51 protein-coding genes and 1 tRNA gene (1 of these 52 cut by a window edge) are annotated in these 55,484 nt (G+C 72.8%); 27 read left to right on the top strand and 25 right to left on the bottom strand.

What is annotated here, in order from left to right; translation table 11 throughout:
* Positions 1-449, top strand: the 3' portion of a protein-coding gene (locus tag ACZ7LV_RS26720; protein ID WP_471942823.1) for an extracellular solute-binding protein. The gene continues 907 nt to the left of window position 1, outside the view; only the last 449 of its 1,356 coding nucleotides appear in the window; the start codon falls outside the window, past its left edge; its stop codon occupies positions 447-449.
* An 8-nt stretch (positions 450-457) separates the two neighbouring features.
* Here the strand turns inward: ACZ7LV_RS26720 and ACZ7LV_RS26715 are convergent, their stop codons facing one another.
* Positions 458-1,801, bottom strand: coding sequence for a helix-turn-helix domain-containing protein (locus tag ACZ7LV_RS26715; protein ID WP_471942821.1), 1,344 nt, complete (start codon positions 1,799-1,801; stop codon positions 458-460).
* A gap of 218 nt (positions 1,802-2,019) precedes the next feature.
* Here ACZ7LV_RS26715 and ACZ7LV_RS26710 point away from each other — a divergent pair, with 218 nt between their 5' ends.
* Positions 2,020-2,181: a hypothetical protein gene (locus ACZ7LV_RS26710; RefSeq protein ID WP_471942820.1), complete on the top strand. Its 162-nt coding sequence runs from the start codon at positions 2,020-2,022 to the stop codon at positions 2,179-2,181.
* A 229-nt stretch (positions 2,182-2,410) separates the two neighbouring features.
* Positions 2,411-3,145: a GAF and ANTAR domain-containing protein gene (locus tag ACZ7LV_RS26705; protein ID WP_471942818.1), complete on the top strand. Its 735-nt coding sequence runs from the start codon at positions 2,411-2,413 to the stop codon at positions 3,143-3,145.
* A gap of 42 nt (positions 3,146-3,187) precedes the next feature.
* Here the strand turns inward: ACZ7LV_RS26705 and ACZ7LV_RS26700 are convergent, their stop codons facing one another.
* A complete protein-coding gene (locus tag ACZ7LV_RS26700; protein ID WP_471942816.1) occupies positions 3,188-3,979 on the bottom strand; it encodes a hypothetical protein in 792 nt (263 codons plus the stop codon).
* Positions 3,980-4,230: 251 nt separating this feature from the next.
* Here ACZ7LV_RS26700 and ACZ7LV_RS26695 point away from each other — a divergent pair, with 251 nt between their 5' ends.
* The 3 genes from ACZ7LV_RS26695 (at position 4,231) to ACZ7LV_RS26685 (ending at position 6,045) form a co-directional block, all read left to right on the top strand.
* Positions 4,231-4,419: a hypothetical protein gene (locus ACZ7LV_RS26695; protein ID WP_471942815.1), complete on the top strand. Its 189-nt coding sequence runs from the start codon at positions 4,231-4,233 to the stop codon at positions 4,417-4,419.
* Positions 4,420-4,496: 77 nt separating this feature from the next.
* Positions 4,497-5,450 carry a nucleoside hydrolase gene (locus ACZ7LV_RS26690; protein WP_471942813.1) on the top strand — a complete coding sequence of 318 codons (954 nt, stop codon included), beginning with the start codon at positions 4,497-4,499 and terminating at the stop codon, positions 5,448-5,450.
* 112 nt (positions 5,451-5,562) lie between these two features.
* Entirely contained in the window at positions 5,563-6,045 is a 483-nt protein-coding gene (locus ACZ7LV_RS26685; protein WP_471942811.1) for a hypothetical protein, read from the top strand.
* A 70-nt stretch (positions 6,046-6,115) separates the two neighbouring features.
* Here ACZ7LV_RS26685 and grpE read toward each other — a convergent pair whose 3' ends face one another.
* Together grpE and ACZ7LV_RS26675 are read right to left on the bottom strand one after the other, a co-directional pair.
* Complete coding sequence (grpE, locus tag ACZ7LV_RS26680; RefSeq protein WP_471942810.1) at positions 6,116-6,562, bottom strand: nucleotide exchange factor GrpE; 447 nt, start codon at positions 6,560-6,562, stop codon at positions 6,116-6,118.
* 106 nt (positions 6,563-6,668) lie between these two features.
* A complete protein-coding gene (locus ACZ7LV_RS26675; RefSeq protein ID WP_471942808.1) occupies positions 6,669-8,324 on the bottom strand; it encodes a glycoside hydrolase family 13 protein in 1,656 nt (551 codons plus the stop codon).
* A gap of 334 nt (positions 8,325-8,658) precedes the next feature.
* Here ACZ7LV_RS26675 and ACZ7LV_RS26670 point away from each other — a divergent pair, with 334 nt between their 5' ends.
* A complete protein-coding gene (locus ACZ7LV_RS26670; RefSeq protein WP_471942807.1) occupies positions 8,659-9,600 on the top strand; it encodes an LAETG motif-containing sortase-dependent surface protein in 942 nt (313 codons plus the stop codon).
* A 688-nt stretch (positions 9,601-10,288) separates the two neighbouring features.
* Here the strand turns inward: ACZ7LV_RS26670 and ACZ7LV_RS26665 are convergent.
* Positions 10,289-11,044, bottom strand: coding sequence for an SCO2400 family protein (locus ACZ7LV_RS26665; protein ID WP_471942805.1), 756 nt, complete (start codon positions 11,042-11,044; stop codon positions 10,289-10,291).
* 309 nt (positions 11,045-11,353) lie between these two features.
* Between ACZ7LV_RS26665 and ACZ7LV_RS26660 the strand changes: the two genes are divergently transcribed.
* The 5 genes from ACZ7LV_RS26660 (at position 11,354) to ACZ7LV_RS26640 (ending at position 17,931) form a co-directional block, all read left to right on the top strand.
* Entirely contained in the window at positions 11,354-13,072 is a 1,719-nt protein-coding gene (locus ACZ7LV_RS26660; protein ID WP_471942803.1) for a lysyl oxidase family protein, read from the top strand.
* A gap of 185 nt (positions 13,073-13,257) precedes the next feature.
* A complete protein-coding gene (locus ACZ7LV_RS26655) occupies positions 13,258-14,682 on the top strand; it encodes a condensation domain-containing protein (RefSeq protein ID WP_471942801.1) in 1,425 nt (474 codons plus the stop codon).
* A gap of 9 nt (positions 14,683-14,691) precedes the next feature.
* Complete coding sequence (locus ACZ7LV_RS26650; protein WP_471942799.1) at positions 14,692-15,759, top strand: effector-associated domain 2-containing protein; 1,068 nt, start codon at positions 14,692-14,694, stop codon at positions 15,757-15,759.
* Between the two features lie 126 nt (positions 15,760-15,885).
* Positions 15,886-16,065 carry a hypothetical protein gene (locus ACZ7LV_RS26645; RefSeq protein ID WP_401675360.1) on the top strand — a complete coding sequence of 60 codons (180 nt, stop codon included), beginning with the start codon at positions 15,886-15,888 and terminating at the stop codon, positions 16,063-16,065.
* 24 nt (positions 16,066-16,089) lie between these two features.
* The gene (locus ACZ7LV_RS26640) at positions 16,090-17,931 is read left to right on the top strand and encodes an HEXXH motif domain-containing protein (RefSeq protein WP_471942797.1); all 1,842 of its coding nucleotides are present in this window, start codon (positions 16,090-16,092) and stop codon (positions 17,929-17,931) included.
* A 9-nt stretch (positions 17,932-17,940) separates the two neighbouring features.
* Here ACZ7LV_RS26640 and fxsT read toward each other — a convergent pair whose 3' ends face one another.
* From fxsT to ACZ7LV_RS26615, 5 genes are all read right to left on the bottom strand, one after another.
* Positions 17,941-21,891, bottom strand: a complete 3,951-nt coding sequence (gene fxsT, locus ACZ7LV_RS26635; protein ID WP_471942795.1) for an FxSxx-COOH system tetratricopeptide repeat protein — start codon at positions 21,889-21,891, stop codon at positions 17,941-17,943.
* Positions 21,892-22,098: 207 nt separating this feature from the next.
* Positions 22,099-23,646: a VMAP-C domain-containing protein gene (locus tag ACZ7LV_RS26630; RefSeq protein WP_471942793.1), complete on the bottom strand. Its 1,548-nt coding sequence runs from the start codon at positions 23,644-23,646 to the stop codon at positions 22,099-22,101.
* 113 nt (positions 23,647-23,759) lie between these two features.
* Entirely contained in the window at positions 23,760-24,068 is a 309-nt protein-coding gene (locus ACZ7LV_RS26625) for a trypco2 family protein (RefSeq protein ID WP_471942791.1), read from the bottom strand.
* Between the two features lie 9 nt (positions 24,069-24,077).
* Positions 24,078-24,989 carry a serine hydrolase gene (locus tag ACZ7LV_RS26620; RefSeq protein ID WP_471942789.1) on the bottom strand — a complete coding sequence of 304 codons (912 nt, stop codon included), beginning with the start codon at positions 24,987-24,989 and terminating at the stop codon, positions 24,078-24,080.
* Complete coding sequence (locus tag ACZ7LV_RS26615; RefSeq protein WP_471942787.1) at positions 24,986-25,942, bottom strand: LysR family transcriptional regulator; 957 nt, start codon at positions 25,940-25,942, stop codon at positions 24,986-24,988. Before ACZ7LV_RS26615 ends, ACZ7LV_RS26620 begins: the two co-directional genes overlap by 4 nt.
* Positions 25,943-26,117: 175 nt before the next feature.
* Here ACZ7LV_RS26615 and ACZ7LV_RS26610 point away from each other — a divergent pair, with 175 nt between their 5' ends.
* Positions 26,118-27,686: a penicillin-binding transpeptidase domain-containing protein gene (locus tag ACZ7LV_RS26610; RefSeq protein ID WP_471942785.1), complete on the top strand. Its 1,569-nt coding sequence runs from the start codon at positions 26,118-26,120 to the stop codon at positions 27,684-27,686.
* Positions 27,687-27,706: 20 nt separating this feature from the next.
* Positions 27,707-28,618, top strand: coding sequence for a class A beta-lactamase (gene bla / locus ACZ7LV_RS26605; RefSeq protein ID WP_471942854.1), 912 nt, complete (start codon positions 27,707-27,709; stop codon positions 28,616-28,618).
* 74 nt (positions 28,619-28,692) lie between these two features.
* On the opposite strand, the gene ACZ7LV_RS26600 is transcribed toward bla, so the two are convergent.
* The 3 genes from ACZ7LV_RS26600 to ACZ7LV_RS26590 form a co-directional block, all read right to left on the bottom strand.
* Positions 28,693-28,896, bottom strand: a complete 204-nt coding sequence (locus ACZ7LV_RS26600; RefSeq protein WP_007383480.1) for a cold-shock protein — start codon at positions 28,894-28,896, stop codon at positions 28,693-28,695.
* Between the two features lie 128 nt (positions 28,897-29,024).
* Positions 29,025-29,294: a helix-turn-helix domain-containing protein gene (locus ACZ7LV_RS26595; RefSeq protein ID WP_471942852.1), complete on the bottom strand. Its 270-nt coding sequence runs from the start codon at positions 29,292-29,294 to the stop codon at positions 29,025-29,027.
* Between the two features lie 177 nt (positions 29,295-29,471).
* Positions 29,472-30,077, bottom strand: a complete 606-nt coding sequence (locus ACZ7LV_RS26590) for a tellurite resistance TerB family protein (protein ID WP_401675382.1) — start codon at positions 30,075-30,077, stop codon at positions 29,472-29,474.
* Positions 30,078-30,312: 235 nt separating this feature from the next.
* Between ACZ7LV_RS26590 and ACZ7LV_RS26585 the strand changes: the two genes are divergently transcribed.
* A complete protein-coding gene (locus ACZ7LV_RS26585) occupies positions 30,313-30,525 on the top strand; it encodes a DUF4287 domain-containing protein (protein ID WP_471942783.1) in 213 nt (70 codons plus the stop codon).
* A gap of 198 nt (positions 30,526-30,723) precedes the next feature.
* Here the strand turns inward: ACZ7LV_RS26585 and ACZ7LV_RS26580 are convergent, their stop codons facing one another.
* A complete protein-coding gene (locus tag ACZ7LV_RS26580) occupies positions 30,724-31,923 on the bottom strand; it encodes an acyl-CoA dehydrogenase family protein (protein WP_471942782.1) in 1,200 nt (399 codons plus the stop codon).
* Positions 31,924-32,073: 150 nt separating this feature from the next.
* Between ACZ7LV_RS26580 and ACZ7LV_RS26575 the strand changes: the two genes are divergently transcribed.
* Positions 32,074-33,006 carry an ABC transporter ATP-binding protein gene (locus ACZ7LV_RS26575; protein WP_471942780.1) on the top strand — a complete coding sequence of 311 codons (933 nt, stop codon included), beginning with the start codon at positions 32,074-32,076 and terminating at the stop codon, positions 33,004-33,006.
* Complete coding sequence (locus ACZ7LV_RS26570) at positions 33,003-34,013, top strand: ABC transporter permease subunit (protein WP_471942778.1); 1,011 nt, start codon at positions 33,003-33,005, stop codon at positions 34,011-34,013. The genes ACZ7LV_RS26575 and ACZ7LV_RS26570 overlap by 4 nt, the downstream gene beginning before the upstream one ends.
* Positions 34,014-34,035: 22 nt before the next feature.
* On the opposite strand, the gene ACZ7LV_RS26565 is transcribed toward ACZ7LV_RS26570, so the two are convergent.
* A complete protein-coding gene (locus ACZ7LV_RS26565) occupies positions 34,036-34,920 on the bottom strand; it encodes a hypothetical protein (protein WP_471942776.1) in 885 nt (294 codons plus the stop codon).
* 539 nt (positions 34,921-35,459) lie between these two features.
* Here ACZ7LV_RS26565 and ACZ7LV_RS26560 point away from each other — a divergent pair.
* From ACZ7LV_RS26560 to ACZ7LV_RS26540, 5 genes are all read left to right on the top strand, one after another.
* Positions 35,460-35,966 (top strand): SigE family RNA polymerase sigma factor, encoded by a 507-nt coding sequence (locus tag ACZ7LV_RS26560; protein ID WP_471942850.1) that lies wholly within the window; start codon positions 35,460-35,462, stop codon positions 35,964-35,966.
* 11 nt (positions 35,967-35,977) lie between these two features.
* Positions 35,978-36,430, top strand: a complete 453-nt coding sequence (locus ACZ7LV_RS26555) for a cellulase (RefSeq protein WP_471942775.1) — start codon at positions 35,978-35,980, stop codon at positions 36,428-36,430.
* An 80-nt stretch (positions 36,431-36,510) separates the two neighbouring features.
* Positions 36,511-37,767 (top strand): bifunctional glycosyltransferase family 2/GtrA family protein, encoded by a 1,257-nt coding sequence (locus tag ACZ7LV_RS26550; RefSeq protein ID WP_471942774.1) that lies wholly within the window; start codon positions 36,511-36,513, stop codon positions 37,765-37,767.
* Positions 37,764-39,029: a hypothetical protein gene (locus ACZ7LV_RS26545; RefSeq protein ID WP_471942773.1), complete on the top strand. Its 1,266-nt coding sequence runs from the start codon at positions 37,764-37,766 to the stop codon at positions 39,027-39,029. The genes ACZ7LV_RS26550 and ACZ7LV_RS26545 overlap by 4 nt, the downstream gene beginning before the upstream one ends.
* A 73-nt stretch (positions 39,030-39,102) precedes the next feature.
* On the top strand, positions 39,103-39,654 hold the full coding sequence (locus tag ACZ7LV_RS26540) for an RICIN domain-containing protein (RefSeq protein ID WP_471942771.1): 552 nt from the start codon (positions 39,103-39,105) through the stop codon (positions 39,652-39,654).
* 45 nt (positions 39,655-39,699) lie between these two features.
* Here ACZ7LV_RS26540 and ACZ7LV_RS26535 read toward each other — a convergent pair whose 3' ends face one another.
* The 4 genes from ACZ7LV_RS26535 to ACZ7LV_RS26520 form a co-directional block, all read right to left on the bottom strand.
* Positions 39,700-40,572, bottom strand: coding sequence for a DUF72 domain-containing protein (locus ACZ7LV_RS26535; RefSeq protein WP_471942769.1), 873 nt, complete (start codon positions 40,570-40,572; stop codon positions 39,700-39,702).
* 34 nt (positions 40,573-40,606) lie between these two features.
* Positions 40,607-40,957 (bottom strand): MerR family transcriptional regulator, encoded by a 351-nt coding sequence (locus ACZ7LV_RS26530; RefSeq protein ID WP_471942767.1) that lies wholly within the window; start codon positions 40,955-40,957, stop codon positions 40,607-40,609.
* A gap of 321 nt (positions 40,958-41,278) precedes the next feature.
* The gene (locus ACZ7LV_RS26525; protein ID WP_471942766.1) at positions 41,279-42,787 is read right to left on the bottom strand and encodes a DEAD/DEAH box helicase; all 1,509 of its coding nucleotides are present in this window, start codon (positions 42,785-42,787) and stop codon (positions 41,279-41,281) included.
* 231 nt (positions 42,788-43,018) lie between these two features.
* Positions 43,019-43,222: a cold-shock protein gene (locus tag ACZ7LV_RS26520; RefSeq protein WP_401675418.1), complete on the bottom strand. Its 204-nt coding sequence runs from the start codon at positions 43,220-43,222 to the stop codon at positions 43,019-43,021.
* A gap of 549 nt (positions 43,223-43,771) precedes the next feature.
* Between ACZ7LV_RS26520 and ACZ7LV_RS26515 the strand changes: the two genes are divergently transcribed.
* The gene (locus tag ACZ7LV_RS26515; RefSeq protein ID WP_471942764.1) at positions 43,772-46,870 is read left to right on the top strand and encodes an FG-GAP repeat domain-containing protein; all 3,099 of its coding nucleotides are present in this window, start codon (positions 43,772-43,774) and stop codon (positions 46,868-46,870) included.
* Between the two features lie 238 nt (positions 46,871-47,108).
* Here ACZ7LV_RS26515 and ACZ7LV_RS26510 read toward each other — a convergent pair whose 3' ends face one another.
* Both ACZ7LV_RS26510 and ACZ7LV_RS26505 read right to left on the bottom strand, forming a co-directional pair.
* Positions 47,109-47,387, bottom strand: a complete 279-nt coding sequence (locus tag ACZ7LV_RS26510; RefSeq protein ID WP_471942762.1) for a glutaredoxin domain-containing protein — start codon at positions 47,385-47,387, stop codon at positions 47,109-47,111.
* A gap of 854 nt (positions 47,388-48,241) precedes the next feature.
* Positions 48,242-48,315 (bottom strand) — tRNA-Gly (locus ACZ7LV_RS26505).
* 530 nt (positions 48,316-48,845) lie between these two features.
* Between ACZ7LV_RS26505 and dcd the strand changes: the two genes are divergently transcribed.
* Complete coding sequence (gene dcd, locus ACZ7LV_RS26500; protein ID WP_471942760.1) at positions 48,846-49,421, top strand: dCTP deaminase; 576 nt, start codon at positions 48,846-48,848, stop codon at positions 49,419-49,421.
* A 69-nt stretch (positions 49,422-49,490) separates the two neighbouring features.
* Positions 49,491-49,988 carry a phosphoribosyltransferase gene (locus tag ACZ7LV_RS26495; protein ID WP_471942758.1) on the top strand — a complete coding sequence of 166 codons (498 nt, stop codon included), beginning with the start codon at positions 49,491-49,493 and terminating at the stop codon, positions 49,986-49,988.
* Positions 49,989-50,079: 91 nt separating this feature from the next.
* On the opposite strand, the gene ACZ7LV_RS26490 is transcribed toward ACZ7LV_RS26495, so the two are convergent.
* Positions 50,080-50,988, bottom strand: a complete 909-nt coding sequence (locus ACZ7LV_RS26490; protein ID WP_471942757.1) for a Yip1 family protein — start codon at positions 50,986-50,988, stop codon at positions 50,080-50,082.
* A 158-nt stretch (positions 50,989-51,146) separates the two neighbouring features.
* Here ACZ7LV_RS26490 and ACZ7LV_RS26485 point away from each other — a divergent pair, with 158 nt between their 5' ends.
* Positions 51,147-51,476, top strand: coding sequence for an antibiotic biosynthesis monooxygenase family protein (locus tag ACZ7LV_RS26485; protein WP_401675433.1), 330 nt, complete (start codon positions 51,147-51,149; stop codon positions 51,474-51,476).
* 65 nt (positions 51,477-51,541) lie between these two features.
* On the opposite strand, the gene ACZ7LV_RS26480 is transcribed toward ACZ7LV_RS26485, so the two are convergent.
* The gene (locus tag ACZ7LV_RS26480; RefSeq protein ID WP_471942755.1) at positions 51,542-52,192 is read right to left on the bottom strand and encodes a hypothetical protein; all 651 of its coding nucleotides are present in this window, start codon (positions 52,190-52,192) and stop codon (positions 51,542-51,544) included.
* Between the two features lie 306 nt (positions 52,193-52,498).
* Here ACZ7LV_RS26480 and ACZ7LV_RS26475 point away from each other — a divergent pair, with 306 nt between their 5' ends.
* Positions 52,499-52,822 (top strand): GYD domain-containing protein, encoded by a 324-nt coding sequence (locus tag ACZ7LV_RS26475; RefSeq protein WP_401675438.1) that lies wholly within the window; start codon positions 52,499-52,501, stop codon positions 52,820-52,822.
* 9 nt (positions 52,823-52,831) lie between these two features.
* On the opposite strand, the gene ACZ7LV_RS26470 is transcribed toward ACZ7LV_RS26475, so the two are convergent.
* Complete coding sequence (locus tag ACZ7LV_RS26470; protein ID WP_471942754.1) at positions 52,832-54,022, bottom strand: NAD(P)/FAD-dependent oxidoreductase; 1,191 nt, start codon at positions 54,020-54,022, stop codon at positions 52,832-52,834.
* Between the two features lie 147 nt (positions 54,023-54,169).
* The gene (locus tag ACZ7LV_RS26465) at positions 54,170-55,114 is read right to left on the bottom strand and encodes an RNA polymerase sigma-70 factor (RefSeq protein ID WP_471942752.1); all 945 of its coding nucleotides are present in this window, start codon (positions 55,112-55,114) and stop codon (positions 54,170-54,172) included.
* Positions 55,115-55,484: the final 370 nt, after the last annotated feature.

The raw sequence follows: 55,484 nt of genomic DNA, 5'->3' as shown, positions 1-55,484 counted from the left end.
CGCCGCTGCCCGGCCGGGCCGTCCTCGGCGGCCAGAACCTCGCGGTGACGGAGGCCTCGAAGCGGCCGGGGAAGGCACAGGAGCTGATCAGGTACCTCACCGGCGAGGAGAGCGAGCGCTGTCTGCTGGACGCCGGTTTCGCGGCGACGCGCGTCTCGGCGTACACGGACGACGCCGTACGCTGCACCGCGCCGGCCGCGTCACCGTCGCCGTCCGGCGAGAGCGCCGACCGCACCCCCCGCGACGCGGCGGGACGCCCCGCGTACGCCTGCGGCATCCTCCTCCCGGCGCTGCGCGAGGCCGTGCACCGCCCGCGCACCGCCCTGTACGGCGCCTTCACCCAGACCTTCATGGGCCGGCTCGGGCCCTTGTTCGGCGACAGCCCGCCGGGGGACGCGGCACTGGCGGCGAGCCTGGACGAGGCGCTGAGGAAGGCGCTGCCGGACTGACGCCGCGGTCACAGCGGTGGCTGCGCGGGCGCGGGCCCGAGGGTGGTGGTGCCGGGCGCCGTACGGTGGCCCAGTCCCGTCCGGTACGCGTCCAGCGCCGCCTCCACCCGCCCGGTGCGGCGCAGCAGATCGCCGAGCAGCCGGCACAGGTCGGCGAGGTCGCCGGCGGCGCCCGCGCGTTCCAGCAGGCTGAGGGCGCGGACGTAGTGCTCCTCGGCCGACTCGGTGTCCCCGGCGTCCTCGGCGATCCGCCCCAGCAGCCGGTGCGCGGCGGCGGCGTGCACGGCGCCGCGCTCGGAGGAGAGGTCGCCGAGCACGTCGTTCAACTGGGCGGCCGCTTCCGCGGACTTGCCGCGCCGGTGCAGCACGTCGGCGAGCTCGACGGCGACCTGGCTGCTGTAGAGGGAGGCGCGCTTGGCGGAGAGCATGTCCTGGGCGGCGCGCAGTTCGGCCTCGGCCTGCTCCAGGTCGCCGTTCTGGGCGTGGACGTAGCCGCGCATCCAGTGGCAGTTGGCGAGTTCGGTACGGATCTGGAGCTGGCGGTACATCTCCGCCGCCTTGGCCAGCGAGGCGTCGGCCTCGGCGAGCCTGCCCTCGGCGACCAGGGTGCGGGCGACCTGCCGGTGCATCCGGGCGACCAGCGCGGGGTCGCCGGCCTGCGGGGCGAGGGCGAGGGCGAACTCGGCGGCCTGGGCGGCGCGGGCGTGGGCGCCCATGTCCATGTAGGGGCCGATGGCGGCGGCGTAGAGGAGCAGCAGGGCGTCCGGGTCGTGCAGGCCGCCGCGGTTCAGCTCGTCGAGGGTGGACTCCAGGAGGTAGACGGCGTAGCGGAGTTCGCCGGCGAGGTAGTGGGCGACGGCGCGGCCGCGCAGGGCGGGCACGCGGGTGGGCAGGGGGGCGTCGAGGAGCGTCTGCTCGGCGCGCTCGAAGTGCTCCCGGGCGGCGGTCAGGTCACCGGTGTCCAGCGCGCACTCGCCGAGTCCGAGCAGCGCGGTGGCCTGTTCCTCGACCAGCCCGTGCGTCTCCGCCTCCGCGAGCAGGGCGGTGTACCGCTCCCTGGCCTCTTCCGCTTCGCCGGAGGCGAGGGTGCGCTGGGCGCCCGTCAGCCGCAGCCGCAGGTCGGTGGCGAGGCGGGCGGGGCGGCCGGTGGCCAGTTCGTCGAAGGCCACGCCGAGCCGGTCGGCGAGGTGGCGCAGCGCGTCGTCGGAGGGGCGGACGCGTCCCGCCTCCAGGGTGGAGATGTAGGCGGGGGTGTAGGCCGGTTCGGCCAACTGCCGCTGGGTGAGGCCGCGTTCGTGCCGCAGCTGCTGCACCCTGCGGCCGATGGTCTCAGGGTCGTCCCGCTTCGCCATGCGCTTAATCATGCCAGTAAATGGACTTACGCCGGGGGTGGTTGACGAGGAGGCAAGCGCTGCTGGGAGTGGATGGGCGCGTGGTCCTGCGGTCACCGTCCGGTGCCTACGGGTTTCGCCAACTCCCCAGGGCCCCCTTCCGGTTGGCCTGGGGGACCCCCTAGGTTAGGAACGAGATTAAGGCTGCTTAATCCCCCACTGTCGTTGCGGAGGTTGCCGTGCACGGACCCACATCCGCTCCCCACGGTCGGTCCTCCGCCCGCTACGCGCGGGCGGTCGCCGCGGCGGTCGTCGCGATCGCGGCGCTGATCACGGCGGCGAACGCGGGTCCCGCGCGGGCGTCGGAGCCGGTGCGGACGGCGGTGCAGGAGGAGCGCTGACGGCCGCGGCGGCCCCCTCCCGGCGTGAGCGAGCATCCCGCCGCCAGGCCCGCCGGCACACACCCGCTCCCCCCGGGAGGCTTTCCCGGCGGCGGAGGGAGTGCGCGGTTTCGGCCCGCCCGGCAGGGGTAGTCGGCCCTCGACTCCGGGCGGCTCGTGGGCCCCTGGCGCTACGGCGCGGGAGGGCAACCGACGTCGTCCGATGAGGGCGTCCGAGGAGGGAGTCACCGTGCGGCCCAGGGACGATCCGGAAGGGGCATGGGCCGCCGACGCGATCGCCGAGGGGGTCCGGGGCGCCGAGCCGGGCGACGTACCCCGCAGGCTGTGCCACGTGGCAGTACGCCTGCTCCCGGTGACCCGGGCCAGTGTGTCGCTCTGCAACGAGGGCATGCCCGTGCCGCTGAGCGCGAGCGACGACCGCGCCGCCTACCTGATGGAGGTCCAGGCCACCCTGGGCGAGGGCCCCTGCCTGCACGCCGCGCGGACCGGGGCGCCCGTGATCGCCGCCGATCTGGCGGGCGGCGGGGACAGCGGACGCTGGCCGGTCTTCGCCCAGCAGGCGACGGCACTCGGGGTACGGGCGGTCTACGCGCTGCCGCTCGGCGACGCCGTCGGGTGCCTGGGCACGCTCGACCTCTACCGCGACGTCCCCGGCGTCCTCAGCCCGGGCGAACTGCGCACCGCGTACCTCATGGCCGGTGTCATGACGGTCGCCCTGATGTCCCTGCCGACCGGCGACGCCGGCGACGACCACCTCCCGAACGGCTTCTGGCTCAGCGAACTGGCCACCGAGCACGACGAGGTCCACCAGGCCGTCGGCATGGTCATGGCCCAGCTGGGCGTCGGCGCGGACGAGGCGCTGGCGCGACTGCGGGGGCGTGCCTTCGCGCGGGGTCTGACGGTGCTGGACGTGGCGCACGACGTGGTGGCCCACCGGGAGCGCTTCGAGCGGGACCGGCCCTGAAATTCGGACCGGCACCTGAGGTCTCGGATTGGCCCTGAGGTCTCAGACCGACACCCGGGCCTGCTTGCGCACCTCCGCCAGCCGTTCGGCCCCCAGCTCGGCGACCGCCTGGGTGACCTCGGTGAAGACCTCGCCGAGGCCTCCGTTGGTGAGCGTGAAGGCGTCCTCGCCGACCCGGACGGCGGCGATGTCGAGGGTGAGGGTGACGGTGTCGTTGCCGTTGGGGCGGGTGACCGTGATCCGCAGGCCCTGCCGCGCGTCACCGAACTCCGGCAGCCGCGAATCGGCGACCTGCACGCCCTGCACCACGCCGAGCGCGGTGGTGGCCGTGAACTGGCGGCACTTCTGCGGCAGGCTCCGCAGCCAGGCCAGCGCCGTGTCCACGTCGGCGGCGCGCTGGGCGGACACCTGGTAGCGCAGCTGGGCGCCGGCGTACGCGTCGTCGATGCCGACGACGGCGCGGGCGGGGGCGCCGAGCAGCTCGTCGCTGTACAGCGCGTCGATCAGCCGCTGGCAGTCGGGCGTCCCGGCCGGGGTGGAGGCCTTGAGGAACGCGTCCCGCCAGGTGGCGACCCCCTGGGTGGGTCCCCACGGGTCCCCGAGGTCCGCCTCGGTGACGAGCGCGGACTGGGCCTGGGCGTCGGTGAGGGCGGGAGCGGACCCGGAGGACGTGGCGGAACCGCTGGGTGAGCCGGCGGTCCGCGGGGAGGACGCGTACCGCGCGACGTCGGAGGCGAGCCCGGAACAGCCGGTGACGGCGAGCAACCCGCTCGCCGACAGCGCGGAGACGACAAGCAGACGGGCGGCGGAGCGCCGGCGCGGGCACGGGGTCATAGGGGTGCCTCCAGGAGAACCGCAGACGGGGACATGTCCACGGGACCACCTGAACCGGCAGGTCACCAGCACGCCGGGCCGTACGGGGCGGGGGGACGGGCCGGATGGGTGAGCGGGTTCGGCCGGGCGGGCCGGAGACCACCCCCGTCCCGCCCTCCCCACCCGAGGAAATCCCCTGGTCGGCGGGCACGGACGAGCGTAGGGTCGGCCGCCCGCAGGGACGGGCGAGGGGGCAGGGTGGAGACCGGCCGATGAGCAGAAGACGCTACGTGGCCCGCGGCGTGCCGGGTGGCTACAGGATCTGGGACAACCGTGGCCGGAAATGGTGGGGCGATCTCTACGAACTCTGCCCCGACGACCTCCTCGCGGAACTGAACGGGGCGGCCGACAGCGCCCGCCTCACGGCACTCCTGAAGCGCTACCGGGCCCTGAGGCGCTGACTGGGGGCGGGCCCGCGGAGCCGCGTAAGGTCGCGTCCGTAGGCAGGGGGCGTATCGCCCGGTGAAAGGAGCCCCGCGTGAACGGTCAGCCCATCCCGGTGATCATCGACTGCGACACCGGAGTCGACGACGCCCTCGCCCTGCTCTTCGCCGTACGGCACCCGGCGATCGACCTGCGCGCCGTCACCTGCGTGGCCGGGAACACCGACGTGGACGGTGTCGTGCGCAACACCCTCACCGTGCTGGAGCAGGCGGGCGCCGGGGACGTGCCCGTCGCCCGGGGAGCCGCCCGGCCGCTGATCGAGGAGCCGCGTTCGGCCCGCCATGTGCACGGGCACGACGGGATGGGCGACCTGGGGCTGCCCGCCCCGGCCCGGACGCCGGTGGACGTGGACGCCGTGACGCTGCTGCGCCGCGAGATCCTCGCCTCCCCGCGGCCCGTGACCCTCGTCCCGACCGCCCCCCTCACCAACATCGCCCTGCTGCTGCGCACCCACCCCGAGGTGGCCGCCCACATCGAACGGATCGTCTTCATGGGCGGTGCGGTGGCCGTCGGGAACGCGACGCCCGTCGCCGAGTTCAACGTCTGGCACGACCCGGAGGCCGCCGCGATCCTGCTCACCGCGGGCGTGCCGATCACGATGTACGGCCTCGACGTGTTCACGCGGGTCGTCGTGCCCGCCTCGGACGTCCGCCGGCTGCGGGAGAGCTCCGAGCCGGGCGCCCGGCTCGGGGGCGAACTGCTGGCCCATCGCGGGCCGGGCACCGAGGAGGACCCGGCGGGCGGGCTCGGCGACGCGGGGGCCGTCTGCGCCGTCGTCGATCCCGCCGGGCTCACCACCCGCGCGCTGCCCGTCGCGGTGTCGCTCGCGCCCGGCCCGACCCGCGGGCAGACCGTCGTCGACCTGCGGCCGCGCCCCGGCGAGGCCGAGATCCACGGCGAGGCGCGTGAACAGTCCCTGGTCGACGTGGCGTTGGACATCGACGAGGAGCGCTACGTGAAGCTGTGGCTGGCGACCGTGGAGGGCTAGGGCCTGTCGCGAGGCATGTTCGTCCGCCGGAACGCGCGGATGCGGGCGGGTCCGCTTGCGCCTTCACTGGTGGCAGGACGGTTCCTTTCGGGGCCGGAGAGCTGGAGGCGGCATGGCGGGTTACCGGAGTCGGTGGGTGGTCGCGGCGGCGTTGGCGGGAGTCATGGGCGCGGGCGCGGTGGCGTGCGGGGGCGGCGGGGACGGGCCGGCCGCGAAGGCCAGCGACGCCGCCTCGGCCCTGAACTCGGCCGCCGCGCAGGCCTCCGAACTGTGGGCCTCGGCGTCCGCGGAGGCGGACCGCAAGCTCGACGAGATCAAGGGCGTCAACGCCAAGAACGAGGTCACGCTCGGTGAGCCGGCCACCGGCAAGGACGGGCGCACGGCCGTCGAGGTCGAGGTGCGCAACACCGCCGACAGCACGAAGTCCTTCGCCGTGCAGGTCAACTTCACGGACTCCGGCGGCCGGCTCCATGATGCCGTGGTCGTGACCGTCCCCGACGTGGCCGCGGGCCGGACCGGCAAGGGCACGGCCCGCAGCGCCCACCAGCTGTCCGGTGACGTGGGCGCGACGGTCGCGCGGGCCGTGCGCTACTGACCCGGCCGCCACCCGTACGGGCCAGTCCGCGCGTCCTTCCACGGAGCCACGGAGCCGCGGAGCCACCGCGCTACCGCGGTCCGGTGACCTCCACGCAGGCCGGCCGCAGCAGCTGGTCGCCGACCCGGTAGCCGGGGCGCAGGATCGCCGTGCAGGTCGGGCGGGCGCAGGACGGGGAGACCAGATGCGCGAGCGCCTCGTGGCGGGACGGGTCGAAGGCCTCGCCCACCTCCCCGAACGCCACCAGGCCGAGCGCCCCCGACCGGACCCGCAGCGTCTCGGAGATCTCCCGCAGCCCCGGCGTCATCGGCTCGTGCGCGCACGCCCGTTCCACCGCGTCCAGCACCGGCAGCAGCTCACGCAGCACGTTGGCCACCGCGACGTGCCGTACGGCGAGCCGGTCCCGCCGCACCCGTCTGCGGTAGTTGTCGTACTCGGCCTTCACACGTTGCAGGTCGGCGGTGCGCTCGGCCAGTTCCGCACGAGTGGTCCCGTCGAAGGCCCGGGTTCCGGCCATCCAGGCCACCTCCTCGTCCACCCCACGACGTCCGCCGCGTGCGAGCGGTGCCTACGAGCCCTGGGTATGCCGGAGGCCGCGGCTTGTCAAGGGCGGCGCGGTCGGCCTAGCGGCCGAGCCAGACCGTGGTGTCCGGGCCCAGGCGCCCGTCGGGCTCCAGGGGCGCGCTGGACAGGAGCGGCTCTCCGGGCGGCAGCGGCACGGGCCGGTCCGAGAGGTTGGCCAGGCAGCGCCAGCCGTCGCCGCGGGCGAAGTGCACGACGCCGGGCGCGGGGTCGTCCGCCCAGGTCAGCGACTCACCCTCCAGCAGCTTGCGGCGCAGCCGCAGAGCCGTGCGGTACAGCTCCAGGGTCGAGCCCTCGACCCCGTCCTGGGCCTCCACGGCGTACGACGCGAAGCTCGCCGGCTGCGGCAGCCAGGCGCCGGCCGACCCGAAGCCGTACGACGGGCCGATCGTCGTCCACGGCAGCGGAACCCGGCAGCCGTCGCGGCCCTTGCGGACGTGTCCCGTCTGTTCCCAGATCGGGTCCTGCAGCACGGCGGTGGGCAGGTCCGCCACCTCGGGCAGACCGAGTTCCTCGCCCTGGTAGACGTACGACGAGCCGGGCAGGGCCAGCATCAGGAGGGTGGCGGCGCGGGCCCGGCGCAGGCCGGCCGCCGGGTCGACGGCGGGGGCGTTGCCGCCGGACAGCAGCCAGGCGTCGAGGTCCGTGCCGGGCGGGAGCATCAGGCGGGTGGCGTGCCGGACGACGTCGTGGTTGGACAGCACCCAGGTGGCGGAGGCGCCGGCCGCGTGGGCGGTGGCGAGGGAGTCGGTGATGACCTCGCGGAGTTCCGTGGCGTCCCAGTGGGCCTTGAGGTACTCGAAGTTGAAGGCCTGGCCGAGCTCGTCGGGGCGGGCGTAGAGGGCACGGCGGGCGCCGGGCACCCAGGCCTCGGCGACCGCCATGCGGGGCGGCGAGTAGGCGTCGAGGATCTTGCGCCAGTCGCGGTAGATCTCGTGGACCTCGTCGCGGTCGTAGAAGGGGTGGCTGCCCGGGGGCATGGTGGCGAGGGCGGCCTCGTCGCTGAGCTCGGGGTCGCCGAGGTCACGCAGGGGTTCGTCGAGGTCCTTGGCGAGGGCGTGGGCGACGTCGACGCGGAAACCGTCGACGCCGCGGTCGCACCAGAAGCGGAGGGTGGTGCGGAAGTCGGCGCGCACCTCCTCGTTCTCCCAGTTGAGGTCGGGCTGCTGAGGGGCGAAGAGGTGCAGGTACCACTGGCCGTCGGGGACGCGGCGCCAGGCGCTGCCGCCGAAGACGGACTGCCAGTCGGTGGGCGGGAGTTCGCCGCGGGCGCCGCGGCCGTCGCGGAAGACGTAACGGTCGCGGGCGGCCGAGCCGGGGCCGGCGCGCAGCGCCTCCTGGAACCAGACGTGCTGGTGCGAGGTGTGGTTGGGGACGATGTCGACGAGCACCTTCAGACCCAGGCGGTGGGCCTCGGCGACCATGGCGGCGAAGTCGTCGAGGGTGCCGAGGCGGGGGTCGACGTCGCGGGGGTCGGCCACGTCGTAGCCGCCGTCGGCCAGTTCGGAGGGATAGAAGGGGCTGAGCCAGAGGGCGTCGACACCGAGGGCGGCGAGGTGGGGGAGGCGTTGGGTGACACCCCTCAGGTCGCCGAGGCCGTCACCGTCGGCGTCGGCGAAGCTGCGGGGGTAGACCTGGTAGATGACGGCCTGGCGCCACCAGTCGGGGCTCTTGGGGGAGAGATCGGGAGTGGTCACTCGGGCTCCTGTGGGTGCGGCTGCTGTCCGGTCGGGCTGCTCTGCGCCGGACGATACGAGGACTTTGTCCATATCACCGGAAAGGTGAACCTCGGCGTGTGGGGGCGGGAGGGGCGGACCGCGCTCGGGCGGCGCACGGAGGGAGTTGTTCCGGCTGTGACCGCATGGTGAGGGTTCATCAACTGCCTTGTGCAGGCGGTCAGTTGACAGTGTTCTCCCGGTCGTCCCACCATGTGCTCACACCGTGGCGCATGTGACCAGTGAGCCCGGTGTTCCTCTTCTTCCTTTCACTCACTCCTGTGCACCTTCATGTGCACGCCACGATGGGATACGCATGTCCATTGCGAGACGTGTCACCATGCGCCGCCTGCTGGGGACGGGCGCCGCGTCGCTCGCGCTCTGCGCCGCCTCCGCCTCCGGCGCCTGGGCAACCGGGTCGCCGGGCGGCGGCGACGGCTGGGGGGCCGGCGGCCAGTACAGGCCGGGGACCGGGGCCGGGACGGTCACGGGGAGCGACCGCTGCGAGTTCTCTCTCGACGGGGCGGACTTCCAGGACTCCGTCAAGGTCGACGACGTCAGCCTGCGGCCGACCGACGACGGCAAGGTCCACATCGAGGTCCGCGCCGCCGAGGACGCGACGACCTGCACGGCGTCCCTCGCCTCCTACCTCGCGCACGGGGCCACCTTCGCCACCTCCGGTGAGCAGAAGTTCGTCGACTTCGACACGGTGACCGTGCGGCCGGGCCGGACCGAGTCGCTCGACATCGCCGTGCCCGACGCCGGGTGCTTCGCGCAGATCGACCTCTACCGCGGCGCCGTGAAGTACGACGGGCTCCTCGGCGCGTCCGACGGCTTCGAGCACGGCGAGCTGCCCAAGGGGCCGGACCGGCCGGTGATCAAGGACAAGCTGATCGCCGCGTGGAACGGCGGCACGAAGGAGTGCACGACGACGCCGTCGCAGCCGCCCGCCACGACGCCGCCCGCCACCACACCGCCCGCCACGACACCGCCGGAGTCCGCCGAGCCGTCGTCCCCGGCCGCCACGACGCCCGCGCAGACCGAGCCGGCCGGTGAGCCGCCGTCGAGCACGTCACCGAGCGCCTCCCCGAGCACGCCGCCGCCGAACGCCCCGTCGCCGGCCGGACCCGGCGACGACCTGGCCGAGACGGGCGCCGACAGCAACACGACCCCCATCGCCCTGGGCGCGGGCGCCCTGCTCGTCGGCGGTGCCGTCATCGTCGCGACCACCCGCCGCCGCAGGTCCACCGACAACTGACCTCCGCCACCCCGTCCCCGACCGACGGGCGCCGGGCGACCCCAGGCCGGCCGATGGCCCGGCCGGCCTGCGGCCTGTGCGACCGGTGTTCGGGGCAACCGGCCCTGGCTCCCGGTAACCCTCCACGAGGTCGCCCGGCAGCTCCGACCGACGGGCGCCCGGCCCCTTCCGCCACCGAGTGACCCCAGGTCGGCCTGCGGCCTGTGCGACCGGTGTTCGGGGCAACCGGCCCTGGCTCCCGGTAACCCTCCACGAGGTCGCCCGCAGCCCCGACCGACGGGCGCCCGGCCCCTTCCGCCACCGAGTGACCCCAGGTCGGCCTGCGGCCTGTGCGACCGGTGTTCGGGGCAACCGGCCCTGGCTCCCGGTAACCCTCCACGAGGTCGCCCGCAGCCCCGACCGACGGGCGCCCGGCCCCTTCCGCCACCGAGTGACCCCGGCCGGCCTGCGGCCCGTGTGACCGGTGTCCGGGGCTACCGGTGGGCGGGCGGGACTCCCCGGCGACGGGGGACCTGGTGAGTCGTCGATCCGGGCCGAACGACAGCCGTGCGGACCTGTGCCGTGCCGGTCCGATACCGGGCCGGCACGTGATCGGGGCGGCGGCCGGGCGGCGGTTCGGTCCGCAGGGGGTGGCCGGTGGGCGCGTCGGGCGGCTCGCCCCGCGTCCTGCCCGCGCGCGAGCGGATCATCAGCCCAGGCAGAGGACCAGCACGCAGAGTTGCGGAGGTGTGGACTCCGGGGGTGCCGGTGGTGGCGTCGCGGGAGTGGTGGGGGCCGTGCCGGTGTCGGCGGGGGGTGTGCTCGGCCGGGGTGTGGGCGGCGCTGGGGTGGGGGCCGACTCCGGTGGAGTGCCGGGTGCGTCCGCCCGGCCCTGCGAGGACCGCGGGGCCGACGGGACGGACACCGGTGCCTGCGAACGCTCGCTCTGCGGAACCGGTGACACGGGGCGCCGCTGGGACCGGTCGGCCGTGGCGACCTCGTCCTCGGACGGCGTGGCGGACGGGCGGGGCGCGGTCCGCCGCTCGTCGGGCCGCGTCTCGGTGGGGGCTATTCGCTCCACCGGATGCCCCGGCGCGGTGTCCAGCGTCAGCTCGTCGGGTGCCGCGGCCGCCTGGGCGCGGTCGGTGGAGGCGCCGCGCTCCACGGTCGTGAGGGTCAACCCACCCCCGATCAGCGCGACCGCGGTCGCCACCAGGGCCCGGCGCTGACTCTTCTTCCAGCGGATCCGCTGCCTGCGCCGCGCCGCGCGCCCGTCCCGCGGCGGGACCACCGCCGCCTCGGGCCCGTCCTCCGTGACCGGTGCGACGTACGCCGGCTCCGGCTCGGCGTGCGCCTGGGGCGCCGGCGCGATGTCCGGTGCGTAGGCGCCGCAACCGGGGCACACCAGGGCGCCGTTGAGATGCCGTCGGCACGAGGAGCAGTAGTCCATCTGCCAGTAGTCCATCTGTGCGGTCTTCCTGAGTCGACAGCCCCCGAATGGCCAGCAACGCTAACGACGGATTCCGGCCACCGTGTGCAGCCGGTGTGACGCTCCTGCACAGATTCACCGGGCCGCGGTCGCCCCCAGGGCACCCCGCCCGGACGAACGTCGCCGCCAACAGGCAACCCGCACATCGGGTTTACCCCTCTCACAGGATGCTCACAGAGTCACGGTCGCCGGACGCGTGGGGTGCGTCGGTTCAGCGGTGGCCGCGCGGACGTGAGCTGTCCGGTCCGATGCCGCCCACGGGCGGCACTCGCAGACGAGGAACCGATGACCAGTCAGCAACACCGCAATCGTGTGAGGCGCTCGGCGCTCGCCGCCGGCACCGCGCTCACCGTCGTCGTGGGCGGCGCCGCCGTCGCCTCCGGGGCCGACCCGGCGAGCACCACGCCCGGAAAGCCGAAGCTCAAGCTGATCGCCGCGTCGAAGTCCGTGACGCTGGATCGCTGGGAGGGGGAACCCGGGGTCTACCTGGACCTGGGGACGTACGTGACCGTCGACGGCGCGCCGCTGGAGTTCAAGGTCAAGCGCAAGTCGTACAAGGACCCGGTGGTCGCCCAGCAGATCCTGCGCCACGGCAACACCGTCCGGACCACGACCCTGCCCGCCGGCCTGGTGAAGGACTTCTCCGGACTGCCCGGCTTCCTGGAGGTGTCGATCAAGAACGCGGCCGGTCAGGAGGTCTCGAAGTCCAAGGGCACCTTCTGCCCGAACAACGCCTCCGGCCGGCTCCGCCCGGACGCCCCGGCGACCTCGCGCTACCCGGAGAGCTGCCCCACCAACCCGTGGACGCTCGGCTCCGTGTGGGGCGTGGAGAAGGGCTGGGCCTCCAACTCCAGCACCGTCGACTACGACAAGCCCGTGGACCTGCCGGCCGGCGAGTACACGGCGAAGGTCTCGGTGGCGAAGAAGTACCGCGACCTGTTCGGCATCCCCAACGACCAGCCGACCGTCAAGGTGACCGTGCGGCAGATCAGCGACGACGGCGGCGAGGGCGCGGCCGCCCCGCGCTCCGCCGACCGGCACGGCGGTCACGCCGGCCATGGAGCGCCCGCCGGGCAGGGGGCGCACGCCGGGCACGGCGCCGCCGCGCAGGACGCCCACGGCGCGCACCACTACGGCCCGCGCGGCGCCGACGCCCCGACCCCGCCCCAGCTGTCCCACGCCCTGGCCGACCGGGGCCGCGCCTCGCACCTGGGCGACGGGCCGGGCCACACCGACGGCTCACGCATCGCGCCCGCGCTGAAGCCCCACACCAAGCGGCCCTCCGGGCGCGCGGGCGTGCCGGCGGGCGTGCCCAAGCCCGACCTGCGGTCGCTGCCGGCCTGGGACATCGCCATCACGGACGGCGAGGACGGCGACGTACCGGGCAAGGACTACCTCGCGTTCAGCGCGAACGTGTGGAACGCCGGGCCCGCCCCGCTCGTCGTGGACGGCTTCCGCAGCCCGGGCGCCGACCTGATGGACGCCTACCAGTACTTCTACGACGCGAACGGCAAGCAGGTCGGCTACACGCCCACCGGCACCATGGAGTGGGACCCGCGCGTCGGGCACGAGCACTGGCACTTCACGGACTTCGCCAGCTACCGCCTGCTGAGCGCGGACCAGACGAAGGAGGTGCGCAGCGGCAAGGAGGCCTTCTGCCTGGCCAACACCGACGCCGTGGACTACACGGTCAAGAACGCCAACTGGCACCCGTACAACACGGACCTGTCGACCGCCTGCGGCCAGCAGAACTCCCTGTCCGTGCGGGAGGTGCTCGACGTCGGCTCCGGCGACACCTACACGCAGTACCGTCCCGGCCAGTCCTTCGACATCACCGACCTGCCCAACGGCACCTACTACATCCAGGTGATCGCCAACCCGGAGAAGCGGCTCAAGGAGACCAACCTCAAGAACAACGTCGCCCTGCGCAAGGTCGTCCTCGGCGGCGAACCGGGCGCCCGCACGGTCAAGGTGCCTCCGCACCACCTGATCGACGCCCCGTGACCGCCCCCGCCTGACCGCTCCTCGAACGCCCCCGGCCACGGTGCCGGGGGCGTTCCCCGACGCGCCCGCCGTTTCTTCCGCCAGACCTGAGCGTTGGTCCCGTTGTGCACTGAGCGATGCCCAGCAGACACGGGCGCCCGGCCGGTCGTCTCCCGTGGGCAGACGAACGGAGAAATGCTGTGCGAATGACGGACATCCAGCGCTGCGAGATCCGCCCCGGGCGGCTCGTGGAGTGGACGCTGCACCCGGCGGCGGTGCGGGCCGCGGCCGACATGCCGGAGGACTCCCGGCCGCCGGCGTACGTCCAGGAGTCACATGTGCGCACCGCGCGTTCCGTGCGCGAGGACGGCCTGTTCGTGCCGACCTGGCTCGGCGCGGCCTTCGACATCCCCGGCCAGGTCGACCTCGGCGTCCTCGAGGAGGCCCTGCGGGCCTGGACCCTGCGGCACGAGACGCTGCGCAGCGGGTTCCGCTGGATCGGTGACGAGATGCGGCGCTTCACCCTCGACGCCGACGCGGTCGTCCTGCACCGCGAGGACCGGGGCGCCTTCGGCGAGGCGGCCAGGCTGACCCGGTACCTCCAGGACCGCTTCGACACCGTGGCGGACGCGCTCAGCTGGCCCAACTTCATCTACACCGCGGTCGTCCGGGACGACGGCACCAGCGTCTACATGGCCTTCGACCACAGCAACGTCGACGCGCACTCCATCTTCCGCATCCCCGCCGAGATCCACGAGCTGTACGCCTGCGCCCTCGCCGGCCGCCGCCTCGACGCGCCACCGGTCGCCAGTTACGTCGACTTCTGTGCCCTCGAACGCACCGAGGCGGACCGCCTCGACGACAGCCACGAGATCGTGGGCCGCTGGCGTGAGTTCATCGTGCAGTGCGACGGCAGGCTGCCCAACTTCCCGGTGGAGCTGGGACTCGATCCCGAAGGCCCGCTGCCCACACAGAAGTTCATGCAGGAGATGCTCGTCGACGACGCCGACGCCGCCGCCTTCGAGGCGTACTGCCGCCCCTACGGCGGCAGCCTGGTCGGGGTGCTCGCCGCGACCGCGCTCATCGTCCGCGAGATCGGCGGGCAGCAGGTGTACCGCACGGTGGTGCCCTTCCACACCCGCGTCCGCTCCCAGTGGTCGGACTCCGTCGGCTGGTACGTCGGCGGCGCCCCGATCGAGGTCCCGGTCGCCGAGGCACCCGACTTCGACAGCACCCTGCGCATGGTCCGCGCCGCGCTGCGCGAGAACCGCCCGCTGTCGCGCAAGCCGATCGCCCGCGTCCTGAAGCTCCTCGGCGCCGACTTCCGTCCCACCTCGCCCGACCTGTACTCGATCGTCTCCTTCGTCGACGCCCGCGCCACCACCGGCTCCGAGCAGTGGCAGGACCTGAAGGCCTACGGACTGATCAGGGTGTCGTACGGCGACCAGGTCTGCGTCTGGCTGACCCGCCTCCACGAGGGCCTCCAGCTCGCCAGCCGCTACCCGGACACCGACATCGCGCGCAAGAACATGCGGCTGTTCACCGAGCGGCTGCGGGAGCACGTCGTCACCGTGGCCCGCGAGGCCCTCGTCGCAGGCCGCCCCGGCGTACGCCCCGCACCCCACGGGTAGGGGACCGGTGTGACGGACCGGGGGGAGCAGGGGCTGGACGCGGCGCGGGTCGCCGAGGTCCTCGTCGGCGGGCCGCAAGGACAAGGAGGCCCGGGGCGGCGCGGGTCCGGGTACCGGGTGTCCGGGGACTGTGTGCTGACGGCCGCCCATGTCGTGTCCGGGCAGGTCGGTTCCCTGCGGGTGCGCTTCGACGCGGACCTGCCCGGGGAGTGGAGCGCCGCCGCCCGCGTCCTCGTGCTGGACGAGGCGGCCGACGTCGCCCTGCTGGAGCTGGCCGACGCCCCGGCCGGGGTCCCCGACGCGGACCCGCCCCGCTACGCCGCCGTCCCGGACGCCGACGTGGTGCTGCCCTTCAGCGCGATGGGCTTCCCCCGCTTCAAGCTCCGCCGGGACGCCGCCCCGGCCCCGGGCGACGGGCCGCCCGGACGGTACCGCGACTCGTGCCACGTCTCCGGCACCGTCTCGGTGCTGTCCAACCGCCGCGCGGGCACGCTCGAACTGGCCGTGCTCGTCCCGCCCGCCGACGTCGAACCGGAACGCTCCCCGTGGGAGGGCATGTCCGGCGCGGCGGTCTGGTGCGGGGGCGCGGTGATAGGCGTGGTCGGCGTGCACCACCGTGCCGACGGCCTCGGCAGGCTCGCGGCCCGGCGGGTGGAGCGGTGGTACGACGTGGCGTCCCCCGCGGCGCTGGAGCGGCTCGGACGCAGGGCCGGGCTGCCGCCGCGCGAGGCGCTGGGCCGCGCCGACGGCACGCCGGCCGCCCCCCTGACCGTCCTGCCCGGCGAACTGCCCCTGCGCGACCTGATCGACCTCGTGGACGCGCTCACGGCCCTGCCCCTGCTGCGGAGCCCGCACGGCATGAACCTGCTGCTCGACAGCATCACCGACCGCATCGCCGCCCACAGCCCCCGTGACCCCCGGCTGCGCATGGACGTCTACGGCGTCGTGCGCACCTGCCTGCGCTATCCGGGCACGCTCGACCAGCTCCTGGAGGCGGTGCGGCTGCTGGAGGGACCCTCACCGGAAGTGGAACGGGTCGACCGCGCCGCCGCCCTGCTGGCCGCACGCCACCACTGACGTGATCTCGCGGGGCGGCCGGGATGTGGGGTTTCGACTTGTGGTCCGCTGGGTCATGATGGTTGGGAGCCGACAGCGCGCTGACTCGTAGGCACGGGAGGGGACTTGGCAGCCGTGGAGCAAACGATGCCTGCCGTCGAGTCTTGCCTCGTCGATCTCTCGGGGGTCTCCCTGCAAGCGCTGCGCTCCATGGACGGCCCGGACTTCACCGAGTCGCTGGAGCGCCTGCTGCACCACATCGACGGACCACAGGGCATCACGGCCGGCGGCTACAACGGCTCCCGGCTCGACGACTCGACGAGGTGACCGGGGTGCGGTGGGGGATGATCCGTGGCCGCTGACGCCACGACGACGGGGGATCACCTGCCCTTCCACCGGCTCTCGGCGGCCGGCGTCCAGGCCCTGGCGCGCGGCGAGGGCGACGAGGCGGTGGTGCGGGCGCTGCTCGGCGCGGAGCGCAGCCGCCGCCTGCTGCTGATGCGGGCCCTGGACAACGCGCTTCCCGAGGACGGGACCGCCCCGCTGTCGCACGCCGAGGCCTGGTCGCTGCTGGAGCGCGCCCAGCAGGCGGCGCCCGAGGCCTTCGAGGACGTCCTGATGTCCCCCAACACCGGTATGTGGGTCTCCCTCGCGGTACGCGCGGCGCGGGGACGGGCCTCGGACGCGGAGGACGCGCCGGAGTGGGTGGTCACCGGACATCTGTCCGCGCTGGCCGCGGCGGCGGGGGCGCGGGCCGGGCTGGACTTCTCGATCACTGTGCCGGTACGGCAGGGGCTGGTGCCGCTGCCCACGCTGGGCTGCGCGGTCCTGCCGGAACGGGAACGGTGGGGCACCGCCCGGGTGACGGGCCACGCGGGCCGGTTACGCATCACCGGGGCGACCGGGGACGTGCGGGTCGCGCCCGGCTGGGAACTGCCCGAGAAGGACTGGGTGCCGGTGCGGCGACTGGCGTGGCCGACCGCCGGGTCGCTCGTGCTGGAGGAGTTGGACCCGTACCGCACCTTCCCCCGTCCCACGGCACCGCGGCCGATGCCCGAGGCGGAGGCGGAGTCCTGGTCGGCGCTGTTCGCTCGCGCCTGGGACATCGTCCTCCGCGACGACCCGGTGACCGCCGGCGCCATGCGCAGGGGGCTGTTGTCGATCGCCCCCACCCCGGCGAGAGAAAGGTTTCGGCCGTACAGCTGCACGTCGGCGGCCGCGTTCGGCGGCGTCGTCGCCTCCCACCCGGACGACGCCGTCCAGCTCGCGGCGACCCTCGTCCACGAGTTCCAGCACATCAAGCTCGGCGCCCTGATCAACCTGGGCCCCCTGAGCGAGCCGCCCCCCGGGCCCGGTACGCCGGAGGAACTCTTCCACGCCCCCTGGCGCGACGACCCCCGCCCGCTGGGCGGCCTCCTCCAGGGCATCTACGCCTTCCTGGGCGTCGCCGGCTTCTGGCGCACCCACCGTCACACCGCCGACCCGGCCTACGTGCCGCTCGCCCACTTCGAGTTCGCGCTGTGGCGCGGCCAGGTGTGGTCGGTGCTGAACCGGGTGCACGGGCACCCCCTGCTGACCCCGCTGGGTCGGTACGTCCTGGACTGCCTGCGGGAGCGCTGCGCGCTGTGGATGACCGAAGAGGTCCCCGCCGCCGAGCTCGCCCTGGCCGAACAGGTCGCCGCCGACCACCTCGCCCGCTGGCGCGCCCACCATCTGCGCCCCCCTGCCGCCGCCGTCGACGAAGCCGTACGCGGTCGGCTGCGCGGGGCCGACCGTCCGCCGCCGGCCCTGTCCGCGGAGCCGACCCTGGTCCCCGACGCCGAGGTCCGCTTCCTCGACACCGCGGCCGTCCTCGCCCGGCACCGTCTCACCGGCCCGGAGGGAGCCCTGCGCACGGTGGCCGCGAGCGTCCAGGGCGCCGACCCGGCCGACGCCCTGCTGATGGCCGGTCACCACGAGGCCGCCCGGGACGCCTACGTGGCCCGCCTCTCGGGCAGGACGGCGCCGGTGGCCGCCTGGGCGGGCCTGGGCCGGGCCCTCGCCGCGGACCCCGCCCGGCAACGGGCGGCGCGGCTCCTGCTGATCCACCCCGAGCGCGCACGGGCCGTCCAGGACGGCCTGCTCGCCGCCACCGGCCGCGCCGCCGACCCCGTGGAGCTGGCGCAGTGGCTGGGACAGGCCGTCCCGGACTGACGATCTCGGCTACAGCGGGAGCGGGTCGATGTCGCAGTTCGCGCGCCGGCCCTCCCGGAACTGGGCCGTCGCCGGGTGGCCCGCGCCCGACTCGAACTCCAGATGGGGCGCGTCGAGGACGCGGATCATGCGCTCCAGCGTGTCCTGGCGGAGAGCGGCGGACTGAGCCTCGGCGCCGGCCGAGGCCAGGTCCATCGACAGGTTGGCCGCGCACATCAAGGTGGTCGGGTGGTCCTCACCGAAGGTGGACCGGCACAGGGCCAGAGTGTCCTCACCGCGTCGGCGCGCCTCCTCGTGCCGACCGAGCGCGGCCAGGTCGCTGGCCAGGTTGACGGCGCAGATCAGGGCGAGCGGGTGGCCCGCGCCGAGCCGGTCGGCGAGGGAACCCAGCGCCGTCTCGTCCAGCCGCAGGGACTCCTCCGCCTGACCGAGCATGCGCAGCGTGACCGCCAGGTCGACGTCGGCGGAGAGCACGTGCGGGTGGTGCTGGTCGTAGATCTGCCGGTAGCCCTCGCAGGCCTTCAGGCCCCGGGTACGGGCCGCCTCCAGATCGCCGTTCTGCCGTAGGGCGACCGACAGGGTGAGGGCGGCGGCCAGCGACTGGGGGTGGGTGTCGCCGTAGCGGCGGGTGAACTGCGCGTGCGCCTCGGTGGCCAGCTCCAGCGAGCGCAGGTGGTCGCCCTCCTTGCGGCACGCCTCGCTCAGCTGGCGCATGGTCTCGACGGTGGTCGGGTTGCCGTGGCCGAACACGTCCCGGCAGGCGACGAGGACGGGCTCCTGCAAGGAGCGCGCACCGACGTAGTCGCCTGTCTCGCGGACGTCGATGGCGACGCTGTTCTCGGTGATCAGGGTCCGGCGGTCCTCGCGGCCGAAGAGCCGCACCTTCAGTGCCAGCGTGCGCCGGTCCAGCTCCAGGGCCTGCCGGAAGTCACCCGCGAGGCGCAGGCTCACGCCGAAGTTGTGAGCGATGTTGAGGGTGGTCGGGTCCTCCTCGCCGAAGGCGCTGTGGGCGCGCTCGTAGGCGATGCGGTCCAGTTCGGCGCCGGTGGCGAAGCGGCCCTCGACACGGCGCACGGCGGCTTCCATCTGCAGCGCGTCGAGGGCGTCCTCCCGGGTGTCCTCCTGGTCGGCGGGTGCGGTGCGCTCGTAGATCTCCCGGATGTGCGCGACCAGCTGCGCGGAGTCGTCGAACCTGCCCACCACCCAGTACATGAAGCACAGCCACCGCCCCATGAGCAGCGTCTGCTGGTCCTCCTCGCCGAAGATGGTCTTCCAGGAGCCCCACGCCTGCTCGGAGAAGTCGACCGACACGTCGTGGTCGCCCCAGTAGTACAGGTACTCGGCGATGTTCCGTACCAGTTGGCGCACCCACGGCTGGTCGGACTTGATCGCGTCCGAGGCGATCACATGGCTGTACAGCTCCGCGTACCGGGGCCAACTCACCGGGCTCTCGGGTGTCTTGGGGTCGGCCGCGGCCAGCAGGGTGTGGGCGCCATGGCGCATGCGGGACTGCTCCTCGGGGGACATACGGTTGTTCAGGACGAGTTGCACCAGGCGGTGCATCTCGATCGAGTTCGTGCGGTGGTCGATACGGGCGAGGGAGTAGCGGTTCACCTCCCTTATCGCCCGGGCGAGCCGCATCGGGTCGTTCAGTGCCGCGTCCAGCTCGGGGAAGATGCTGCTGTTGCCGAGGCCGGAGAAGATCGACCGGGAGATCGGGTCGGGCGCGAAGTAGGAGCACAGCTGGAGCAGCCGCAGCGCCGCGGGGCTGCGGGTCTCCAGATGGTCCAGGGAGACGTTCCAGGCGGCGGCGACCGGCAGTTGGTAGTCCGGCGGCGGCGCCACTTCCAGCAGCTCCATCCGCTTGTTCTCGAACAGCCGCAGATACTCCGAGGCGGGCATCCCGGTCTCCGCCCGCCAGGCCGCGGCCTGTTCCAGGGCCAGCGGCAGGTCGCCGAGCGCCTCGGCCAGCGCGTCGGCCTCGCCGTCCCGCAGCGGCGGCCCGGAGCGGCGCAGCAGCTCCTTGCTCTCCTCGCGGGTGAACACGTCCACCTCCAGGGAGCCGCCGACCTGGCCCCAGCGCCGGTTGCGGGAGGTGACGAGGATGGTGCCGTTGCCGCCCTGCGGGAAGTAGTGGCGGACCTGCTCGGGGTTGTCGGCGTTGTCGAAGATCAGCAGCCAGCGGGCGTACGGCCGCCCCTCGCGCAGCGCCTCGCGCACCGCGGGCCCGGCGATGTTGGCCTCGGTGGTGGTCACCAGGCCCAGTCGCTGGGCCAGTTCCACCAGCGCCTGCCCGATCTGGCCGGGCCGCTCGGCGGGGATCCACCACACGATGTCGAACTCGGCCTGATGCCGGTAGGCGTACTCGATCGCCAGCTGGGTCTTGCCGACGCCGCCCATGCCGTGGATCGCCTCCGGCAGCACGGTCGTGGTGCCCTCGCGCAGCCGCTGGTCGAGCAGTTCGAGCAGCTCGGCGCGCCCGGTGAAGTTCGGGTTGCGCGGCGGCAGGTTCCCCCAGACCCGCGGCTGTGTCGTGCGGTCCCCCGTCTCCACGGTCCGCTGGGGTGATGTCGGCATGTGCGAGGCTCCTTCGGAGGGGGTCCGGGGGGCGGGGTCGGTGGCGTCGTCGGCCGACCGGGCCGCCGCCACCCGTCCCGGCACTCCGCGTGGTGATTTCTCCAGGCTGACCGCGTAACGCCGATCGTGCCAGCTCAGCACCTGCGCCAGCATCGCGGCACGCTGGTCGTAGCGGCCCGACAGGGCGCGCAGGGCGGTCAGCTCCACCCGCAGGAAGGCGATGTTGCGGCTGCTGACGTGGGGCATCGCCAGGGTGTCCGGCGGTTCGTCGGGCGACGGCAGCAGGGTGCGGGCGATGTCGTCCGCGGCGAACAGGGCGCGCACCTCGCGCAGTACCCGGGTGGTGGCACTGCGCCGCCCGAGCGCCAGCAGTTCCTCGCGGATGTCGGGGGCGAAGGTGAACACCACGTCCGCCGGGCCCTCGTCGTGCTCCCAGGTGGGCCGTACCAGACCGCTGATCAGCAGTTCGGAGACATGGACCGGACCGGCGCCGGGTGTGCTCGCCACGATCGCGCGGATGACGGGCAGGCTGAGCGGCGCGGCGGCCAGCCGGGTCGCCAGGGTGAACCCGGTGGGGCTGGCCACGGCCCGGAAGTCGGAGACCCGTTCGGCGGCGGGCAGGGTGCTGAGCGGATCGGGCAGTTCCGCCGCCCAGGGCAGCGCGCGGGCCGCGTCCGGTCTGCTCTTCCACTCCCTGGCCTGGATGGCGGCCAGATCCAGCCATTCGGGCTCCGGCCCGGACACCAGCCGGGTGAGCGCCGCCGCCCATCGCCGGGTCAGTGCGAGCACGGGGACGACGACGGCGGTGCCGTCCCGCTCGGTGACCGCGTCGTCGGTGTCCCGGAGCCCGGCGGGAGGTTCGCGTTCCTCCCAGTCCCAGGCACTGTTGGCGGTCCAGCCGCGCGGGGCCCGGATCCGCACCCGGTACACGTCGAGCCCGGTGCGGAACCACAGGTGCTGCGGCAGCAGATGCACCACGGCGACCGGGCAGCTCCGCGCCCAGCCCCGCAGCAGCGGCTGGACGGCCCCGAGCCGCCAGCCGGCCGCCAGACCGTCCGTCAGCACCAGCATGACCCGGCGGGCGTCCCGCGGTGCGGGGCCGAGGGGTTCGTCCGGGCTGACCCGGGCCGGGTCGGTCTCGTCGGTGCCGAGCAGCCGTAACACCCGTACGTGGGAGAAGGTGCCCGCGCGTTCGAGTTCCGCGACGAGGTCGCCACGGATCGTCTCGTGCCACACCCGCATCGTGGGGTGGGTGTCGATGACCAGAACCACTTCCGTGGGTGCGGGCCCGCCCGGCCGCCCACCGAGGCGGCTCAGGACGTGGGCGGCCTCACGGCGTGCTCGTGCGGGCTCTCCCGGTCGCTGGCCATCGTCATCATGCATGCGTGCCCTCAAGGCGTCGTAGTGACGATGAGCGGGTGGCGGAGTCCCGCACACCCCCGGCATGCGTGACGGCCACGGACAAAGCCTTGCAGCGGTTCCGCTCGTGAAGCAAGTGCGCACGGGGGCTCGTGGCGGGTGTACGCGAAAGCATGACGGAAGCACTGGGGCCGACCTGAAACACAGGCGGGCGGTTACGCGCACGCTCGTTCAATTCGGGTCACCCTTCGGCTCGCGGGCGGGCGGTCCGTGCACCTCGGGCCCGGCCTGCCGGTCACCCCGCGCACGGTCGGGCCCCGGGGGCACGGGTCTGCGGTCCGGGTCGTCGAGCAGGATCGCGAGATGGCGCCCCACGTGGTTGTCCCACCCCTCGGGCCCGGCGGCCAGCGCTTCCTTGCGCCATCTTCCGGTCCGCTCCACCAGACCGGCCAGCCCGCGGTCCTGCACGATGTCGGCGACGGCCTCCTTGAAGGCCGGGTCGGCGCAGTCGCCGCGGTGCCAGATCATGGCCGGGACGCCCGCGCGCAGGCCCGCGAGATAGGCCTGGCGGCTGGTGGGCGAGTCGCCGCCCGGCGGTTCGCTCAGCACCAGGCAGACGGCGTGCTCGTCCTCCTTCAGCTCCCGCTCCAGATGGAAGTGCGAGTGGCCGGGCCGGTTCCAGTAGGGGTGCGTGTCGGCGGGGCGTTCCTTGAAGTGCCGCCACTTGTTGTGCCAGGGACGGTGCCAGGAGGCCCTGCGCAGCCGTTCGAAGCTGCGCACCAGGACGGCGTAGTCCATCACCAGCGGGGTCGGGGAGGACGAGTCGGACTCCTTGTGCCACCACTCGACGGGTTCGCCCAGCAGTTCCCACGGGAGGATGAACTCCAGCACCACCGGCTGGCGCAGGTCCGACCAGCGTTCCTCCGTCTGCTCGATGAGCTGTTCGACCTCGGAGGGGAGTTCGTCGCGGTGCAGATGCACGGTCTCGCCGGGCACCGGATGCCAGCCCTCGGCGTCCGACTGCCGCCAGTGCGACAGGTAGTAGCGCTCGCGGTCCACGCCGTCCGGCTCGAACTGGATCATCAGATACGCCGGCATCAGCGAGGACGTCACCGGTTCGGCCACGGCGCCGCCGCGCTGCCACTCGGCCATCTTGTCCTCCAGGCCCCAGGCGCGGGCCTGACGACGGTTCCAGCGGCGCAGCAGCTCGGCCGCGTCCGTCCGACCGTCCTCGACCAGCTGGTCGGCGGCCAGGGACACGAACGCCATGCTCACCGGGAGTTCCTTCGCCGCCGAGTTGTCCCCCGCCAGGCGCAGGAAGACGGTCCAGCCCGTGTCGCACCACTGCGGCAGCTCCTGGGTGCGCGAACGGCTCGCGCGGCGGGCCATCGCGGCCAGCGTGGAGGCGGAGCGGATCTCCCGGAGCAGCGGCCGCAACGGATGCAGATCGGCCCCGTCGAAGAAGTCGACGGCCTCCCACTCGTCCACCAGCCGGTGCAGTGCCGTCACGCCGGACGACTGCTGCTCGACGTACCCCAGGCAGCGCACCAGGCAGGGCATCCCGTCGGGGACGCCCGTGCACCTCTCCACCAGGCGCAGCAGCCAGGGCCGTAACGCCTCGCCGCGCGGCGGTTCCACCGGGGCGCCCAGTTCTTCGGCCAGCATGGTCACCAGCAGATCCGCGCTGCTCGTGTGCCGCATGGTCGCCGACTCCTGGAGGACGTCCACGACTTCGGCCACCAGCTCGTTGCGGACCCGTGCAGGGCTGCGCCCTTCCACCCCCGTGACCTCCCGACCGCCACCAGTCCCGCCTGAGTTACCACTGACAGTGCCGACCAGCGTACGGCCAGTCGTCCCCCCACGTCAGGGGGTCGAAACGAGCGTCCTGCGGCTCATCGTTCCCCTTCCGCCTCGTCACCCGAGACCAGCACGTCGTGGTGCGTGCCGTCCGGTGCGACGAGTTTCGGCTGCAGGGTCAGGCAGATCCGGTGCGTCCGCGACGACTCGACGCGCGCCTCACCGTCCGCCTCCACCACCCAGAACCGCACCTTGCCCCCGGCCCCGCCGGTCCGCCCGACGGCCACGGTCGCCTCGATCTCGACCGGTCCCAGCTCGAACCGAACGGGCCCGTCGCCGCCACCGGCCAGCGCGGAGTTCAGCTCGTGCCTCAACTCCCGGATCATTTCGGCTAGTTCGACCATGCCGGGATCCTAGCCCCTGTCGTCGCGCTCCCGTCCGCCTCGCGACGCCGGGCCGGCGCGCAGGGACTCGACCGCCAGTCTGGCCGTCGTACCGATGACCGCGTCGGCCGCCGGGAGGGTGGCCGCCGGGTTGGCGGTGCGGGTGAAGACGGCCACTGCGTAGCGGCCGCCGTCGGGGTACTCGACGACGCCGACCTCGTTGCGCAGTGTCGGCAGGGTGCCGGTCTTGCCGGCGACGTGTACGTCGTCGAAGGGGAAACCGGAGGCCAGGCGGTGCGGCCAGACCTGGAGGCCGAGCAGCCGACGGACCGCCGCGGCTCCTTCGGGGCCGCCGACCTCGTCCCGCCAGACGGCGCGCAGCAGACGGGTCATGTCGCGCGGCGTGCTGCGGTTGGTGCGGGCCGGGTCGAGCGCCCGGAGGCGGGTCAGGACGTGCGGGTCGGTCAGCACCCGCGCGCCCCCGGGACCGGCGTCCTCCCGCAGGGTGGCGAGGAGTTCGCCGAAGGTGTGCACGGCGTGCGTGCGGGTCAGTCCGAGGCGGGCGGTGGTGCGGTTGACGGCGTCCAGGCCGACGCGGTGCAGCAGCAGGTCGGCGGCGGCGTTGTCGCTGACGGCCGTCATCAGGTAGGCGAGGTCGCGCAGCGACATGCGTACGGCGTCCCGCATGGCGGCCAGACCGGTGGGGCCCGGGGTGCGGCCGGCGGGCGGGCAGTCCACCGGCTCGGTCAGGTCCAGCCCGCCGCCGGCGGCGAGTTCGTGGAGGGTGACCAGCAGGCACAGCTTGTGGACGCTGGCCGTGCACACCGGCTGGTCCGCGCCCGCGTCGAGCTGCGCCCCGGTGTCGATGTCGACGGCGTGCAGCCAGCCGGTGACGCCGGCGTCGGCGAAGGCCGCGCGCACACGGCCGAGGGCGTCGGTCACAGCCAGTACTCCGATGCCGGGCGCAGATGGAGCGGACGGGCCGGTACGTCGGGGGTGGCGCCGGCGGTGGCGCGCAGCGCGTGGGTGGCCGCGTCCGCGAAGGCCGTCACCGCGGCGCCGCCGCGGCCCTTGGGCCAGGCGACGGAGTGCCGCCAGGCCAGCGGCGCACCGGTGAGCGGGCGCCAGACGATGTCCGGGCCGGCCAGGGTGTCGCGGGGGGCGAGGGCGACGGCCCCGGCGGACAGCACCAGACCGCGCACGAAGCTGGCGCCCTGCGCGTGACGTACGGCGGGCGGGGTGTAGCCGTTGCGGGCGCAGGTGGTGAGGAGGTCGTCGTAGAGCGCGGGGGCGTCGCCGCGCGGGAACAGGATCAGGTCGCGGCCGGTGAGGGAGGCGAGGGACACCTCGCCGGGGCCGGCCGGCGCGGTTCCGGCCGGCAGCAGCACGCCCAGTTCGCGGCGCAGCACGGGGCCGAGCTCCAGGCCGGTGATGTCGCACGGGTGGTGGATGAGGCCGACGTCCAGTTCGCGGGAGGCGAAGCGGGCCAGCTGGCCGGCGGTGGACAGTTCGTGCAGCTCCAGTTCCGGCGCGGTCAGGTCGTGGCGCCGGTCGAAGTCCGCGAGGAGGGCGGCGACGGTCTCGCCGGAGAGGTCCGGCGGCAGCGCGGCCCGCAGGAGGCCGGTCTCGCCGTCCCGGAGGCGGTGCGCGGTGGCCAGGAACTCCTCGGAGCGGGCGAGCAGTTCCCGGGCCCGCGCCAGCAGCAGGGCCCCGCCCTCGGTGATCCGCACCTGCCGGCTGGTGCGCTCGAACAGGCGCACGCCCAGTTCACGTTCCAGGCGCTGGATGCGCTGCGACAAAGGGGGCTGCGCCATGCCGAGGCGGGCGGCGGCACGGCCGAAGTGTGACTCTTCTGCAACAGCCACGAAGCACTCCAGGTGCCGCACCAGGTCCACGAGCAGCAAGCATATCGGGAATTGATGAATACGAGATCGATATGCGTTCTGGACAGACGGGCGGGGGCGTTGTTGTCCTCGGGCCATGGACAACCGCGACGCGTATCTGCCGGACTCCGTGTACCGAGCCCCCGCCGGACGGGCGGCGAGACGGCGACGAGGCGGGGTGAGAGCCGTGACCGCGGTCGCGGTGGCCCTCGCCGTCGGGGCGGGCGGCGCGTACGCCGCCGGGGTCGGCCCCTTCGCCGGGGGCGACGAGGGACCCGATCCGGCGGCCCTGGAGCAGGCGCGGGCGTTCCTGGCCGACTGGGCGGGCGGCCGGCTGCCGAGCGCCGCCGCGCGGACGACGGATCCCGGTACGGCCCAGGAGGTGCTGGGCAACTTCACGGGTGGGCTGGACATCGCCGAGCCGCGACTTGTGGCGGGCGAGCCCACGTCCGCCGAGGACGGGAGCGTCACCGTCCCCTTCACGGCCCGGATGCCCGTCACCGGCCTGGGGACATGGACGTACCGGTCGAAGCTGCCGTTGCGTGAGGCGGAGGAGGGCCGTTGGAAGGTGGACTGGCGGCTGTCGCTGGTGCATCCACGGCTGAGCGGGACGGAGAAGTTCCGTCTGGAGCGCGAGAAGCGGGATGTTCCGGAGGTCACCGACCGGGACGGGGCCACGCTGCCGGTGGGCGAACTCCCCTCGCTCGCACCGGTGCTGGGGCAGCTCGCAGGCGGCGGGACGGGTTCCGGGCCGCGCGGCGCGGTGCGGCTGGTGGACCGGGTGACCGGGGAGGTGGAGCGTACGGAGGTCCGGTTCGGGGGGACGGAGGGCCCCCGGGACGACGAGCCCGTGCGCACGACGCTCGACGCCGACTGGCAGTCCGCCGCCGAACGGGCGCTCGCGCACGAGACCGAGGGGAAGAACGCGGCGCTGGTCGCGCTGCGCATCGACGACGGGGAGATCCTGGCGGTGGCCAACTCGCCGGCCTCCGGCTTCAACCGGGCCGTCTCCGGCACCTACGCGCCGGGCTCCACCTGGAAGATCGTCACGAGCACCGCCCTGCTGCTCAAGGACGCCGTCGCCCTGGACGACGTGGTGGACTGCCCGAAGTACCTGACGGTGGGCAAGCAGTTCCGCAACGTCGAGACCTCGGAGTTCCCCGGGGCGACCTTCCGCAAGGACTTCACCGAGTCGTGCAACACCGCGTTCATCGGTCTGCGCGACGAGCTCGGGGACGGCGAGCTCGGCGAGGTCGCCGGCGAGTACTTCGGGGTAGGACGGGAGTGGCACGTCGGGATCCCGTCGTACGACGGTTCGGTGCCGGCGGCGCGGGACGAGACCGAGAAGGCGGCGTCGATGATCGGGCAGGGGCGGTTGCAGGCGAACCCGCTGATCATGGCGTCGGTCACGGCCACGGCGGTCTCCGGCAGGTTCCACCAGCCGACGATCACACCGGGCGGCGCGGGCGGGGCCTCGGTGCCGACGACCCCGCTCCCGGACCGCGTGGTCGCGCAGCTGCGGGAGTTGATGCGGGCGACCGTGACGGAGGGCACGGCACGGGCGCTCGCCGATCTGCCGGGCGACGTCGGGGCGAAGACCGGCACGGCCGAGGTGTCCGAGGAGCAGGACAACAACGGCTGGCTCGTGGCCTACCGCGGCAATGTGGCGGTGGCGTGCGTGGTGGAGGAGGGCGTGACGGGCGGGGGCTCGGCGGGCCCGGTCGTCCACAGCCTGTTGAAAGCGGTGCCCGAGTGAGGGACGGCGAGGAACGCGCCCTGTCCGGTCCCTCCCGACGGCAGGTGCTGCTCGGGGCGCTGGTGGTGCCCCTGGGCGCGTCGTCGTGCGGGCGCGGCCGGCCCGAGCAGCGGCCCTCCGCGAGCCCCTCCCGCCCGGCTGCCCGTCGTACGCCCGACCTGTCCCGCTACGCGGCGCTGGAACGCCGGTACGGAGCCCGGCTCGGCGTGTACGCCGTGGCCACCGGCTCGGGTGCCACGCTCGCCCACCGCGCCGACGAGCGGTTCGCGTTCTGCTCGACCTTCAAGGCGCCGGCCGCGGCGGCGGTCCTGCACGCGCACCCGATCGGCCACCTGGACGACCGGATCACCTTCACGCGGGCCGACGTGAACTCGGTCTCGCCGGTCACCGAGGACCACGTGGGGACCGGTATGACGGTGCGCGAACTGTGCGACGCGGCCGTCCGCCACAGCGACGGCACGGCGGGCAACCTGCTGATGCGGGACGTCGGCGGCCCGGCGGGACTCACCGCGTTCCTGCGCGGTCTCGGCGACGAGGTCAGCCGGGTGGACCACTACGAGCCCGAACTCAACCGCATGGCACCGGGCGACCCGCGCGACACGACCACGCCCCGCGCGATCGCCGGGACCTACCGCGCACTCGTCCTCGGCCGCGCCCTGCCCGCCGACCGCCGCGCGCTCCTGACGGACTGGCTCGTCCGCAACACCACCGGCGACGCCCGCGTCCGGATGGGTGTCCCCCGGGGCTGGACGGTGGCCGACAAGACCGGTACCGGCACCTACGGCCGGGCCAACGACGTCGCGATCCTCTGGCCGCCGCACGGCGAGCCCCTGGTGCTGGCCGTGATGACCGACCGCCGGGGACACGGCGCCCCACCCGAGGAGGCCCTGATCGCGGAGGCGACCCGTCAGGTGGTGGCCGACCTCACGTGAGCGCGTGACATGAGTCCGTGACATGAGTCGGGGCCCGCACTCCGTGGAGTGCGGGCCCCGAGCTGCATCACGCGTCAGGCGGGAACGATGTTCTCGGCCTGCGGGCCCTTCTGGCCCTGCGTCACGTCGAAGGTCACCTTCTGGCCTTCCTGAAGCTCGCGGAAGCCGCTGGTGGCGATGTTCGAGTAGTGAGCGAACACGTCGGCGCCGCCACCGTCCTGCTCGATAAAGCCGAAGCCCTTTTCCGCGTTGAACCACTTCACGGTGCCAGATGCCATATTCAATCTCCCTAAAAACGAGTGCTCCTCTCAAGCTAGCACAGTCATGGGTATATGGCCTGGGCGATTCTCGTGCCCTCGTATTCTGTTTTTGGGTGCAGAAATTCTACGCCGGCCGCGACAGATATTCAGCGGCCTTCGGGGTGGTGCCCTTTTCCCTGACCCGTCAGCTGCCGCCGGGCCTCGGCGAGCTGGTCCTCCAGGCTGATGATGCGGCAGGCGGCGTCGATCGGGGTGCCCTGGTCGACCAGTTCCCGGGCGCGCGCGGCCATCCGCAGCTGATGGCGGGAGTAGCGGCGGTGGCCGCCCTCCGAGCGCAGGGGGGTGATCAGCCTGGCCTCGCCCAGGGCGCGCAGGAAGGCCGGAGTGGTGTCGAGGACGGCGGCCGCCCGGCCCATGGTGTAGGCGGGGTAGTCGTCGTCGTCGAGGTTGTCGACGGTGGGGGCGGACTCGTCGGCCGCACGATCAGGGGGCACACAAAAACCCTAGCCTGAGGGAGGGGCGAAATCTGTGCCGGCCGCGACAGAATCGCCCCTCACCGGGGCCCGGGGGTCACCCGAAGTGCCGCAGGAGGATCAGAGGCCGAACTCCTGCGGGGACAGGCCCAGTACCGAGCACGCCTCCCGCAGCACCTGCTCCTCGGCCGGGGCGATGTACCCGTCGGCCCCGGCGATGACGAAACCGGTCTGCACGACCGCGCGCGCCTCCGCCGGCTTCTTCGCCGCCTTGGCGATCTCCTGGAGGACCTGCGTCTTGCCCTGCGGGAAGTCGAACGACAGCTGGTCCACGTGCTTGCTGAACCGCTGGCGCAGCTGCTCCGGCGGGAAGTTCTGCAGGACGTCGTTGTTCAGGATGAGCGACTCCATCTGCTGCCGCTCGGTCGGGTCGACATGCCCGTCCGCCGCCGCGACCAGGGCGCACATGGCCATGCTGGCGTCCCGGTAGGCACCGCTCTTCAGCTCCGTCTTCAGGGACGAGAGCTGCGTCTTGAGCGTGCTCACCAGCTGGGCGCGCGAGCCGCCGGAGGAACCGGAACCCGGCCGGCCGTGACCGCCGGGAGCAGCGAACCCGCCCTGGCCGCCCTGCATGCCGTGCCCACCCTGTGCGCCGGAGCCGCGCGCCCCCTGAGCCTGCTGCTGCAGGTTCTTGGCCTGGTCCTTGATCCGATCCCACATAGCCATTCCGTGCCACCTCGGCTTCAGCCGTGTCGTTCCGGTCGTCCGTGCGCGTCCGCGCACGTCGTCGTGGCAACGCCTGCCCGTTCCCCGAAGTTCCATGGCGCGCCCGTACGGCCCAAGGCGTTCCCCGGACCGAGGTGACGCGGATCACTCCGGCGGAACGACCAGTTGTCCGCCCGGAGCCGGTCCCCACCGACGACGCATCGCACGGTTCCCGGCAGAAGAGGACGTGACCACCATGACCGCACCCGTGAAGGGCCCCGCCGCCTACTTCCCCTCGATCGAGAAGAAGTACGGCCGCCCCGTCGCCGAGTGGAAGGACCTGATCCGTTCCTCGCCCCTGACCCGGCACATGGAGCTCGTCTCCTGGCTGAAGGCCGAGCACGGACTGGGCCACGGCCACGCCAACGCGCTCGTGGCACACACCCTCGCCGAGAGCTCCGACAGCTAGGGCCTGTTACGGGAACGGCTGCTGCCCGCGACGCCCGGCGCGCCCCCCCGCACGGCTCGAAAGTCCGTCGCCCCGTACGAGGGCTTACGGACGGCACGCCGAGAGGGACGCACCGGACGTCGCGCCGCCGCCCCGCGGACGTCGGCGCCGCTCTCGCGACAGGCCGTGCCGCCGGCGGGCCGGGCGCGAGGCGGCGGTTCAGACGAACGCGCTCTCGCCGGTGATCGCCTTGCCGACGATCAGGGTCTGCATCTCCCGTGTGCCCTCGTAGGAGTACAGGGCCTCGGCGTCGGCGAAGAACCGCGCGACATCGTGGTCCAGCAGGATCCCGTTGCCGCCGAGGACCTCGCGGCACCAGGCGACGCTCTCGCGCATCCGGGAGGCGACGAACGCCTTGGCCAGCGCCGAGTCCCGGTCGCGGAAGATGCCGGAGTCCTGGAGGCGGGCGAGCTGCACGAGCATGCCCCAGCACGCGGTGATGTTGCCGAGGCACTTGACCAGGTGGTCCTGCACCATCTGGAACCCGGCGAGAGGGCGGCCGAACGCCTGGCGCTCCTTGACGTACTCCAGCGCCAACTCGTACGCGCCGATCATCACGCCGAGCGACATCCAGGCGACGCCGCCGCGGGTCTGGCGGAGGATCTCCGCGACGTCGCGGAAGTCGTTGATCCGCTGGAGCCGGTCGGCCTCCGGGACCCGGACGTCGGTGAGCGTGATCTCGGCGTTCTGCACGATACGCAGCGCGATCTTGCCCTCGATCTTCTCCGGCCGGAAGCCCGGGGTGCCCTTCTCGACGACGAAGGCCTTGACCTGGTCGTCCTCGACGTCCCGGGCGAACACCACGACGAGATCGGCGAAGGTCGCGTTGCCGATCCACTTCTTCGCTCCGTTGAGCACCCAGGTGTCCCCCTCGCGCCGGGCGGTGGTGCGCATGCCGCCCGCGACGTCGGAACCGCCCTCCGGCTCGGTCAGCGCGAAGGCGGCGACCTTGTCCAGGTCGGCCAGGGCGGGCAGGAACCGCTCGCGCTGCTCCTCGCTGCCGCCCGTGTGGAAGGAGGAGAAACCGAGGTCGTTGTGGACGCCGAAGAACGTGCAGACGGAGGCGTCCGTACGGGCCAGTTCCATGGCCAGCATGCCGCCGAGCAGATGGCTGACGGCGGGCTTGTGCTCGCCGTACCCCTCGTACCCGAGCGCGACCAGACCGCTGCCGCGGAACTTCTCTATCAGCTCCGGCGGCAACTCCGCCTTCGCCCAGGCCTCGTTGACCAGCGGTTCGATCTCGTCCCGCAGGAAGGTCCGCGCCTTCAGGAGGATCTTGCGCTCCTCGTCCGGGAGGAGTGACTCGAAGTGGTAGAAGTCGGCGGTGAGCTGGTCCTCCAGCGGGCCCACGGTGGTCATCTCGGTTCGTCCCCTCGTCCACTCCTGATGCGTAGAGCCTCGTATGCCCCGCGTCCCACGGACCGAACGGCGTTGACAGGAGCCCCTGCCGCCTTCCATCATCATTCCACTAATCAAGTAGTTAAATGGTGGTGGAAGACGTGAGTGGACGTGAGTGACGGTCAGTACGCCGGCGACACGGCGTTGGAGGCCTCCGGCGTGGGGGTGCGCTACCGACGGGGCTGGGCCCTGCGGGACTGCTCCTTCCGGCTGCCGGCCGGGCGGATCTGCGGTCTTGTCGGACCCAACGGGGCGGGGAAGACCACCTTGATGGGCATCGCAGCGAACGTGCTGGAGCCGACCGCGGGCATGCTCCGGGTGTTCGGCGCGGCCCCGGAATCGGCGGAGGCCGGCCGGCGCACGGCCTTCCTCGCCCAGGAGAAGCCGCTCTACCGCCGCTTCACGGTGGCCGAGACCCTGCGCATGGGCAGGGAGCTGAACCCCGGCTGGGACCAGGGGGCCGCCGAGGGCATCGTGCGCGCCGGGAACGTGCCGCTGCACGCCAAGGTCGGCACCCTCTCGGGTGGGCAGCGCACCCGCGTCGCCTTCGCGCTCGCCTTCGGCAAGCGGCCCGACCTGCTGCTCCTCGACGAGCCGATGTCCGACCTCGACCCGGTCGTGCGGCACGAGCTGATGGGCACCCTCATGGCCGAGGCCGCCGAGCGCGGCACCACCGTGCTCATGTCCACCCACGTCCTGGCCGAGCTGGAGAACGTGTGCGACTACCTGGTCGTCGTCGCCTCCGGAGCGGTGCGCCTCGCCGGTGACGTCGACGAGCTGCTCGCCGTGCACCGGCTGGTCACCGGCGTCCACGAGGGTGAGGGCCTCCCCGCAGGACTCGCGCCGCACACCCTCGTCGAGGCCCGCGTGACCGGACGGCAGTTCACCGCCCTCGTCCGTGCCGAGGGGCCGGTCACCGGCCCCTGGGAGACGGCGGCCCCGACCATGGAGGAACTCCTGCTCGCCCATCTGCGCTCCGCCGACGCGCCCTCGCTGATCACCCCCACCGCGCAGGTGCACGGCTCCCGGGCGGTGGCCGCATGAGCACCCTCACCGGCACGCCGGTCACCACCGGCGCCGAGGCCCCCGCCTCCCGGCGGCCCCTCCTGTCCGGCATGACCTGGCTGGTCTGGCGCCAGCACCGGGCCGCCTACCTGACGCTGCTGGGCGCGAGCGTGCTCCTGCTGGCCTGGATCGTGTTCCAGCGCGGGCGCCTGATCGACTTCCTGACCGGCTACGGCTGGCCCGCCACGAGCCTCGACGGACTGGGCACGGAGTTCGAGCCGTACGCCGCCGCCTTCGGCCCCGTCGCCACCGCGCTCGGCATGGTTCCCGTGGTGCTCGGCGTGTTCGTCGGCGCCCCGCTGCTGGCGGGCGACCTGGAGCACGGCACCGCCAAGCTGGTCGCCGCGCAGAGCGCGAGCCGCACCCGCTGGCTGGCCACCAAGCTGGGGCTGACCGCGGTGGTCGTCACGGTGAGCACGGTCGCGCTGTCCGTCGCGTTCGGCTGGTGGTGGGCGCCGGTCAAGGAGCAGGGCACGGTACTGGACTGGACGAGCACCGCCTTCGACACCACCGGCCCGGTGCCCGTCGCCCTCACCCTGTTCACCGTCGTCGGCGGTGTGGCGATCGGCGTGGTGCTCCGCCGCACCCTGACCGCCATGGTGGTCACCTTCGGATTCGCCGTCGCCGTCCAGCTCGCCTGGGGCCAACTGCGGCTGTCCCTCGGCGACGTGGTCACGGCCACCACGAACAAGGGCGTCCTCGCGGAGAACTCGTTCCCCACCCTGCCCGACGCCGCCTACCAGATCGACCAGTCGTACCTCACCGGCGGCGGCGAGCTGCTCGGCTGGAGCACCTGCGTCGACTCGCCGTCGGAGCAGGCCCGCGAGCTGTGCCTGAAGCAGGCCGACGTGGTCGGCTGGTCGGTGGACTACCTGCCGATGTCCCAGATGGCCGGCATGCAGTGGCTCGGCGCGGCGATCCTGTGCGCACTGACCGCCGTCGTCGTGGCCTTCCTCTTCGTGTGGGGACGCAAGCGCCTCGTCTGAGACGCGGGCCCGGGCAGGGCGCCTACCGACGGGTGGCGCCCTGCTTCGGGATCAGCCGCGAGGAGGAGTCCCGCTCGCGCGAGGTCCGGGCGGAGCCCGGGGGTTCCCTGCGGCCCTCCCGGGGCGCGGAGCCGCGTGACTCCTCGGCGCCGGGTGACGGGGCGGGCGGCCGCGAGCGGTGCCGGGGCAGCGAGCGCCGGGGCGGACGGGTCAGGGTGATCTGCCTTACGAGCTGCTGAAAGCAGGCAAGCGCCGCCAGACCGGGCAGGGCCGCGGTCACGGTGTCGACGACCGTCCGGGGCGCCTGCGCGACACATAAAAGCATCGCCGCCGTCGAAAAAAGGAGAATCACACACCAGGAGTGCACTGCCCGGCGCTGATGGAGTGCGGCCCGCAGCACGGACAGCGAGGCCACCAGCCAGGGGCCGTAGATCAACAAGGGCCACAAGGAAACAATGCCGTCGTGTGTTCGGGAAACGGAAAGGCGCAGCGGTTCGTAGACGGCCATTCCGCCGAAGAAGCTCACGCTGCACGCGATCACCGCCGCCAGCGCGGCGAGAAACCGGCTGACCGCGCGCAGGGCGTTGCGGCCGACACGCGCACGGGGCTTGCGGTGACCTTTCGGGGAATCCCTCAGCGGTGGCAGCTCGGCCGTGATCTCCTGGAGATTTCCGAGCGGCGAGCCGGGGACGGGATCGGTGACCGAGGCATCCGCCGGGGGAACGTAGGTCGGCTCCTCCGCCAGCGCGTCCTGGAGCATGAACGCCAGTTCCTCGGCGGGGTCCCAGCCGGAGTCCGGGGGAACCAGGGGCTGCGGGTACGGTTCGGCGGGGCCCCGGTGCCGGCCGGTGCCGTGGGTGCCATGGTCGCCAGGAGTGCCATGCGTGCCATGGCTCTGCGTATACATGACCAAGCGCTATTTCGCCGTGGGGAAGCCGGTCGCACCCTGGGGTCCGAGCCACCTGCGCGCGAGATCGTCTTCCAGATCGGCCATGACATCCAGGAAATTACGGAGAATCGGCTCGGTGGCCCGGAGGGTGACCGGGGGACCGTCTTTGGTGAGTGTTCCGTTGACACTGGCCGAGCAGTGGGCCGGGGCCGGAATGTAAGTGTAGGGACCCAGCGTCACCGCATGTCCCGCAGCCCTGCCCCCTCGCTGCTGACTCGCCAACAGGCCGAAAATACCGTCCCTGGTTGCCTTGGTCATATCCAAACTAACGGCACCCCATTCCGCCGGATGCGCAGCAAACGGGTGAACGATTAAGGTAATAAAAAGGTCACTGCGAGTGGAATAAAGTGATGACTGGTCTTACATTCCGCGAGGCCGTCGAAGATCAGACATCCCCGCCGATGTGACCCGGATCACCGGCAACGGGTGCATAGGGGAGGCCCCGCCGACGTCTTTACTCCAGGTGAAGGCGACCGACGGGAGCGGGGGCGGTGCGGATGGAGCAGGCGCGGGCGGGTGAGTTCGACGCGTTCGTCACGGCCCGCTGGCCGTTGCTGCTGCATCTCGCCCGGCTGCTCGTCGGCGGCGACCGGCATCGCGCCGAGGACCTGGTGCAGGACTCCCTGGTCAAGCTCTGGTTCGTGTGGCCGAGGATCGCCGAGGAGGCGCCGGAGGCGTACGTCCGCAAGGTCATGGTGCGGGCGGCGGCCCGCTCGGGCCGCCGGCTCTGGTGGGGTGAACGACCCGTCGACCGGCTGCCCGACGTGGCCGGGGCGGACGACGTGTCCGCGGACGTGGCGGAGCGCTCCCGGCTGGAGGCGGCGCTGGCCCGGCTGACACCCCGGCAGCGGGTGGCCGTGGTGCTGCGCTACTACCAGGACCTCCCCGAGCAGCAGGTGGCGGAGGTGCTCGGGTGCCCCGTGGGCACGGCCCGGTCCCATGCCGCGCGGGGAGTCGCACGGCTGCGGCAGTTGCTCGCCGACGTCGTCGAACCGGTGCGGTGAAGGAGAGCCCCATGGACCACTTCGAGCGGCGCCTCGCACGGATGATGCGGGAGAGCGAGGAGCACGGCTCCTTCGGTCCGCGGCACCGGGAACGCCTCAGGGAAGGGGTGCGGGCCCGCCGCCGGGTCCGGGCCGCGCAGCGCGCCGCCGGCTCCGTGCTGGCCGTCGCCGGAATCGCGCTCGGGCTCCTCCTGCTGCCCGGCGGCCCGGACCGGGTCCAGCCCGCCGGGCCCCCGCCGCGGCCCGGGGTGAGCCCGGTACCCTCCGGCACGGGGCCGACGCCGCCGCCGGACGCCTCGGGCGGGTCCCCATCCCCGCCCGCGTCGACGTCACCCGCGCCCACGGGCGGGGCGAGCGCCACGACGACCCCGCCGTACTCCACCTCCCACCCGCCCTCGGGCACGCCGGACCCGACGGGCCGCGGCGCACCGCCCGGCGCGCCGACGGCGCCGGCCCGCCCGTGACCGGCAACCGCGACCCGCGGCCGTCGGCGCCCGCGTGCCTTCGGCATACGCTGCGCCCGAGCACCCACAAGGACGAACCAGTGACTGAACGAGGGACCGCCGCCGTGAAGGACGTACATCCGCTGCCCCGACGCACCCCGGTCCCGACCGATCACTCCGACCCCGTCCTCGACGTGGTCGTCCCCGTGTACAACGAGGAGACGGACCTGGAGCCGAGTGTGCGGCGGCTGCACGCGCACCTGAGCGAAACCTTTCCCTACGCGTTCCGGATCACCATCGCCGACAACGCCAGCACCGACCGCACGCCGGAGATCGCCGTCCGGCTCGCCGGTGAACTGGCCGAGGTCGAGGAGCTGCGGCTCGACGAGAAGGGGCGCGGCCGGGCCCTGCACGCCGCCTGGACCCGTTCGCCGGCTCCCGTGCTCGCCTACGTCGACGTCGATCTGTCCACGGAACTGGCCGCGCTGCTCCCGCTCGTCGCACCCCTGATATCCGGGCACTCCGACATCGCCATAGGCACCCGGCTGGCCCGGGGCGCCCGTGTCGTGCGCGGTCCCAAACGGGAGTTCACCTCCCGCTGCTACAACGCCCTGCTCCGCTCGACCCTCGCCGTGGGCTTCACCGACGCGCAGTGCGGTTTCAAGGCGGTACGTCGGGACGTGGCCGAGCGGCTGCTGCCCCTGGTGCGCGACACCGGCTGGTTCTTCGACACCGAGATGCTGGTCATCGCCGAGCGCGCCGGCCTGCGCATCCACGAGGTGCCGGTCGACTGGGTGGACGACCCCGACAGCAGGGTCGACATCGTCGCCACCGCCCTGGCCGACCTGCGCGGGATCGCCCGCATCGGCTCGGCGCTGGCGCGCGGCACCCTGCCGCCGGCCGAACTGCGGCGCAGCGACGGCGACGAGCCCTCGGGCGGACTGGTGATGCAACTCGTACGCTTCGCCACCGTCGGGGCGGTGAGCACCCTCGCGCACCTCCTGCTGTACTCGCTGCTGCGCCCGGTGGTGGGGGCGCAGGCCGCGAACGCGCTCGCGCTGCTGATCTGCGCGATCGGCAACACGGCCGCCAACCGCCGCCTCACCTTCGGCATCCGCGGCCCCGGCGGCGCGGTGCGTCATCAGGCCCGGGGGCTCGTGGTGTTCCTGGTCGGCCTGACACTCACCAGCGGCTCGCTCGCCCTGCTGCACCAGGCGGCGCCGTCCGCCGGTGCTCGTGTCGAGCTCGCCGTGCTCATCGCCGCCAACCTGACCGCGACACTGCTGCGCTTCCTGCTTTTCCGGGCGTGGGTGTTCGGCACCCGGCCCCGACGGCGGACAGAGCCCGGCATCTCATGACCACGACGCTCCCCGGTCCGGCCACCTGGAACGCGCGGTTGCCGGACCGGTCACCCCTGCCCGGACGCGGGCACCGGCTGCGTCGCGCGGTCGCCCGCCACGGCCCGGTGCTCGCCCTCTACGGCGGCCTGAAGCTCGTCGGCTTCGCCTCCTTCATGTACCTGCTGCACACCACCGGCGACTTCCGCTCGCGCCACCCGCGCTTCGGCGGCGGCGCCCAGCCGTGGGACGTGCTCGCCACCTGGGACGGCTGGTGGTATCAGCAGATCGCCGCGCACGGCTACGACCCGCGGCTGGTGCCGGTGCCCGGAGCCACTGGCATGATCACGCTCGAAGGCGACTCGGCGGCGTTCTTCCCCCTCTACCCGGGGTTGATGCGGCTGGTCACCGAGGTGACGGGACTGGGCACGTACGGCGCCGGGATGCTGGTCTCCGTCGTGGCGTCCTTCGCCGCCGCCCTCGGGATCCACGCCGTCGCCGCACACTTCGGCGGCAGGCGGGCCGGGCTGGCCGCGGCCGGGCTGTGGGCCGTGTGGCCCGGCTCCGGCGTGGAGTGGGCGGTGTACTCCGACTCCCTCTACGTGGCGCTGGCCGCCTGGGCCTGTCACGCCGTCATGACCCGTCGCTGGCTCACCGCGGGTCTGCTCACCTTCGCCGCGGGCCTGAACCGGCCGACGGCCGCGGCGCTGATCGCCGCCCTCGGGGTGGCCGCGGTGCTCGCGCTCGTGCGGGACCGCCGCCGGGACGGCGTCCTGCGGCCGCTGGTGGCGCTGGCTGTCGCGCCGCTCGGCCTGCTCGCCTACCTGGGCTGGGTCGGTCACCGGATGGGGGACCTCGGCGGCTATTTCACGCTCCAGTCCGGCGCCTGGGCCCACGAGTTCGACTACGGCCGGCAGACCCTGGACGTCCTCACCTCGGTCCCCGTGGGCAGTGACGACTACCTCTTCGCCATGCCGTACGCGGACATGATCGGCGTCGGGGTGGTGCTGCTGGCGCTCGCGCTGCTGCCGCTGCTGATCCGGCTGCGGCCGCCCGCCGTCCTCGTCGTCCACACGGTCGTGACCCTGGTGCTGGTCCTCGGCAGCCAGCAGATCTTCGCCAACGTCTCGCGCTACCTGTTGCCCCTGTTCCCCCTCTACCTCCCGCTCGCCGTGGCCCTGCGCCGCCTGAGCGCCCTCCACCTCTGCACCCTCCTCGGCACAGCCGCCCTGGCCTCCGGCTCCTACGCGGGCTACGCCCTCTTCGAACTCGGGGTCCCCTAGCGGAGAACGGCCGCACGGGCGAGGTTCGCACAATGACGGACACCCCCGCTGGGGCGCCCCTACGATGGCCGACATGCATCCGAGGGACCGTCAGATCAGCGCGGAGATCGGCCTGCCCTTCCTGAAGATCGGGACCAACGACGTCGGCGCGTTCTTCAAACGCCGGGCGCGGCAGCCCAGCGGTCCCTTCCTGCTCATCTCGGTGACCAGCGGGCTGGCGCTCGACACCGCCTTCCACAACGCGGACGGCAGCCATCCGCACCTGTGGGGACCGCACGGCCAGCCCCACCAGCTGTGGTACCTGGAGGCTTCCGGCCATGGCAACGACGTGCACATCGTCTCCGCCGCCAACAACCTCCGCCTCGACGGGCAGGGGGCCGCGGCCGGTCACCATCCGCGGATGCGGGGCCACGCGGACAACGGCGCGGCCTGGCAGCGCTGGCACGTCTTCCCGGCCCCCGGCTTACGCGCCCATCGCATCGTCAACGCCGGGACGGGCCAGGCGCTGGACTGCCCCCACGAGGCCGAGCCGAGGACCATGCCGGTGTTCTGGGAGCCGCACGACGGCGACAACCAGCAGTGGCTGCTCGCCATGCCGTTCGTGATTCCGGGCGACGCTTCCTGAAGGGCCCCCGGCACCCGACAAGGCGTACGACGGGCCGTGAGCCGGTCAGGCCGGTGCGGGCCGGTCGCCGGTGTCCTGGCCGAGCAGACGCGTCACCGCCTCGGCGGCCCGTACCGAGGCGTCGCCGCAGCAGTTGTTGAACAGCACGTGGAGCCGCTCGACGCGTCCGGCCAGCGCGCGCAACCGCGGCAGCCACTCGGCGAGTTCGGCCTCGCCGTACGCGTACCGGAACCGGTCCTCCTTGCTGCCGGTACCCCAGGCGGCGCTGCGCCCGTGGAACCGTACGACGGACAACCGCGGCGAGGTGACCGGGGTGACCGGCGGCACGGAGGACGGCAGGTCCCTGTTCATGTCGACGGCGACGGCCGCCATGCCGTACCGCGCGAGGAGCGCGCACGTGGCCTCGGCCCGCTCCGCCCGCCACCACCCGGGGTGCCGGAACTCGACGGCGACGGGCCATCCCTGCGTCCGCCGGGCGGTGTCCGCCACGAACGCCTCGGCCCGCGCCCCGGGCCGGAACCACGGCGGGAACTGGAAGAGCACGGTCCCGAGCCGGCCGCCGTCGCGCAACGGCGCGATCCCGGCGGCGAACCGGTCCCACACCGCGTCGAGCACCCCCGGATCCCGGCTGTCGGCGGGCAGGCCGTCCGGCATCACGGCGCGGCGCGTGGGATGCCCCGTGAGCAGCGAGAAGGCCTTCACGTCGAACACGAACCCGGCCGGCGTCCGCTCCACCCACAACCGGCTGTTGCGCTCGCCGGGCAGCGCGTAGTAAGCGGCGTCGACCTCGACGACCGGGAACCGCTCGGCGTAGTGCCGCAACCGCCCCTCGGCGTCCCGCCGACCCACCGGATACCAGCCGCTGCCCACCAGCGCCGGGTCGGCCCACGAACACGTACCCACCAGGATGTCGCCCATGGAGGCCGGTTACCCGGCCGTCCCGCGCATGTGCTCAGCCCGCATCGCGACCCGGCCGCTCGGACGCCTCGTCCGCGGCGCGGCGGTACTCGGCGTTGATGCGCTGTGCCTCCTCCAGCTGGTCCTCGAGGATGACGATGCGGCAGGCGGCCTCGATCGGGGTGCCTCTGTCGACGAGCTCGCGGGCGCGTGCGGCGATCCTCAGTTGGTAGCGGGAGTACCGGCGATGTCCGCCTTCCGAGCGGAGCGGCGTGATGAGACGGGCCTCCCCGATGGCACGCAGGAAGCCGGGGGTGGTGCCGAGCATCTCGGCGGCCCGGCCCATGGTGTACGCGGGGTAGTCGTCGTCGTCCAGACGATCGCTGAGCGGAGAATCTGCTGCCATGTCACCTCGTTGTGCAACGCGTCGCGGGGCCCTCGCGCCGTACGGCACCAGGGCCCTGGGGGAAATTCAACACCATCCACCCGCCCCGACGCCGTGCCGCCCGTTCGTTCCGCGAGAAGGGACACGTCGGTGAGGGCCCTGCCGACGCGCGTCGGCAGGGCCCTCACCTGGTCTTTCTTGACGCCTGACCGTCGATTCGTGACGGCCGGGCGACCTCGTACGCGTCCCCGGTCCCCGACCGGCCGCCGTCCGGACGACGACGCGAAGCGTCCGGACAGGCCCTGGGCGGGCCTGGGCGGCCGAGCCGGAGCCGGCCTCGAGCTAGGCGGCCGAGCCGGAGCCGGCCCGGCGCGGCGTCCTGCGGCGGGCCGCCGCGTCGCCGACGGGCCGGCCCTGGCCGGTGCGGCCCCGACGGCCCCGCCGGCTCTGGGACGAGGAGGCGCCGCCGGCACGCTGCGCGGGCGGCGCGGTGATGACCACCGGCACTCCGGAAGGCGCCTGGGCACCGGTGATGCGGGTCAGCTCCGCCTCGCCGGAGCGCACCGCCGTGATCCGGGGGGTGATGCCCGCCATGGTCATCAGCCGGCTCATGTCACGGCGCTGGTCGGGGGTGACCAGGGTGACGACGCTGCCCGACTCGCCGGCACGGGCCGTACGGCCGCCGCGGTGCAGGTAGTCCTTGTGGTCGCTGGGCGGATCGACGTTGACGACCAGGTCGAGGTTGTCGACGTGGATCCCGCGGGCGGCGACGTTCGTGGCCACCAGCACCGTCACCTGCCCGTCCTTGAACTGGGCCAGGGTCCGCGTGCGCTGCGGCTGGGACTTGCCCCCGTGCAGGGCCGCCGCGCGGACGCCGCTGCTCAGCAGGTGCTTGGTCAGCCGGTCCACCGCGTGCTTGGTGTCGAGGAACATGATCACCCGGCCGTCGCGCGCCGCGATCTCGGTGGTCGTGCGGTGCTTGTCCGCGTCGTGCACATGGAGGATGTGGTGCTCCATCGTGGTGACCGCGCCCGCGGAGGGGTCCACGGAGTGGACCACCGGGTCGGACAGGTAGCGGCGGACCAGCAGGTCGACGTTGCGGTCCAGGGTGGCCGAGAAGAGCATCCGCTGCCCACCCGGTCGCACCTGGTCGAGCAGGGCGGTGACCTGGGGCATGAAGCCCATGTCGGCCATCTGGTCGGCCTCGTCCAGGACCGTGATGTCGACGGCGTCCAGCCGGCAGTCGCCCCGGTCGATCAGGTCCTTGAGCCGGCCCGGCGTCGCGACGACCAGCTCCGCCCCGCCGCGCAGCGCGCTCGCCTGCCTGCCGATGGACATGCCGCCCACGACGGTGGCCAGCCGCAGGCTCACTGAGCGGGCGTACGGGGTGAGCGCGTCGGTGACCTGCTGCGCCAGCTCGCGGGTCGGGACGAGGACGAGGGCGAGGGGCTGCCGAGGCTCGGCACGCCTGCCCGCGGTGCGGGCCAGTGCGGCGAGGCCGAAGGCGAGGGTCTTGCCGGAGCCGGTGCGGCCCCGGCCGAGCACGTCGCGGCCGGCCAGCGAGTTGGGCAGGGTGGCGCCCTGGATCGGGAACGGCACGGTCACGCCTTCCCGGCCGAGCGTCGCCAACAGCGGCGCGGGCATGGAGAGATCGGCGAACGAGTCGACGGCGGGCAGCCCGGGAGTGACCGTCCTGGGCGGTGCGAATTCGCCCTGTACGGGCCGTCCGGCCTGCCGGTTTCCGTTGCTCCTGGAACGGCGCGGACCACCGGAGCGGTTGGCGCCGCCGCCGGCGCCCCCTCCGAAGCGCTCAGAGCGGTTGGACGTACGGGATGTGCGGGCACGCGTCATGCGGAACCTTCCTTGATGAGGCACGTGTCAAGGAATTCCCGCAGCGGTGGAGCGGCGCTGAGAATCTCGAGACGAGCCGAATGCGAGGGGGCCTGTGCGAACCGACGGGGAATGCGTCACCGTCCGGTGACCGGGTGGAGCCGTCCCGTCGTGCGCCCCGAAATACAGCGAGCCGGGGCCCGCACCCCAAGGTGCGGGCCCCAGCTGTGAAGTATGCGTCGCGCCGGTGGATCAGACGGGGACGATGTTCTCGGCCGTCGGGCCCTTCTGGCCCTGCGCGATGTCGAACGACACCTTCTGGCCTTCCTGCAGCTCGCGGAAGCCCGAGGTGGCGATGTTCGAGTAGTGGGCGAAGACGTCGGGGCCGCCGCCGTCCTGCTCGATGAAGCCGAAGCCCTTTTCCGAGTTGAACCACTTCACGGTGCCGGTAGCCATTTGATTTCTCCTTCGGAGGCGTTTTCCGGAATTGACCCTGTGTCAATTCCTTGTCGCCGTGTTGATTACCCCGTCGGAAATGAATCTTCTGGCAACCACACCTGCAACTGAGATCGACAGTAGCACGGTGCGATCGGCCCTGCACTGTCGATAATTGCGATCGGGTGCACGCCCGGGGAATACTCGCGGGGCCCCGCACCCAATTCTCACGTCGCAAGCACAGATATGGGCTCCCCCGGGCACCCTCTTCCCGCCCGCACACGACTGCGAACAGCCCCGTGACCTCCCCGGATGCCCCGAACCCGGCCGCCACCGCCGCGCACCACGACACCCACCCCGCCCCCCTGCACCGCGACGAAGGTCACATCTGCGTCTCGCGCCGCGATCTTCCTTCCCGGTACTCCTGAGCGGCCTGTTTCTGCTGTTACCCTCATGCCGCTGTGCGTGGGGGGCAGTTGGGGGCTGAACATTTTCGCAGCACCGTCGAACGTTGCCTGAGCGGCCGTTGCCGCGCCTTCACGCCCTTTCGTGGAGGCCCTGGAGGCGACGATGACCCCTCGCAACACCGTCCGTGGCGTCGTGGCCGCCGCTGCGGTCCTCGCCGTGACGGTGGGCCCCGGCCCGCTCGCGGTCACGGCCGGCGCGGACGACGCCGTCACGGGCGCCACGGTCGCGGCGACCGCGGACGCGGGCGCCGCCTTCGCGGGGGAGAAGGTCTTCCAGGCGGATCGCTACATACCGCGCGGGGACCGGATCCACACCGCCGGCCCCAGCGGCTATCTGCACGTCCAGGAAGGGCGTTCCGGGTACCTGTGGACGTCGTACGACACCGGTGCGACGACCGAGCTGGGGAACCTGCCCCGGCTCGAACGCCCCGCGTACCTCGGCTCGTCGTCAGATGTCGTGGCCGAGGTCGTCTCTCCCACCGAGAAGGTGGTCCTCAGGGACCTCGCCGCGGGCACCACCACGGACGTCGCCCTGACCCACGGCACCTACGCGGCCACCTTCGGCACCCATGTGCTGACCCAGGCCCGGGAGGCCGATGGCGACCGGGTGCTGTGGCTCCACGGCGACGGCGCCCCCGACGGCGGCACCCCGGTCGACGGATGGCCGACCGGGATCAGGACCGACTTCACCGTGCTGGGCGGCGACAGCCGTACCGCCGTCATCGGCTCCGCGCGGGGGAACGGTGAACAGCACCTGACGCTGGTGGACCTGGCCACCGCGACCGTCACCGGCGACGTGACCGTGTCCCAGGCTCCGACGGCCGTCGCGCTCGGCGCGGACCGGCTGGTCTGGTACCGGACCGACAGCGCGGTGGCCCACGTCCTGGACCGCGCCGACCTCTCCGCCGCCGAGACCACGGTGACGATGCCCGGCACCGGCACCCCCTCCGTGGGCCTCGCGGGGCGCTGGCTGGTGGTGGCCCGTGCCGTGCCGTCGTCCCCGGGTGACATGGTCGACGTGTCCGGCCAGCGGCTGATGGCCGTCCCGCTCGCGGGCGGTGCCCCGCTGACGCTGCTCCGGCACGCGCACGCCTCCCTCGTCACGGCGGACGACGGCAGTCTGCTGACCGTGGGTGGCACCGACTCCGGGCACTGGGCGGTACGCAGGGTCCGCGACACGGGGGCGGACACCCCCACGCTGACCGAGCTGACCGCCGTACCGCCGAAGGCCGCATGGATCTCGCGGCTGTCGCTGCAGAACGGTCTCCTGGCCACCTACGAGGCCGACAGCAGCTTCATGAGCGCCTACTACAGCCGGCGCATCGCGGCCGACGGCACGCCGAGCGCGCCGACCTGGATGAGCTGGGACCACGCGAAGACGGGCCCCTACGCCACCGGGGACGGCCGCGCGGTGACGTTCACGGCCGACTCGCTCCCCACGGGCTCGTACGTCCAGTCCCTCGACGACGACCCGGCCGGCTTCTTCTACCTGCCCTCGGCCTCCGGCAACATCCTCGACGTCTCCGGCCGCTACGCGCTCGTGAACGGTTCCTCCCCCGCCAAGCAGTACGTCGGCGACCTCGGTGTCCACACCGACCTGCAGCCCGTCGTCACCCGCTCCGTCACGGCGGCCTCCGTCTGGGGGACCAGTCTGTGGACGCCGGGGACGGGCACCGGTGTCGTCACCGCGAAGGACCTGAAGACCGGAAGGACCACCGACACCGTCCGCACGGGCGCCCCGTGCGTCCCCAGGGAACTGCAGGTGGTCGGGCGCTGGATCCACTGGTCCTGCGGCCCGACCGCGGCGTCCGGCGTCTGGGACCGCAAGGCCGCAAGGAACATCCCGGTCCCGTCCGGCCAGGCCCTGCTCGGCGACGGCTACCTCGTGCGGCACGACACCGCGGCCGGGGCACTCCTGCTCACCGCCTTCGCGGACGGCACCGCGAGCACCCGCAAGATCGGCGACCTCGCGGCCGGCGGTTCAGGCCTGCGCGGCGCGAGCTGGACCGTGGACAAGTTCGGCGGACCCGTGGCCTACATCGACACGGACAAGCGGATCCATCTCGTGCCCAGCGGGGTCCCCACCCAGCCGCTCTCGGTCATCGAGTCCGAGACGACCGACAACGCGTGGGAGAGCAGCGCGGCCAGAAGCCCGTGGTGGCAGTGGCGCGGACTGCTCGCCAAGCCGGCCGCCTCCTGGAAGGCCACGCTCACCAGCAAGGCCACCGGCGCGGTGGTCCGTACGCTCTCCGGCGGAGAGGTGAACGGCAACCTGACCGCGCGCTGGGACACGCGTGACACCAAGGGCGCACTCGTCCCCAACGGCACGTACACCTTCAAGCTGACGGCCCTGCCGGCCGACGGCTCGGGGCCGGCGCTGACGGTGTCCCAGACGGTGAAGGTGTCCGCCGGAGCCGCCGTACGCCGTGACTTCACCAACAACAGCACCTGGGCACCCGACGGAATCGGCGACCTGCTGACCCTCACCTCGTCCGGCGTCATCAGCTACCGGCCGGGCAACGGGACGGGGGCCGTCGGCACGATCATGCCGGCTTCCGGCTGGCCCTCCTCGGTGACGCCGATCCCGTTCGGTGATCTCGACGGCGACCGGCGCAACGACATCCTCGTCCGGTTCAGCAGCGGCGAACTGCGGGCGTACCGGACCATGCGGGGGCAGACCTTCCTCACGAGCACCCCGCGCACCTCGCTCGGCACGGGCTGGAACCAGTACGACGTGCTGACCTCGCCCGGCGACATGAGCGGCGACGGCCGCCCGGACCTGATCGCCCGCAGCTCCTCCACCGGAACCGTCTACCTCTACAAGGGCACGAGCTCCGGCAAGCTCTCGTCGCGCGTGAAGCTCTACAGCGACTGGAAGACGTACAAGAGGATCGTGGGCGTGGGCGACCTCAACGGCGACGGCGTCGGCGACCTGATCGCCCAGGACAGGTCCAACAACCTCTACCGGTACCTCGGCACGGGCAGCGGCACCCTCAAGCCGCGCGTGAAGCTGTTCTCGGCCTGGGGAGTCTCCTGCAACGCCGTCGTCGGCGTCGGCGACATCACCGGCGACGGCAGGGCGGACATCATCTCCCGCGACACCTCGGGCAACCTCTGGCGCAACAACGGCACCGGCAAGGGCTCCTTCGTGCCCCGCACAAAGATCGCCTCGGGCTGGCAGGTGTACAAGGGCGTGTACTGACGCGGGTCTGCGGACGGATGTTCTCCGCCGATGCCATGGATCGCGATCACGTTGCCGTGGTGGGAGCGCCGCAACGGCCCGAGCCTCGCTGCGGGGTCATGACCGGCAGCCGTGCGGTCCATGAGCGGCACCGCGACTTCGCGGCCCGATGCTGTGTCCATGACCTCGTGGACCGTGGCCACACCAGCCTGTCCGGTCCGTCGAGAAACTTGACGCCTCGGTCGCTGGTGATGGTCGGTCAGCCGGCCTTCCCCAGCAGATGGGGCGCGTAGGTCGCGACGGCCGCCATCAGCTCCTTCTTCGACGGGTTCACCATCGTGTGGCCGGCCACGGTGACGGTGGGCACGGTCTCGTTCCCGTCCGCGACCGACCGGACGAACGCCGCCGCATCCGGGTCGCGCCAGATGTTCACCTTGGTGTAGTGGAGCTGTGTGAACCGGAGTTGCGTGAGCAGCTTCATGCAGTACGTACACATCGGGCGCCAATACACGACGACGCCGCCGGGCTCCTCAGGCACAGATCGCTCCTTCTTTTTTCATGCTTGCCGGTCGGTGAGAGGCGGTCGCCGGCACAAAGGGAGGTGGCTTTCTTGCTGACCTTCGGTGAAGAAGTTATCTGCCCCGGCCGGCCACTGGCCCGGTACCCGATGTTCCCCGTGGTTTCCCGCACAACTTGGCACGCTTCTGGCATGCCTCCTCGGCGCATCAGATGTGCAGACTGATATCGCCCTCGGCTGACCCCGTAGCGATCACTGTGCAGCCATTGGCACGCTCCATCGCCGCAACGCAGATTCCGGTCCACGGAGCGGCGACCAATGCACCAGTGAACGCGTCCCATTCACGGATCAGGCCGTCCGTTCCCGAGGTGAACAGCCTCGCCGCTCCGCCCACCACAGCCGTGGCCGTCCGCGGGTACTCGGTGCCCAGCAGGATCGGTTCCCCGACTGGCTCACCGGTTGCCGCCTCCCAGCGCCAGAGTCGACCGTCGGAGTCCGTGCCGACGAGCAGGGCCGATCCGCTCGGAAGGACCACCGAGGTGATCTGGCGGATCGCGCCAGAGGGCCCCCGATGGGCTCTCCGATCGGTTCACCGGTCGCACAACCTGCCAGCCCCGACACGGGACGTGATCTGAGGTGTCTTCTAGCCCTGGGTCTCGCCGAGGACCTTGGTGACCTGCGTCTTCGCGGCTCGGAGACGGTAAGCCCGTGCGCAAGGGCGCTCCCTTCCGGCGCAGCAGCTTCGGGCGGAAGTGGCGGAAAGCCCGTGAAATCCTCGGCATTCCCGAGGGCTTACGGTTCCACGACCTCCAGCACACCGGACACACGTCGGCGGACAGCAAAAGGGCCCAGGTCACTGACCTGGGCCTTCTTCGTGGAGCGGGTGACGAGAATCGAACTCGCGCTCTCAGCTTGGGAAGCTGATGTTCTACCATTAAACTACACCCGCGTAAGACGCCGACCGAGGTCGGTGTCGGAATGCTCGCTTACTGTACCTCATCGCAGGCTCCCGGTGCTCGGACCGTGGGGCCTGTGCTTGTTCAGGGAGTGGGATGCGGCTGCGGGGTACGGGAGTTGGGGCGTACGGTGGAGGTGCGGAAGAGGGGCTGGGCGGGGTCGGAGTGCCGCCTGGAGGGCCGTCCCATTCATCCCGTAATGTGGCCTTCCTCGTCAGGGCGTCAGCCAGACGCGGCTCTTTGGGGAAGGGACTTCAGGACTTGATGGAGCGCACCGTCGTCCGTTGTGCCGATGGGCACGTGTTCACCACCGCTTCGTTCCCGATGCAGCAGGCCGATCGCCTCGGCCCTGGTCGGCTCCTGCGCTGTCCGCGCTGCGCGCGGTTGCGCAGTGTCGTGCCGGTCAGTCTGCAGAGGCGGTAGGGACAGGGACACCCGGAGACCGGGAGACACAGGTCTCGCCGTGGGCGCGTGGAGCCGTCGCGATTGTCCTGGCTCCGCGCGCCTTGCGTATCCTCGGGGCGTGCTTCTCTCAGACAAGGACATCCGGGCCGAGATCGACGCCGGGCGGGTGCGGATCGATCCCTACGACGAATCCATGGTCCAGCCGTCGAGCATCGACGTGCGCCTCGACCGCTACTTCCGGGTGTTCGAGAACCACCGGTACCCGCACATCGACCCCTCCGTCGAGCAGGCCGACCTGACGCGACTGGTCGAGCCCGAGGGCGACGAACCGTTCATCCTGCACCCCGGCGAGTTCGTGCTCGCGTCGACGTACGAGGTCATCACGCTTCCCGACGACCTCGCCTCCCGTCTGGAGGGCAAGAGCTCGCTCGGGCGGCTCGGGCTCGTCACCCACTCCACCGCCGGGTTCATCGACCCCGGGTTCTCGGGGCACGTGACCCTGGAGCTGTCCAACCTCGCGACGCTCCCCATCAAGCTCTGGCCGGGCATGAAGATCGGCCAGCTGTGCATGTTCCGGCTCAGCTCGCCCGCGGAGTTCCCGTACGGGAGCGAGCGGTACGGGTCGCGGTACCAGGGGCAGCGCGGGCCCACGGCCTCCCGGTCGTTCCTCAACTTCCACCGGTCCCAGGTCTGAGCCGTCCAGCCCTCCGGGCCCGCCGGCCGGCCCGAGCCCTGCCCCGAACGACAGAGTGGCATCAGTGACATGAGTGACGTACGAGAGAACCTCACCTACGAGCAGTTCGGCGTCGCCGTGCGCGAACTGGCGCAGGCCGTCGCGGACGACGAGTACGAGCCCGACATAGTGCTCAGCATCGCCCGTGGCGGGGTCTTCGTGGCCGGCGGGCTGGCCTACGCCCTCGACTGCAAGAACATCCACCTGGTGAACGTCGAGTTCTACACCGGCGTCGGCACCACCCTGGAGATGCCGGTCATGCTGGCGCCCGTCCCCAACGTCGTCGACTTCTCGGACAAGAAGGTCCTGATCGCCGACGACGTCGCCGACACCGGCAAGACGCTCAAGCTCGTGCGCGACTTCTGCCTCGACGCCGTCGCCGAGGTGCGCTCCGCCGTCATCTACGAGAAGCCGCACTCCCTGGTCCAGTGCGAGTACGTCTGGAAGCGCACCGATGAGTGGATCAACTTCCCGTGGTCTGTCCAGCCGCCCGTGGTGAAGCGGTCCGGGCAGGTGCTCGACGCCTGAGCGGGCTGGCCGACCGGGCGTCGTACGGGGAAGGGCCCCCGGCGGGATCGCCGGGGGCCCTTCCCCGTACGGATTGCCTCGAGAACGCGGGCTACACCGTGCCCAGCTTCACGATCGACAGCAGGGCGATCAGCTGGATCGCCGACGCGCCCAGCGCCTTCGGCCACGGCAGGTCGTGCGACTTGGACACCATCAGCGTGAGCAGGGCACCGCCCGCGACCCAGGTGGCCCAGCCGAGGATCTGGACGAAGGGGGCGTCACCGCCCAGGAACGTGGCGACGACCAGACGCGGGGCGTCCGTGATGGACATGATCAGCATGGAGAGGCCGACCGTCGGCTGCCACGCCCCGTCGCCGCCGAGCTGGCGGGCGAGGGTGTGGGTCACCACGCCCAGGACGAACGCGCTGAGCACCATCGCGACGGCCGTGGTCAGGACGATCGGGATGGCGTTGGACAGGGTCGCGTTGATCGCGTCCTCGCGCGCGCCGTCGAAGCCGAAGACCGCGATCAGGCCGTAGAGGAAGGTCACGATGAGGGCGGGGCCCCACATCGTGTAGTCGCGCATCTGCAGGAAGGTCTGTTGGGGGGCCATGACGATGCCCCTCAGCAGGTCCTTCCACTGCAGGCGCGGGCCGATCGGGGCGGCCGGGGCCGCGCCTGCGCGGTAGGTGCCGCTCTGGTGGTACGGGTCCTCGCCGACCGAGAAGACCTGCGTGTGGCCCGGGTTGTTGGCGGCGTACGGGTCCGGGCCGCCCTGCTGGTGGTAGGCGCCGTCGTCCCCGAAGTACTCCGGCTCGCCGCCGCCCGGACCGCCGTACCCGCCGTTCGTCTGCTGCCAGCCGGCGTTCCCGTAACTCTGCTGCCCTGGGTGCGGGTGCTGCGGGGCCTGGGGGTAGCCGTACGACGGCCCCGGCGCCTGCTGTCCGTGCGGGGGGTGTTGCGGTCGCGTGTGCGGGGCGCGGTCGTTCCGGCCGCCCCGTCCGATCCTGAATCCAGCCACGCCATCGAACGTACCTGGTCTCGGGAAGCGGTGGGCGGGGCCCGGGTTCCGTACCCGGGTTTGCTGCCGAGCTGTGACATCCCTTACGGACGTCCCCTACGGGTCCGCCACGCCCCACCCGGACGTCGTCGGCCGCGGACACGGGGGAGGATGGAGCCATGAGCGTAGTCAAGATCAATGTGCTGACCGTTCCCGCCGAGCAGCGGGAAGTCCTGGAGAAGCGGTTCGCCTCCCGTGCGCACGCCGTCGAGGGTTCCGACGGCTTCGAGTGGTTCGAACTGCTGCGCCCCGTCGAGGGCACGGACGACTACCTGGTGTACACGCGGTGGCGGGACGAGGAGTCGTTCCAGGCGTGGATGGAGGGGCCGATGAAGGCCGCCCACCAGGGTGCGGGGTCCGGGGAGGGCGGGGAGCGGCCACGGCCCGCCGCGTCGGGGTCGACGCTCTGGTCGTTCGACGTGGTGCAGCAGGCCGGGCCCAAGGCTTAAAGGGGCAGGGGGCACTGCACGGCCGGGCGCGGCCGTGGGCCGGTGGCGGCCCGGGGCCGCGCGGCTCAGCAGTTGCCCCATGTCTCCGAGAGGGCCGCGGGGATCTGCGGGATGTCGGCGCAGCCCCCGGCCCCACGGGGGAAGCTGTCGCCGGCGACGTAGGTCCAGGCGCCCGTCGAAGCGGTGCTGAAGTACTTGGTGACGCTGCCCTCGTCCTGGAGGGCCACGAGTTCGTCGAGCGTGGCGTCGGCGGTGGCCTGGAAGCGGGTCGCGGCGTAGCGGACGTCGCCGCACCGGCCGTAGAAGAACTGCTGCGGGACCGGCTGGATGTGGCTGAAGCGGGGGAAGCCGCGCCGGTAGGCGTCGGTGACGGCGGCCTTCACCTCGGCGGTGGCGGCGAGGTTGTGACAGCCGGGGTCGCTCGCCGGGGCCGGGCGGCGCGCGGCGGGCGTGGGCGATGCGGCCGTGACCGGGGCGGCGGAGGTGCGCGACGGTACGGGGGTGGCGGCGGCCGGGCTCGTGGGGGTGGCCGGGGTCGCGGGTGAGCGGGTGGGCACCGGGCTCGCGGTGGTGTCCGCGACCGGGGAGGCGTTCAGGGACGGTGCGGCGGAAGGGGCCACGGCGGCGGATCCGGAGTCCGGCGACTCCTGGCATCCGGTCAGCGCCAGGACCCCGCCCATGACCGCCACCACCGACGCACCTCTGAGACCGGGCATCGCGCATCCTCTCCTCGACGGACGAGTCACGGGCCGGCCCCCGTCCGCTCCGCGGCGACGGTTGCCGCCGGCGCGCCGCCGGCGAGTGACTCGTTCCTAGACACGTGGGCCGGGTGGGGGGTTGTGGGGAGCGGGATGCGGGTGGGTCTCGGTTCCGTCACGCCCCGGTACCGGCGTGTCCCCCCGCCACCGCTGCCGGGGCCGGGGGTCCAACGAGTGAATCCGGGTGCTTCGCGCGTGGGCCCGCGGCGGGCAGCGGGAAGGGCCAAGGGGCACACCCGACCAGCGCTGGCAGGGAGTACCCCCATGGCGAAGTTCCTCATCCAGGCCACCTACACGCCCGAGGGCACGAAGGGGCTGCTCAAGGAAGGCGCGAGCGGGCGGCGTGCGGCCGTCGAGCAGGTCGTCACCGGGCTCGGCGGGACCGTCGAGACGATGTACTTCGCCTTCGGGGAGGACGACCTCTTGATCATCGTCGACTTCCCCGATCCTGTCTCCATGGCCGCCGTCAGCCTCACCGTCAAGGCCAGCGGCGCGCTGCGTACGCGGGCGACCCCGCTCCTGACGCTGGACGAGATCGACGAGGCCACCCGGCGGCCGGTCACTTTCCGCGCCCCCGGCGGCGCGTGACCACGCCTGTCAGGCAGCGGACCGCGCCGGCGCGGCCGTCGTCGCGCTGACGACGCGGCGCCGCCTGCTCGGCAGCCCGAGGGTCGGGTTGGCGACGCCCCATGCGGCGCCCTTGCAGACCAACTCCTTGTAGACGGCGGCGAACCGTCCGGTCAGCGCCGCCCGCCGGGCGCGGTCGTCGGCGGTGACGTACTGGATGACGCCCTCCTTGCGGCCCAGCGAGACGCACTGGTTGAAGTAGCGCAGCGGAGCGTTCGGGAGCTTGCCGCCGGTCAGGCGGGCGGCGAGGGCGTCGGCGGCCTGCCACGCGGTGGGGATGCCCGAGGCGCACGACATCCGCAGCGGCTTGCCGCCGGGGCCCGCGACCTCGGCCGCGTCGCCGATGACGTAGACGTCGGGGTGCGAGAGGGACCGCATGGTCGCATCGACCACGATCCGGCCCGTGCCGCCGGCCTTCAGGGTCGTGGCCCGCGCGATCGGGTCGACGGTGAAGCCGGTGGTCCACACGGTGACCGCGGCCGGGACGGACGCGCCGTCGGCCGTGACGACGTGGTCGGGTCCGACGCCGGTGACGGTGGCGTGCTCGTGGACGGTGATGCCGAGCTTGCCGAAGACCTTCCGCAGATGACTGCGGCCCTTGGGCGAGAGCCAGTCCCCGAGACCGCCGCTCGCCGCGAGGGCGATGTCGAGGTCCGGCCGGGCCTCGGCGAACTCGGTCGCGGCCTCCAGGCCGGTGAGCCCGCCGCCGACCACGACCACGCGCTCCCCGGCGTCCAACCCGGCCAGGCGCTCGCGCAGCCGCAGCGCTCCGGGGCGGGAGGCGATCTCGTACGCGTGCTCGGCGGTACCGGGGACGCCTTGGCCGTTCCAGCCGCTGCCGAGCGCGTACACGAGGGTGTCGTACGCCAGTTCCTCGGCGCCGTCCGTGCCGGTCAGGGCGACGGTCTTGCGGTCGGCGTCGACGCCGGTGACCTTCGCGATCTTCAGTACGACGCCGGTGCCCGCGAACATCTCGCTGAAGGGCCGGGGCCTGAGGTGCCGGCCGACCGCGAGTTCGTGCATCCGGACGCGTTCGACGAAGTCGGGCTCGGCGTTGACGAGGGTGATGACGGCGTCTTCGCGGCGCAGCCGCTTGGCGAGGCGACCGGCGGCGACGGCTCCGGCGTATCCGGCTCCGAGGACGATGATGCGGTGCTGCATCTGAAGGCTCCTGTCTTGAGCGGGTTCGCCCTTTGAACCGGGCGGCCCGCCGTTTCCTGACGGGAACGGCTTGTGAAGCAGCTCACATCGCTGAAGCGGGCGCACACCTACGCCGCTCACGCCGAAGCGCGCGCAGGAGTGCAGGAGTCAGAAGGCGTGGAACAGCGGAGCGCCGTGCTCCTCGGCCGCCCACCGCCTGGTCGCGCGCTCCAGCTTGTCGGGGTTGACCTGGCTGCGGAAGGCGGCGATGCCCTCGGGGGTGATCTCCAGGCATACGACGCCGACGACCCGGCCGTCGAGCACGGCCACGATCGCCGGGCCCCCGTTGGCGGTCGTGACGTGGACCTCGGGCGAGCCGCCGACCAGGTCGCGCTTCGACTTGGCCGGCTTGAACAGGCCCCGCATGAACTTGGCGACCGCGAGGGCGCCCTGGAACGCCTTGGCGCGGGCCGGGACCTTCCCGCCGCCGTCGCCGATCGCGACGGCGTCCTGGGTGAGCAGCCGTACGAGCGGCTCGGTCTCGCCGCTGGTCGCGGCGGCGAGGAACTCGTCGACGACCCGCCGGGCGGCGGCCGCGTCGATCTCGCTGCGGGCCTTGCCGTCGGCGACGTGCTTCTTGGCGCGGTGGAAGATCTGCTGGCTGGCCGCCTCGGTGAGGTCGAGGATCTCGGCGATCTCGCGGTGCGGGTAGTCGAACGCCTCCCGCAGCACGTACACCGCGCGCTCGCCGGGGGAGAGGCGCTCCAGCAGGGCGAGGACGGCGTACGAGACCGACTCGCGCTGTTCGGCGGTGTCGGCGGGACCGAGCATCGGGTCCCCGGCCAGCAGGGGCTCGGGGAGCCACTGGCCGACGTAGGTCTCGCGTCGCGCGCGGGCCGAGGTGAGCTGGTTGAGGCACAGGTTGGTGAGGGCCTTCGTCAGCCAGGCCTCGGGGACCCTGATGTGGCCGGTGTCGGCGGCCTGCCAGCGCAGGAACGTCTCCTGCACGGCGTCCTCCGCCTCGCTCGCGGAGCCGAGCAGACGGTAGGCGATGGCCTCCAGGCGCGGCCTGAATGCCTCGAACCGATCGACGTCGTTCACCGTCAGGGCCATGGACCGGATTTTAGCGAGACCGCCACAGGACCGACGCCCCCACCTCCGCCGGGGTCGGGACAGGACCGAGGTCCTCCGCCGGGGCCGGGACAGGACCGGGGCCCTCCGCCCGGCCGGGACAGGACTGAAGCCCCCCGCCGGGGCCGGAACAGGGCCGAGGCACTCCGCCGGGGCCGGGAGAGGGTCGAGGCTCCCGCCCGTGCGGGACAGGACCGGCGTCCCAGCCCGGCCGGCACAGGACCGACGCCCCCGGCCCCGGCCGGCACAGGACCGGTGTCCCCGCCCGGCCGACACAGGACCGACGCTCCCGCCTCCGCCGGGGCCGGGACAGGACCGACGTCCTCCGCCCGGGCCGGGACAGGGCCGAGGC

The sequence above is a fragment of the Streptomyces sp. NPDC107562 genome, from assembly GCF_055657325.1.
Note: the sequence above shows the minus strand (reverse complement) of the source record. Positions and strands in the feature narration are given on the sequence as shown.

What these genes read in the sequence shown, in the direction of transcription:
- ACZ7LV_RS26715 (WP_471942821.1), bottom strand. Translation starts at nt 1,801, where the DNA reads ATGGCGAAGCGGGACGACCCTGAGACCATCGGCCGCAGGGTGCAGCAG.
- ACZ7LV_RS26700 (WP_471942816.1), bottom strand. Translation starts at nt 3,979, where the DNA reads ATGACCCCGTGCCCGCGCCGGCGCTCCGCCGCCCGTCTGCTTGTCGTC.
- ACZ7LV_RS26695 (WP_471942815.1), top strand. Translation starts at nt 4,231, where the DNA reads ATGAGCAGAAGACGCTACGTGGCCCGCGGCGTGCCGGGTGGCTACAGG.
- ACZ7LV_RS26685 (WP_471942811.1), top strand. Translation starts at nt 5,563, where the DNA reads ATGGCGGGTTACCGGAGTCGGTGGGTGGTCGCGGCGGCGTTGGCGGGA.
- grpE (WP_471942810.1), bottom strand. Translation starts at nt 6,562, where the DNA reads ATGGCCGGAACCCGGGCCTTCGACGGGACCACTCGTGCGGAACTGGCC.
- ACZ7LV_RS26670 (WP_471942807.1), top strand. Translation starts at nt 8,659, where the DNA reads ATGTCCATTGCGAGACGTGTCACCATGCGCCGCCTGCTGGGGACGGGC.
- ACZ7LV_RS26665 (WP_471942805.1), bottom strand. Translation starts at nt 11,044, where the DNA reads ATGGACTACTGGCAGATGGACTACTGCTCCTCGTGCCGACGGCATCTC.
- ACZ7LV_RS26660 (WP_471942803.1), top strand. Translation starts at nt 11,354, where the DNA reads ATGACCAGTCAGCAACACCGCAATCGTGTGAGGCGCTCGGCGCTCGCC.
- ACZ7LV_RS26655 (WP_471942801.1), top strand. Translation starts at nt 13,258, where the DNA reads ATGACGGACATCCAGCGCTGCGAGATCCGCCCCGGGCGGCTCGTGGAG.
- ACZ7LV_RS26645 (WP_401675360.1), top strand. Translation starts at nt 15,886, where the DNA reads ATGCCTGCCGTCGAGTCTTGCCTCGTCGATCTCTCGGGGGTCTCCCTG.
- fxsT (WP_471942795.1), bottom strand. Translation starts at nt 21,891, where the DNA reads ATGCATGATGACGATGGCCAGCGACCGGGAGAGCCCGCACGAGCACGC.
- ACZ7LV_RS26625 (WP_471942791.1), bottom strand. Translation starts at nt 24,068, where the DNA reads ATGGTCGAACTAGCCGAAATGATCCGGGAGTTGAGGCACGAGCTGAAC.
- ACZ7LV_RS26600 (WP_007383480.1), bottom strand. Translation starts at nt 28,896, where the DNA reads ATGGCATCTGGCACCGTGAAGTGGTTCAACGCGGAAAAGGGCTTCGGC.
- ACZ7LV_RS26595 (WP_471942852.1), bottom strand. Translation starts at nt 29,294, where the DNA reads ATGGGCCGGGCGGCCGCCGTCCTCGACACCACTCCGGCCTTCCTGCGC.
- ACZ7LV_RS26590 (WP_401675382.1), bottom strand. Translation starts at nt 30,077, where the DNA reads ATGGCTATGTGGGATCGGATCAAGGACCAGGCCAAGAACCTGCAGCAG.
- ACZ7LV_RS26585 (WP_471942783.1), top strand. Translation starts at nt 30,313, where the DNA reads ATGACCGCACCCGTGAAGGGCCCCGCCGCCTACTTCCCCTCGATCGAG.
- ACZ7LV_RS26580 (WP_471942782.1), bottom strand. Translation starts at nt 31,923, where the DNA reads ATGACCACCGTGGGCCCGCTGGAGGACCAGCTCACCGCCGACTTCTAC.
- ACZ7LV_RS26570 (WP_471942778.1), top strand. Translation starts at nt 33,003, where the DNA reads ATGAGCACCCTCACCGGCACGCCGGTCACCACCGGCGCCGAGGCCCCC.
- ACZ7LV_RS26565 (WP_471942776.1), bottom strand. Translation starts at nt 34,920, where the DNA reads ATGTATACGCAGAGCCATGGCACGCATGGCACTCCTGGCGACCATGGC.
- ACZ7LV_RS26560 (WP_471942850.1), top strand. Translation starts at nt 35,460, where the DNA reads ATGGAGCAGGCGCGGGCGGGTGAGTTCGACGCGTTCGTCACGGCCCGC.
- ACZ7LV_RS26555 (WP_471942775.1), top strand. Translation starts at nt 35,978, where the DNA reads ATGGACCACTTCGAGCGGCGCCTCGCACGGATGATGCGGGAGAGCGAG.
- ACZ7LV_RS26545 (WP_471942773.1), top strand. Translation starts at nt 37,764, where the DNA reads ATGACCACGACGCTCCCCGGTCCGGCCACCTGGAACGCGCGGTTGCCG.
- ACZ7LV_RS26540 (WP_471942771.1), top strand. Translation starts at nt 39,103, where the DNA reads ATGCATCCGAGGGACCGTCAGATCAGCGCGGAGATCGGCCTGCCCTTC.
- ACZ7LV_RS26535 (WP_471942769.1), bottom strand. Translation starts at nt 40,572, where the DNA reads ATGGGCGACATCCTGGTGGGTACGTGTTCGTGGGCCGACCCGGCGCTG.
- ACZ7LV_RS26530 (WP_471942767.1), bottom strand. Translation starts at nt 40,957, where the DNA reads ATGGCAGCAGATTCTCCGCTCAGCGATCGTCTGGACGACGACGACTAC.
- ACZ7LV_RS26525 (WP_471942766.1), bottom strand. Translation starts at nt 42,787, where the DNA reads ATGACGCGTGCCCGCACATCCCGTACGTCCAACCGCTCTGAGCGCTTC.
- ACZ7LV_RS26520 (WP_401675418.1), bottom strand. Translation starts at nt 43,222, where the DNA reads ATGGCTACCGGCACCGTGAAGTGGTTCAACTCGGAAAAGGGCTTCGGC.
- ACZ7LV_RS26515 (WP_471942764.1), top strand. Translation starts at nt 43,772, where the DNA reads ATGACCCCTCGCAACACCGTCCGTGGCGTCGTGGCCGCCGCTGCGGTC.
- ACZ7LV_RS26495 (WP_471942758.1), top strand. Translation starts at nt 49,491, where the DNA reads ATGAGTGACGTACGAGAGAACCTCACCTACGAGCAGTTCGGCGTCGCC.
- ACZ7LV_RS26485 (WP_401675433.1), top strand. Translation starts at nt 51,147, where the DNA reads ATGAGCGTAGTCAAGATCAATGTGCTGACCGTTCCCGCCGAGCAGCGG.
- ACZ7LV_RS26480 (WP_471942755.1), bottom strand. Translation starts at nt 52,192, where the DNA reads ATGCCCGGTCTCAGAGGTGCGTCGGTGGTGGCGGTCATGGGCGGGGTC.
- ACZ7LV_RS26475 (WP_401675438.1), top strand. Translation starts at nt 52,499, where the DNA reads ATGGCGAAGTTCCTCATCCAGGCCACCTACACGCCCGAGGGCACGAAG.
- ACZ7LV_RS26470 (WP_471942754.1), bottom strand. Translation starts at nt 54,022, where the DNA reads ATGCAGCACCGCATCATCGTCCTCGGAGCCGGATACGCCGGAGCCGTC.
- ACZ7LV_RS26465 (WP_471942752.1), bottom strand. Translation starts at nt 55,114, where the DNA reads ATGGCCCTGACGGTGAACGACGTCGATCGGTTCGAGGCATTCAGGCCG.